The sequence below is a fragment of the Arthrobacter sp. TJ-270 genome (genome assembly GCF_058269075.1).
Window position 1 is genome coordinate 113,045 of record NZ_JBZCNB010000009.1, and the last position, 47,093, is coordinate 160,137.

53 protein-coding genes (1 of these 53 cut by a window edge) are annotated in these 47,093 nt (G+C 62.7%); 21 read left to right on the top strand and 32 right to left on the bottom strand.

Features of this window, described 5'->3' with window-relative positions; all coding sequences use genetic code 11:
- From AC4D2M_RS15190 to AC4D2M_RS15215, 6 genes are all read right to left on the bottom strand, one after another.
- On the bottom strand, positions 1 to 95 hold the beginning of the coding sequence (locus AC4D2M_RS15190; RefSeq protein ID WP_490892726.1) for a hypothetical protein. Its footprint begins 109 nt before the window's first position; the window shows 95 of its 204 coding nt (coding positions 1-95); its start codon is at positions 93 to 95; the stop codon falls past the left edge of the window.
- A 15-nt stretch (positions 96 to 110) separates the two neighbouring features.
- The gene (locus tag AC4D2M_RS15195; RefSeq protein WP_490892727.1) at positions 111 to 803 is read right to left on the bottom strand and encodes a hypothetical protein; all 693 of its coding nucleotides are present in this window, start codon (positions 801 to 803) and stop codon (positions 111 to 113) included.
- Positions 800 to 2,431, bottom strand: a complete 1,632-nt coding sequence (locus AC4D2M_RS15200; RefSeq protein ID WP_490892728.1) for a RecQ family ATP-dependent DNA helicase — start codon at positions 2,429 to 2,431, stop codon at positions 800 to 802. Before AC4D2M_RS15200 ends, AC4D2M_RS15195 begins: the two co-directional genes overlap by 4 nt.
- Complete coding sequence (locus AC4D2M_RS15205; protein ID WP_490892729.1) at positions 2,428 to 3,177, bottom strand: hypothetical protein; 750 nt, start codon at positions 3,175 to 3,177, stop codon at positions 2,428 to 2,430. The genes AC4D2M_RS15200 and AC4D2M_RS15205 overlap by 4 nt, the downstream gene beginning before the upstream one ends.
- A 51-nt stretch (positions 3,178 to 3,228) precedes the next feature.
- Complete coding sequence (locus tag AC4D2M_RS15210; protein WP_490892730.1) at positions 3,229 to 4,344, bottom strand: AI-2E family transporter; 1,116 nt, start codon at positions 4,342 to 4,344, stop codon at positions 3,229 to 3,231.
- A 125-nt stretch (positions 4,345 to 4,469) separates the two neighbouring features.
- On the bottom strand, positions 4,470 to 5,174 hold the full coding sequence (locus tag AC4D2M_RS15215; protein ID WP_490892731.1) for a TetR/AcrR family transcriptional regulator: 705 nt from the start codon (positions 5,172 to 5,174) through the stop codon (positions 4,470 to 4,472).
- A gap of 98 nt (positions 5,175 to 5,272) precedes the next feature.
- Here AC4D2M_RS15215 and AC4D2M_RS15220 point away from each other — a divergent pair, with 98 nt between their 5' ends.
- Both AC4D2M_RS15220 and AC4D2M_RS15225 read left to right on the top strand, forming a co-directional pair.
- The gene (locus AC4D2M_RS15220) at positions 5,273 to 6,313 is read left to right on the top strand and encodes an NAD(P)-dependent alcohol dehydrogenase (protein ID WP_490892732.1); all 1,041 of its coding nucleotides are present in this window, start codon (positions 5,273 to 5,275) and stop codon (positions 6,311 to 6,313) included.
- Positions 6,314 to 6,409: 96 nt separating this feature from the next.
- Positions 6,410 to 6,907 carry a DUF6326 family protein gene (locus AC4D2M_RS15225; RefSeq protein WP_490892733.1) on the top strand — a complete coding sequence of 166 codons (498 nt, stop codon included), beginning with the start codon at positions 6,410 to 6,412 and terminating at the stop codon, positions 6,905 to 6,907.
- A gap of 52 nt (positions 6,908 to 6,959) precedes the next feature.
- Here the strand turns inward: AC4D2M_RS15225 and AC4D2M_RS15230 are convergent, their stop codons facing one another.
- The 3 genes from AC4D2M_RS15230 to AC4D2M_RS15240 all read right to left on the bottom strand — a co-directional run bounded on the left by AC4D2M_RS15230 (position 6,960) and on the right by AC4D2M_RS15240 (position 9,317).
- The gene (locus tag AC4D2M_RS15230; RefSeq protein ID WP_490892734.1) at positions 6,960 to 7,388 is read right to left on the bottom strand and encodes a hypothetical protein; all 429 of its coding nucleotides are present in this window, start codon (positions 7,386 to 7,388) and stop codon (positions 6,960 to 6,962) included.
- 75 nt (positions 7,389 to 7,463) lie between these two features.
- Positions 7,464 to 8,450, bottom strand: coding sequence for an NAD(P)-dependent alcohol dehydrogenase (locus AC4D2M_RS15235; protein ID WP_490892735.1), 987 nt, complete (start codon positions 8,448 to 8,450; stop codon positions 7,464 to 7,466).
- A gap of 165 nt (positions 8,451 to 8,615) precedes the next feature.
- Positions 8,616 to 9,317 carry a DUF4386 domain-containing protein gene (locus AC4D2M_RS15240; protein ID WP_490892736.1) on the bottom strand — a complete coding sequence of 234 codons (702 nt, stop codon included), beginning with the start codon at positions 9,315 to 9,317 and terminating at the stop codon, positions 8,616 to 8,618.
- Between the two features lie 85 nt (positions 9,318 to 9,402).
- Here AC4D2M_RS15240 and AC4D2M_RS15245 point away from each other — a divergent pair, with 85 nt between their 5' ends.
- Positions 9,403 to 10,122: a TetR/AcrR family transcriptional regulator C-terminal domain-containing protein gene (locus tag AC4D2M_RS15245; protein ID WP_490892737.1), complete on the top strand. Its 720-nt coding sequence runs from the start codon at positions 9,403 to 9,405 to the stop codon at positions 10,120 to 10,122.
- 398 nt (positions 10,123 to 10,520) lie between these two features.
- Here AC4D2M_RS15245 and AC4D2M_RS15250 read toward each other — a convergent pair whose 3' ends face one another.
- Both AC4D2M_RS15250 and AC4D2M_RS15255 read right to left on the bottom strand, forming a co-directional pair.
- Complete coding sequence (locus AC4D2M_RS15250) at positions 10,521 to 11,450, bottom strand: DUF4389 domain-containing protein (RefSeq protein ID WP_490892738.1); 930 nt, start codon at positions 11,448 to 11,450, stop codon at positions 10,521 to 10,523.
- A gap of 335 nt (positions 11,451 to 11,785) precedes the next feature.
- A complete protein-coding gene (locus AC4D2M_RS15255) occupies positions 11,786 to 12,265 on the bottom strand; it encodes a nucleoside deaminase (protein ID WP_490892739.1) in 480 nt (159 codons plus the stop codon).
- A gap of 78 nt (positions 12,266 to 12,343) precedes the next feature.
- Here AC4D2M_RS15255 and AC4D2M_RS15260 point away from each other — a divergent pair, with 78 nt between their 5' ends.
- Together AC4D2M_RS15260 and AC4D2M_RS15265 are read left to right on the top strand one after the other, a co-directional pair.
- Positions 12,344 to 13,099 carry a MerR family transcriptional regulator gene (locus AC4D2M_RS15260; protein WP_490892740.1) on the top strand — a complete coding sequence of 252 codons (756 nt, stop codon included), beginning with the start codon at positions 12,344 to 12,346 and terminating at the stop codon, positions 13,097 to 13,099.
- 87 nt (positions 13,100 to 13,186) lie between these two features.
- A complete protein-coding gene (locus tag AC4D2M_RS15265; RefSeq protein ID WP_490892741.1) occupies positions 13,187 to 14,260 on the top strand; it encodes a PLP-dependent cysteine synthase family protein in 1,074 nt (357 codons plus the stop codon).
- Positions 14,261 to 14,326: 66 nt separating this feature from the next.
- Here the strand turns inward: AC4D2M_RS15265 and hxlA are convergent, their stop codons facing one another.
- A complete protein-coding gene (hxlA, locus tag AC4D2M_RS15270; RefSeq protein WP_490892783.1) occupies positions 14,327 to 14,950 on the bottom strand; it encodes a 3-hexulose-6-phosphate synthase in 624 nt (207 codons plus the stop codon).
- A gap of 51 nt (positions 14,951 to 15,001) precedes the next feature.
- On the bottom strand, positions 15,002 to 15,604 hold the full coding sequence (gene hxlB / locus AC4D2M_RS15275; RefSeq protein WP_490892742.1) for a 6-phospho-3-hexuloisomerase: 603 nt from the start codon (positions 15,602 to 15,604) through the stop codon (positions 15,002 to 15,004).
- 127 nt (positions 15,605 to 15,731) lie between these two features.
- Between hxlB and AC4D2M_RS15280 the strand changes: the two genes are divergently transcribed.
- The 7 genes from AC4D2M_RS15280 (at position 15,732) to arfA (ending at position 23,471) form a co-directional block, all read left to right on the top strand.
- The gene (locus AC4D2M_RS15280) at positions 15,732 to 17,039 is read left to right on the top strand and encodes a helix-turn-helix transcriptional regulator (RefSeq protein WP_490892743.1); all 1,308 of its coding nucleotides are present in this window, start codon (positions 15,732 to 15,734) and stop codon (positions 17,037 to 17,039) included.
- Positions 17,040 to 17,043: 4 nt separating this feature from the next.
- Entirely contained in the window at positions 17,044 to 17,688 is a 645-nt protein-coding gene (locus tag AC4D2M_RS15285) for a dihydrofolate reductase family protein (RefSeq protein ID WP_490892744.1), read from the top strand.
- Between the two features lie 82 nt (positions 17,689 to 17,770).
- On the top strand, positions 17,771 to 18,601 hold the full coding sequence (locus AC4D2M_RS15290; RefSeq protein WP_490892745.1) for a DUF1206 domain-containing protein: 831 nt from the start codon (positions 17,771 to 17,773) through the stop codon (positions 18,599 to 18,601).
- Positions 18,602 to 18,738: 137 nt separating this feature from the next.
- Entirely contained in the window at positions 18,739 to 20,085 is a 1,347-nt protein-coding gene (locus tag AC4D2M_RS15295; RefSeq protein WP_490892746.1) for an extracellular solute-binding protein, read from the top strand.
- Positions 20,086 to 20,112: 27 nt separating this feature from the next.
- A complete protein-coding gene (locus tag AC4D2M_RS15300) occupies positions 20,113 to 21,012 on the top strand; it encodes a carbohydrate ABC transporter permease (protein ID WP_490892747.1) in 900 nt (299 codons plus the stop codon).
- Positions 21,013 to 21,014: 2 nt separating this feature from the next.
- Entirely contained in the window at positions 21,015 to 21,908 is an 894-nt protein-coding gene (locus AC4D2M_RS15305) for a carbohydrate ABC transporter permease (RefSeq protein WP_490892748.1), read from the top strand.
- Between the two features lie 27 nt (positions 21,909 to 21,935).
- Positions 21,936 to 23,471 (top strand): arabinosylfuranosidase ArfA, encoded by a 1,536-nt coding sequence (gene arfA, locus AC4D2M_RS15310; protein ID WP_490892749.1) that lies wholly within the window; start codon positions 21,936 to 21,938, stop codon positions 23,469 to 23,471.
- 115 nt (positions 23,472 to 23,586) lie between these two features.
- On the opposite strand, the gene AC4D2M_RS15315 is transcribed toward arfA, so the two are convergent.
- The 7 genes from AC4D2M_RS15315 to rhaI all read right to left on the bottom strand — a co-directional run bounded on the left by AC4D2M_RS15315 (position 23,587) and on the right by rhaI (position 31,991).
- On the bottom strand, positions 23,587 to 24,516 hold the full coding sequence (locus AC4D2M_RS15315) for a DMT family transporter (protein WP_490892750.1): 930 nt from the start codon (positions 24,514 to 24,516) through the stop codon (positions 23,587 to 23,589).
- Between the two features lie 61 nt (positions 24,517 to 24,577).
- The gene (locus tag AC4D2M_RS15320) at positions 24,578 to 25,300 is read right to left on the bottom strand and encodes a cupin domain-containing protein (protein WP_490892751.1); all 723 of its coding nucleotides are present in this window, start codon (positions 25,298 to 25,300) and stop codon (positions 24,578 to 24,580) included.
- On the bottom strand, positions 25,297 to 26,202 hold the full coding sequence (locus AC4D2M_RS15325; protein ID WP_490892752.1) for a DUF6807 domain-containing protein: 906 nt from the start codon (positions 26,200 to 26,202) through the stop codon (positions 25,297 to 25,299). Before AC4D2M_RS15325 ends, AC4D2M_RS15320 begins: the two co-directional genes overlap by 4 nt.
- Positions 26,195 to 27,322, bottom strand: coding sequence for a Gfo/Idh/MocA family protein (locus AC4D2M_RS15330; RefSeq protein WP_490892753.1), 1,128 nt, complete (start codon positions 27,320 to 27,322; stop codon positions 26,195 to 26,197). Before AC4D2M_RS15330 ends, AC4D2M_RS15325 begins: the two co-directional genes overlap by 8 nt.
- Positions 27,323 to 27,337: 15 nt before the next feature.
- On the bottom strand, positions 27,338 to 28,777 hold the full coding sequence (locus AC4D2M_RS15335) for a rhamnulokinase (protein ID WP_490892754.1): 1,440 nt from the start codon (positions 28,775 to 28,777) through the stop codon (positions 27,338 to 27,340).
- An 8-nt stretch (positions 28,778 to 28,785) separates the two neighbouring features.
- Positions 28,786 to 30,822 carry a bifunctional aldolase/short-chain dehydrogenase gene (locus tag AC4D2M_RS15340; RefSeq protein ID WP_490892755.1) on the bottom strand — a complete coding sequence of 679 codons (2,037 nt, stop codon included), beginning with the start codon at positions 30,820 to 30,822 and terminating at the stop codon, positions 28,786 to 28,788.
- A 2-nt stretch (positions 30,823 to 30,824) separates the two neighbouring features.
- The gene (rhaI, locus tag AC4D2M_RS15345) at positions 30,825 to 31,991 is read right to left on the bottom strand and encodes an L-rhamnose isomerase (protein ID WP_490892756.1); all 1,167 of its coding nucleotides are present in this window, start codon (positions 31,989 to 31,991) and stop codon (positions 30,825 to 30,827) included.
- A gap of 196 nt (positions 31,992 to 32,187) precedes the next feature.
- Here rhaI and AC4D2M_RS15350 point away from each other — a divergent pair, with 196 nt between their 5' ends.
- The 4 genes from AC4D2M_RS15350 (at position 32,188) to AC4D2M_RS15365 (ending at position 35,750) form a co-directional block, all read left to right on the top strand.
- Positions 32,188 to 33,240 (top strand): LacI family DNA-binding transcriptional regulator, encoded by a 1,053-nt coding sequence (locus AC4D2M_RS15350; protein ID WP_490892757.1) that lies wholly within the window; start codon positions 32,188 to 32,190, stop codon positions 33,238 to 33,240.
- Between the two features lie 163 nt (positions 33,241 to 33,403).
- Positions 33,404 to 33,751, top strand: coding sequence for an L-rhamnose mutarotase (locus AC4D2M_RS15355; RefSeq protein ID WP_490892758.1), 348 nt, complete (start codon positions 33,404 to 33,406; stop codon positions 33,749 to 33,751).
- Entirely contained in the window at positions 33,748 to 34,836 is a 1,089-nt protein-coding gene (locus tag AC4D2M_RS15360) for a Gfo/Idh/MocA family protein (RefSeq protein ID WP_490892759.1), read from the top strand. The genes AC4D2M_RS15355 and AC4D2M_RS15360 overlap by 4 nt, the downstream gene beginning before the upstream one ends.
- Positions 34,833 to 35,750 carry a family 43 glycosylhydrolase gene (locus AC4D2M_RS15365; protein WP_490892760.1) on the top strand — a complete coding sequence of 306 codons (918 nt, stop codon included), beginning with the start codon at positions 34,833 to 34,835 and terminating at the stop codon, positions 35,748 to 35,750. The genes AC4D2M_RS15360 and AC4D2M_RS15365 overlap by 4 nt, the downstream gene beginning before the upstream one ends.
- Positions 35,751 to 35,756: 6 nt before the next feature.
- Here the strand turns inward: AC4D2M_RS15365 and AC4D2M_RS15370 are convergent, their stop codons facing one another.
- The 3 genes from AC4D2M_RS15370 to AC4D2M_RS15380 form a co-directional block, all read right to left on the bottom strand.
- A complete protein-coding gene (locus AC4D2M_RS15370) occupies positions 35,757 to 36,278 on the bottom strand; it encodes a recombinase family protein (protein ID WP_490892784.1) in 522 nt (173 codons plus the stop codon).
- A gap of 197 nt (positions 36,279 to 36,475) precedes the next feature.
- Positions 36,476 to 36,949 carry a GNAT family N-acetyltransferase gene (locus AC4D2M_RS15375; RefSeq protein ID WP_490892761.1) on the bottom strand — a complete coding sequence of 158 codons (474 nt, stop codon included), beginning with the start codon at positions 36,947 to 36,949 and terminating at the stop codon, positions 36,476 to 36,478.
- A 208-nt stretch (positions 36,950 to 37,157) separates the two neighbouring features.
- Positions 37,158 to 37,559, bottom strand: a complete 402-nt coding sequence (locus tag AC4D2M_RS15380) for a type II toxin-antitoxin system VapC family toxin (RefSeq protein ID WP_490892762.1) — start codon at positions 37,557 to 37,559, stop codon at positions 37,158 to 37,160.
- 170 nt (positions 37,560 to 37,729) lie between these two features.
- Here AC4D2M_RS15380 and AC4D2M_RS15385 point away from each other — a divergent pair, with 170 nt between their 5' ends.
- The 3 genes from AC4D2M_RS15385 to AC4D2M_RS15395 all read left to right on the top strand — a co-directional run bounded on the left by AC4D2M_RS15385 (position 37,730) and on the right by AC4D2M_RS15395 (position 39,544).
- Positions 37,730 to 38,131, top strand: a complete 402-nt coding sequence (locus AC4D2M_RS15385; RefSeq protein WP_490892763.1) for a GNAT family N-acetyltransferase — start codon at positions 37,730 to 37,732, stop codon at positions 38,129 to 38,131.
- 235 nt (positions 38,132 to 38,366) lie between these two features.
- Positions 38,367 to 39,017 (top strand): hypothetical protein, encoded by a 651-nt coding sequence (locus AC4D2M_RS15390; RefSeq protein ID WP_490892764.1) that lies wholly within the window; start codon positions 38,367 to 38,369, stop codon positions 39,015 to 39,017.
- A 77-nt stretch (positions 39,018 to 39,094) separates the two neighbouring features.
- Positions 39,095 to 39,544 (top strand): hypothetical protein, encoded by a 450-nt coding sequence (locus tag AC4D2M_RS15395; protein ID WP_490892765.1) that lies wholly within the window; start codon positions 39,095 to 39,097, stop codon positions 39,542 to 39,544.
- Between the two features lie 87 nt (positions 39,545 to 39,631).
- Here the strand turns inward: AC4D2M_RS15395 and AC4D2M_RS15400 are convergent, their stop codons facing one another.
- The 9 genes from AC4D2M_RS15400 to AC4D2M_RS15440 form a co-directional block, all read right to left on the bottom strand.
- Complete coding sequence (locus tag AC4D2M_RS15400) at positions 39,632 to 39,826, bottom strand: hypothetical protein (protein ID WP_490892766.1); 195 nt, start codon at positions 39,824 to 39,826, stop codon at positions 39,632 to 39,634.
- A gap of 36 nt (positions 39,827 to 39,862) precedes the next feature.
- Positions 39,863 to 40,156, bottom strand: a complete 294-nt coding sequence (locus AC4D2M_RS15405) for a hypothetical protein (protein ID WP_490892767.1) — start codon at positions 40,154 to 40,156, stop codon at positions 39,863 to 39,865.
- A gap of 5 nt (positions 40,157 to 40,161) precedes the next feature.
- Positions 40,162 to 40,341, bottom strand: coding sequence for a hypothetical protein (locus tag AC4D2M_RS15410; RefSeq protein ID WP_490892768.1), 180 nt, complete (start codon positions 40,339 to 40,341; stop codon positions 40,162 to 40,164).
- Between the two features lie 709 nt (positions 40,342 to 41,050).
- The gene (locus tag AC4D2M_RS15415) at positions 41,051 to 41,161 is read right to left on the bottom strand and encodes an LPXTG cell wall anchor domain-containing protein (RefSeq protein WP_490892769.1); all 111 of its coding nucleotides are present in this window, start codon (positions 41,159 to 41,161) and stop codon (positions 41,051 to 41,053) included.
- A gap of 1,162 nt (positions 41,162 to 42,323) precedes the next feature.
- A complete protein-coding gene (locus tag AC4D2M_RS15420; RefSeq protein ID WP_490892770.1) occupies positions 42,324 to 42,566 on the bottom strand; it encodes a hypothetical protein in 243 nt (80 codons plus the stop codon).
- A gap of 167 nt (positions 42,567 to 42,733) precedes the next feature.
- On the bottom strand, positions 42,734 to 43,153 hold the full coding sequence (locus AC4D2M_RS15425) for a hypothetical protein (protein WP_490892771.1): 420 nt from the start codon (positions 43,151 to 43,153) through the stop codon (positions 42,734 to 42,736).
- Positions 43,154 to 43,361: 208 nt separating this feature from the next.
- Complete coding sequence (locus tag AC4D2M_RS15430) at positions 43,362 to 43,856, bottom strand: hypothetical protein (protein ID WP_490892772.1); 495 nt, start codon at positions 43,854 to 43,856, stop codon at positions 43,362 to 43,364.
- Between the two features lie 200 nt (positions 43,857 to 44,056).
- The gene (locus tag AC4D2M_RS15435; RefSeq protein ID WP_490892773.1) at positions 44,057 to 44,770 is read right to left on the bottom strand and encodes a hypothetical protein; all 714 of its coding nucleotides are present in this window, start codon (positions 44,768 to 44,770) and stop codon (positions 44,057 to 44,059) included.
- Positions 44,771 to 44,910: 140 nt separating this feature from the next.
- Complete coding sequence (locus AC4D2M_RS15440) at positions 44,911 to 45,555, bottom strand: hypothetical protein (protein ID WP_490892774.1); 645 nt, start codon at positions 45,553 to 45,555, stop codon at positions 44,911 to 44,913.
- A 314-nt stretch (positions 45,556 to 45,869) separates the two neighbouring features.
- On the opposite strand from AC4D2M_RS15440, the gene AC4D2M_RS15445 reads away from it, so the two are divergent.
- Together AC4D2M_RS15445 and AC4D2M_RS15450 are read left to right on the top strand one after the other, a co-directional pair.
- Positions 45,870 to 46,220: a DUF4190 domain-containing protein gene (locus tag AC4D2M_RS15445; RefSeq protein WP_490892775.1), complete on the top strand. Its 351-nt coding sequence runs from the start codon at positions 45,870 to 45,872 to the stop codon at positions 46,218 to 46,220.
- Between the two features lie 245 nt (positions 46,221 to 46,465).
- Positions 46,466 to 46,765: a hypothetical protein gene (locus AC4D2M_RS15450; protein ID WP_490892776.1), complete on the top strand. Its 300-nt coding sequence runs from the start codon at positions 46,466 to 46,468 to the stop codon at positions 46,763 to 46,765.
- Positions 46,766 to 47,093 lie beyond the last annotated feature (328 nt).

Below are 47,093 nucleotides of genomic sequence, written 5' to 3' on the forward strand. Positions count from 1 at the left end.
ATGCGGCTGTTGAGTACTTCCACCTCGACGTCCTCAAGGACGGTCAGGTCTTCCGGGAAGGGTTCTTCCGGAGAAAGCTTGTGGTTCGTTTCCATGGGTCACTTTCGGGCTCATCGGACTTCTCTCCCGAAGTGTATCCATCCTCTGGATTTTTGTGCGAGAGCGTACGACGGAACCCGCAGCGCCCGTGTCCATCCATACGTGGCCAGACCGGCAGGAGGACGTCCCACGGGGTCGAACCGTGTCGCTTGATCCTGGTTGCTGCTGACCATCAACCGCAGGGCGCCGACACGCGTCCACGGCCCGCGCAGCCGGCTGTAAAACAGGCCCCACTGAAGCTCCTTCCCGTACCGGCGAAGCTCGGACAGTGTCCTCAGCTCAGGGCCGGGTCCCTCGCGGCGTACGGCCAGCAGCACGGGACCTCCGGTCCCCTTGAACGGCATAAGCGTGGTGAAAGGTCCGTCCACGACCGACCGCCGCGGCAGGATCAGAAATCGACCAGGTACCCCGCGCCCGGTCGTGGAGAGCAGCACGTCCGCGTCGCCGACGCGTAGAGCCAGGCCGATGACGTCGGGCACGGTATCCGGCAAGCCCGCCGAGCGCGATATCCGCGCGAGCACCTGGACGTCACCCGGGCTGTCCAGCCATTCTTCGCTGCTGAGGCCCCGGGTGTGGGTAAGGGTCCCCTCCAACATCACGCCGTTACAGTGAATGGGCCGTCCCGGACGAAAAACCGACAGGGCGGCGAACACGGCCTTCAGCCCCTGGCCGCCGGCGCGCGCCAGCGAGGACACCAGGTTCACAATCCCACCTCCTTCAACAAATTCTTCGCCTCAACCAGTGGAACGGACAGCGACTTGTATCCGTGCTCCTCGAACAGGATGGTGACGACGTCGTTCTCGTAACCCATCACAACGCCCCGACCCCATTCGCCGTGCCGCACTGTGCTCTGCAGGGCGAAGGGGTGGTTCTTGCCGTTGTCGTTGTTTTCGGCCGACCGGCCGGAATCGCAGTTGTCGCAGGCATCACAGAGGCCTTCCCGCTCCTCACCGAAGTAGCCGAGCAGGAACCTCCGCCGGCACCCCCGGTGTTCGGCGTACTGCCGAGCCATATCCAGGCGGGAACGGTCCATTTCCTGCCGCTGCTTCCGGTGCTCGACGACGTCGGCCACCACCTGATCAGCATCGGCGGCTGCGGCGCGGTATTTTCCGCCGCGCTCGCGGACCGCTCCCACCTCAAGGAGCTGGTTCAGGAGTCCGGAGAGTTTGCGCTGTGTCAGCCCGGTCTCCTCCCGAATGCCCGCCGCGTCGAGCGCACCGTCGGCTGACCGCAGGGCGGCAAGCAACTCGCGGAGGCTGTCCTCCTGCACACTCTTGCCCGCGAAGAACCGGCGGATCCCAAGGTCTTCGGTGCGATAGTGCAGCACCACGTCGGCAGGCTCACCGTCCCGGCCCGCGCGCCCAACCTCCTGGTAGTAGCTGTCGAGCGAGTCGGGGATGTCCGCGTGGATCACGAACCGCACGTCAGGCTTGTCGATGCCCATTCCGAACGCCGTGGTGGCCACCACGACATCCAGCTCACCGGCGTGGAAATCCTCGTGCAGGGCGGTCCGCTCTGATTTCCTGCGGCCCGAGTGGTAGGCGTCAGCGCGCAATCCCGCCTTCCGCAACTCCTGCGCGTACTCGTCCGTCTGGTTGCGGGTGGCGGTGTACAGCAGTCCCTGCCCTGGTAGGGAAGTTACCTGTTCAAGAACGGCGCGCTTCTTGTCCCGCTCGGACTCGTGCTGCTGGACGCTGAGGTGCAGGTTCGGCCGGTCGAAGCCTTCGGCGACGACGACGGCGTCCCTCAGTTTCAGCCGCTCGATGATTTCCTGCCGCACCGGGGGAGAGGCCGTTGCCGTCAGTGCGATCACCGGGCGCTTCAGCCGCTTCACGAGCGAGCCAAGCTGGAGGTAGTCAGGGCGGAAATCGTGGCCCCATGCCGACACACAGTGCGCCTCGTCGATCACGAGAAAGGACACGTCGAGGGCCTTGAGCCGTTCGGCTACTTCCGCCCGCGCCACCTGTTCGGGCGCGAGAAAGAGGAACTTGGCCCGGCGTTCTTCGTCGACGTCTCCTGCGGCCACCCAGGCCTCGTCGATTTCAGCGTCGGTGGCAGTGGAATTCAGGACATAGGCGCGGACCTCGCCGAGCGCCTCGTTGATGCCCTCCACCTGGTCACGCTGGAGGGCAATAAGTGGTGAAACCACGACGGCGACGCCAGGGACGGTCATGGCCGCCACCTGGTAGATGGCTGACTTCCCGTAACCGGTGGGGAGGACGCAGAGAAGGTTCCTGCCGTCGTCGGCCGCTTTCAGAGCCTTGCGCTGCCCCGGGAGCAGGGAGTCCCAGCCGAAGAGCTCCCGTGCGGTGGCTTCGGGTTTCGGGTTCATTCAGCGGTCGCCGTGAGGAGGGCAAGCAGGATGGAGTACAACACCATGCCGGCAAGAAACCAGGGGAAACTGGACCCGCGGTCTGACGGAAGCTCTTCCCTGAAGACGTTCAGCAGGACGGCGCCACCCAGCAGCGCGGTGAGTATGGCGACGACAACCGTGCTGGTCGGCGCGAACACGAACGACAGGAACCAGCCGAGGAGGAGCGCGCCGGCGAGGACCACCCGTCCGCTGGAGTCGAAACGTCGTGGGTAATGTTCCTCCAGATGCCGGTCCGTGAGCACGAAGTGCAGGCCCATGGCGATGGCGAAGAGGACTGCGAACAGGTAACCCGTTTCAACGCGCAGGGCCATCGTGTAGGTGATGAGCGTGTTGTAGAACGCAAACGCTCCGAGGTGCACCCAGTAGGCTGCTGCCGAATCGGGGCGCTTGCGCGAGCGCCGGGAGGTGGCCAAACGGTCCAGTCCATAGAAGATGGTGAAACCGGTGAGGGCTACAACGAAAATGCCGAGATCGAAAAGCGGAGTGACCTCAATGGTGTCCTCGAGGAGTTCTCCGATCGCCTCGTTGCCCTCAGCGATTTCCGGGAGCAGGTGAAGGAAGACGTAGGCAACCGCGAGTCCTCCCGCAAATGACCCCGTCACGTTTTCCGGGACAAGCGGCAATTTGCGGATGTGTGGAGCGGCGAGGTGCAGTGCCGCCAATACCAGCGCAATGACGAGTGAACCGATCAGTGCCATGCTCACGGGCTACCTCTCTTCCGGTTGCGGTGCCATTTGTTCCACGCCCCGCTGTGCTCAGGTTGGCTCGGATCCCGCGGGCGGCAGGTCCGGATTCAGCGGTTCCATCCGCGGGTCCTCGTCGGTCCACACCTGCAGGATCGCCCAGGTCACCGCGGCAATGGGAACCGACAGTACGGCGCCGATGATGCCCGCGAGGATGGTTCCGGCAGTCAGAGCCAGCAGAATCACCAGTGCGTGGAGGCTCAGTGATTTGCCCATCACGACCGGCTGCAGAAGGTCACCTTCGAGCTGGTTGACCGCGACGACGACGCCAACCACGATGAGCGCGACGATCGGCCCGTTGGCGACGAGTGCAACGAGTGCGGCGAGGATACCGGCGATGGTGGCGCCCACCAGGGGAATGAATGCGCCGATGAAGACGATCATGGCAAGCGGCAAAGCGAGCGGTACACCGAGAATGAGCAGCGCGGCGCCGATCGCCACGGTATCCACCAGGGCGACAATCGCCGTACCGCGGACGTAGCCGCCGAGGACCTCGAGGGTGCGGGTGCCGGCGCGGCGCAGCTTCTGGTCGCGCTCGCCCTTGAAGGGTCGAAGGAAGAACTCCCAGATCTTCTTGCCGTCCTTCAGGAAGAAGAAGAGGATGACGGCTGTCAGGGTGGCGCCGGTGAGGAACTCGGCCACCACGGAGGCGCCCGAAATTGCACCCGACCGGAACTGCGGGCTCGTCGCAAAGTCGATGATGGCTGTCCGCGCCTGGTCGAGCTGCTCCGGCGCGATCGGGAATGGTCCGCTGGTGAGGAATGCCTGCAACTCATCGAGGCCCTCGCTGGCGGAAGTGATCAGCTCATCGGCCTGGCTTCGGACCGATACCACGATGATGGTGATGACGGCGGAGAGCGCGATCAGCAGGGCAAGGAAGGCGATGGCTGTGGCGAGAGCGCCGGGAACTCCGCGCCGACGCAGCAGGTTCACGAACGGCCCGATGGCCGCCGCGAGGATCAACGCGATGATGATGGGGATGACGAGCAGACGGATCTGGAGTAGGCCGTAGATGGCCACGACCGCAAGAGTGAGTATCAGCAGGATCTGCCCGGCCCGGGAGCCGGTCCGGCCGAGGCCGTCTGACCAGGGACTCGATCGAACGCTGTGCAGGTGGGATCCGGCCATGTGTTTTCCCTTCCCCGTGGGGTAATCGGTATGCGCTGGCAATAAATGCTAAGCATACTGTGTATTTTTTTCGGGGGTGGGAGTGGGTGTGCGGGGGATGCCTGCCGGGCGGTCCGTGAGCGTCGCTATGCGGAGGCTCTCAGGGGCTCGAGGGCGGCTAGGACGAGGTCGAGGGCGAAGATGAACTCCTCCGCCGGGTCGTAGCCGGCAGCGACGAGCGCCGCGGCGGACTCGTTGAGGTAGGGGAACTCGTCAGGAGGAAGCTGGGGCAGGTAGACGTCCTCGCCCATGTCCGCGAACTCATCGGCGGTGTCGAACGGCAGGCTGGCTTCCTGCAGGGCGTAACCGTAGACAAGGCTGTCGAGCAACCAATTGGCGTGCGTCGCCATCAAGACCGAGAAGCCAGCCCTCCGCAGGCAGGCGGTGACCGCTTCGTGGTGGCGGAGATTGGCGGGCCCCGGGGATGTCCGCGACTCCATCAGGCCGATCGCCCACGGGTGGCGTGCGAGAACCTGTCGGGCGGATACCGCCCGCCGTCGCATCGCCGACTGCCAGTCGGTGTCTTCGGGCGGGAGCTCGATCTCCTCGAACACGATGTCGATCATGGCGTCCAGCAACTCCTCCTTGCTCGCCACGTAGTGGTAAAGCGACATCGCGCCCGCGCCGAGCGCACCAGCCAGCCGGCGCATGCTCAGCCCGTCGACCCCCTCGCTGTCGGCGAGCCGGACCGCCTCGACCACCATCCGCTGCTTGCTCAGCCCCGCGTCTGACGCAACCTGGCGTTGTTCCCTAGCGGACACGGATTCCTCGCTCTCTCGAAGGCTTGACATTAGTACAGTGTACGCTCACACTTTACCGTACAACGTACGTCGTACGCTGTACGGTTCACGAGCCAGCGCGAGTCGCTACTCGGACGCAAGGAGGTTCTGTGGAAAACGAGCAGCGATCCAATGCCGGAGCACCCCTGATGCCGGGGGCGAGTCTGGGCGGGGCGGCGACGATGCGTGCCGCCTTCCAGCACCGTTACGGCCCGCCCTCGGTGCTCGAGTCGTCCGATGTCGGGCTACCGCTACCCGGCCCAGGCGAGGTGCTCGTCCAGGTGGGCGCGGCCTCGGTACACCCTGGCGACTACTTCGTCATGACCGGCGAGCCGTACATGGTGCGCCTGGTGTACGGGATCCGCCGGCCGCGCCACGGCATCCCTGGCATGGACCTCGCCGGCGTGGTGGCAGCGGTCGGGAAGGACGTCAGCGCTCTCCGCCCCGGCGACGAGGTGTTCGGCTGGAGCACTGCTGGAGCACTCGCGGAGTACGCATGCGTCCCGGCGGACAACCTCGTGTCCGTGCCTGCCAACCTGTCGGTCGTGGACGCGGCAGCGGTGCCCACCTCGGCCATGACGGCGTTGCAGGCATTGCGCAAGATCGCGAACGTTCGACCGGGCCAGACGGTGCTGGTCACGGGCGCGTCAGGCGGCGTGGGCTCCTTCGCCGTACAGATCGCCAAGGCGCTTGGTGCCGAGGTGACGGGTGTGTGCAGCACCCACAACGTCGACCTGGTCCGGTCACTCGGTGCCGACCACGTCATTGACTACACGAGGAACGACTTCACCCGCACCGGTAAGCGCTACGACGTCATCCTCGACAACGTGGAAGCCCAGCCCCTGGCGGCTGCCCGCCAAGCGCTGACGCCCACCGGCACCCTGATCCCCAACAGCGGACGCGGCGGCCGCTGGTTCGGCCCCCTCGGTCGGATCGTCAAAGCGCGTGTGCTGTCCGGATTCACCCGTCAGCAGTTGAAGCCATTCATGTCGGTCGGGAAGCGCCAGGACCTGCTCACCCTTGCCGATCTGCTCAAGACCGGGCAGATCACGCCCGTCATCGACCGCATCCACACCCTCGACGAAGCAGCCGACGCCCTCCGCTACGTCGGAGCAGGCCACACCCGAGGGAAGGTCGTGATCACCGTCTGACGACCGGACCGACGAGAACGACCCAACCCGTGCGAATGCACGCCCAGACCTGCCGCCACTCCGGCGGACGGACCACTCCAATCGAAGGAAAAACCAATGCCCATCCGAACAAAAACCCCGAACCTGCTCGACAACCCGCCGATCCCCGTGCAGGCCAAGCTCGCGGCCGCCTGGACCAGCTTCATGTTCCTCGTCATCTACATCGACTACTTCCACCTCTACCAGCCCGGCGAAATCGACGAAATCCGGGGTGGCGAGATCTTTGTCTTCGACATCACTGGGACATTGATTTCGATCTTCTTCGTGATCATAGCGATCCCGAGCCTGATGGTGCTGCTCTCGATGACGCTGCCCGCCCGGGCGAACCGCGCCACGAACCTCGTCGTTGCCTTGCTTTTCATCCCCCTCTCCATCTTCAACGCGGCAGGGGCGACCTGGGACTGGGCCTTTTACTACGGCCTCACTATTGGAGTCGAGCTGCTGATCCTGGCCTTCATCCTGCGCTCCGCCTGGACCTGGCCCCGCACCGCGCCGTCGGCAACCATGCCGACCAGCCCGGACCGTGAAGCCGTTCGCGCCCAGCAGCAAGCGTGAACCTAAGCGCGGCAGGGATTTGCCTGATCGACGTGAAAACAGAAGGTCAATGTTATGCCGGTGCCGCTGATTTACGGAGGACTTGGATCGCATCGAGCTTGGCCGCACGCCAGAGTGTTATCACCAGCAGGATGGTTGCCGGGACCCAGATGATGCGTTCGATAAGCGACGGGGACGCGATGTTCAATGCCGCTCCGATGACCATCAGGGCGCTGGTCCCATACATGAAGCGGCGCCGGATCCCAACGGGCACCCATGACGTTCCGGCAACGGCCGCCAGGGCCAGATAGATCACGGCGGTAACCGCGCTGCTGGCACGCAGGGAATCGGGCAAGACCCCGGAATGTGTTCCTCCATACGCTGCCGCTGCCCACGGTGCGCCGCCGGCCAGTGATGCCTGGAAGCCGGCAACGACCAGAAGGAGGGCCGCCGCAGCTTTTCCGGGTCGAGACGCAGGACAATGTTCTCTGGTGAGTTTCATGGTGTTTCCTTACTTGGTGGGTACTGCCGGTTATGGGTGGCGGTGAGGGAACAGTTCCGCTGCCGCGTAGGCCGCTTATTCGGCGGGGTCATGCAGGGCGAGGACCACGCTGCCTTTTTTGTGCCCTGATTCCACATGGGCATGCGCGGAAGCGGCTTCCTTCAGGTTGTAGGTTCGGTCGATGACCGGGACATAGTGTCCGGATGCCGCCAGATCGCACATGAATGTCACGTCCTGGGCCATCTGCTGGGGCTTTCGAAGCCCGGTGAACGCGATTCCTGCCCGGGTTTTGCCGGAGATTCGGGTCACCAGCATCCACATCAGGATCGGTAAGGAGGGCACGGTCGTCAAATAGATACCGCCGGGCTTTAGGAGCTTGCGGCTGCGGGTGTATGAGCTTTTGCCTACCGCATCAAAGACAACGTCGTAGTCCTGGCCCATCTTCGTGAAGTCCTCCGCGGTGTAGTCGATGACTTTGTCGGCACCGAGGGATTTCACCAACTCAAGGTTTGCGGTGCTGCAGACCGCGGTGACAACTGCCCCGAAATGCTTGGCGAGCTGGACAGCGGCCGTACCCACCGCGCCGGAGGCGCCGTTGATCATAATGGACTGAGCGGCCTTCAGCCCGGCGGCGTCTCTTAGAAACGGTAAGGCGGTGAGGGCACCATCAAGGACTGCCACGGCGTCCGTCGGTACCAGGCCGGCGCGCCTCATCGCGATGATCCCGTTTTCGGAAACCGTGACGTACTCGGCGTGGGCGCCGAGGGTCGGTCCCACTGATCCCGTGACCTGATCACCGACACGGTACCTGGTCACTGCGCTTCCTATTGCCTGAATTTCACCGGCAAAGCCGGTTCCCAGGACCGGAAAGCGCGGCCGTACCAAACCGAAGTAGAGCCGAGCAAAGGGGTCCTTGCCGTTGCGTGCGGTACATTCCGCCTGGGAGACGACGGTTGCGAAGTTGCGGATCAATACCTCCCCGTTCCTGGGAGCCGGTGTATCGATCTCTTCAACGTGGACGACTTCCGGCGTGCCGTAGGTGCGGCTTGTGATTGCCTGCATGCTGTTCTCCAAGGTTTGGGGAGGTCTAGGACCCGGGGAGGGTTTCCGGTGATCAGTACGGGGGCTCCGCCTTAGCGGCGGGACACCGTGGCCCGCATGGTGTCCCGGATGCCGAGGCCTGTGAGTACGGGATTGCCCATGGTTTCCTCCTTGGCAGTCGGCGGTTCAGTTGGCGGGTAGCCGGCGGCCGGCGATGAGCAGCCAGAAGATGATCACAACCTCGCCCACGAACATGAACTGGGCGAAAACGGCGGTGAAGTCGGGGATGAAGGCCGTACCGACGGCATCTGCCAGGTATCCGATGCCGGCGATGGCGAGCAGGATGCCGAAGACCTTCGGCACGAATCCCGACCGGATGGCCAGATAGCCGACGAGCAGTAGGGAGATGCCGAACAGGCCCTGGCTGATGACCCAGATGGTGTTGAACGACTCCAGCACCGGGAGGGCGGCTTCGGGATCGCCGAGGAGCGAGAACCCGATCACGAGTTGACTAGTAGCAACCACCAAGAGCACCGCGTACACCGATCTCATCCAGGCCGCTGCCGCCGAGACCCGACGGCTCACCGGCTTGAACAGTGTGTACATCGCCCCGGCCACGATGATGTCGAGTACCGCCACGATGAAGAAGCTGACGACACCCGCGAAGAACAGGAGGGGGGCGCCGGAGATGTTCTGCGCGGTTTGTTCGGCATCGCCGCGAGCGATCAAGGGGACGATCACGCCGAAGTTGGCGGAACCAGCCAGCACCGCCATGATCGCGAGCCCGATTCCGGCCACAATCGCGGCAGTGCGCGGCGACCAGGTGGTGAAGTTTATCGGGCGTTGTTGGACGTCGGTCTTGCTCGGCTTGAGCGTGGTGGGGTTCATTAAGTGTCCTTACGTTGTATACTTACGTTGTAAGTAAGTTACGCTTACGTGGTAAGTTTTGTCAATGGATCCGAACGGAGAGATTATGACGAGGCCATCGAGCAAGACCGGCGCGGTGTCACGCGGCCGTTTGAACCGCGAGCTGGTGCTGAGCGCAGCGATCGCGCTTGCCGATGACGCGGGCATCGAATCACTGACGATGCGCAGGCTCGGTGAAGAACTCGGGGTGGAGGCGATGTCGCTGTACACCCACGTCGCTAACAAGGAAGACCTGTTCAACGCAATGGTCGACGCCGTGTTCAACGAGATCGAACTGCCCTCACATAGTGACGACTGGAAGACGGCGATACGCAAGCGATCGGTCTCGTTCCGCGACACGCTGTCGCGCCACCCGTGGGCCACCGCATTGAAGGATTCCGGGACCAATCCGGGGCCAGCCACGCTGCGCCATCACGACCGTGTCATCGGCACGCTCCGGAACGCGGGATTCTCCATTGCCATGGCAGCCCATGCGTTCTCGGCGTTGGACAGCTACATCTACGGCTTCGCGATGCAGGAGAAGAACCTGCCGTTTCACACGCAGGAAGAGACGGCTGCGATGGCGCACGTCATGCTCGCCCAACTTCCTGTCAACGAGTACCCGTATCTCGCCGAGCTGACGGCGGACCATGTGCTTCAGCCCGGCTATTCCTATGGCGACGAGTTCCCGCTCGGTCTCGACCTCCTCCTCGACGGCCTCGAAGGGTGGCTCGAGCGACACCCCGGGGATCGGCAGCCTGAAGGTGTGCTGAACGAGAGCGATTGACGGAGACAGCGTAAATGCGGGCTATGACGCTCCTGGGGGTGCGGTTTCGACGAGCTCATGCCGAAAACCCTCGCCGCCGCCGTGGATCGGCTGCTGCACCACGCCCACATCGGCACAGATTGTCTGGGTCAGCTCACAGCAGCTCAGGCCTCGTATCGGGCTGAGCGTCTCAGCGACGGTCGTCGGGGAGTGTGAGTCCTTGAATGGTGGCAGAGAAGTCGATGAGTGACCTACACACATCCAATCGAGTGCGTCGAGGTCGTCCTTTTCGAGCACTCGGTCCTGACGGGGCCATCAGGATCGTTGAAGGAACTGTGAAGCGGGTTGTCCCAGACCATCGAAGCGTGCTGCGCGCCCGTAGGACTTGCAGATGTCGCGGACGGCGGGGACTGGGCTGGTCATTGGTTTGGGCCTTGCTTGGAGAGGGCGGGCTGCGTGGGTGGGTCGAGTGGCCCCTGGTCGAGGCGGAAGGGCGGATAGTCATCGCGCATCAGGGCTACGTAGGTCATGGTCCGGTAGACCCACCGGTTGATTCCCATGATCAGGTTGAATAATCCCAGACGATAGACGCCGGTGAACAGTAGGATGACCGCGGTGATGAACACCAGCAGCCCAAGCAACGACATTCCGTTGGTGCCCCCTTCGTTTGAGGATGCCCAAATGCTGCCCGTGAGTACCCCGACAATGAGTAGGTGGGGCAATGCGAGGAGCCAGGACTTCACCAGGACCCGACCGTGGGAGAGTTTCTCGGGATAGTCCACCTCGAACGTCGCCGGGTAATCGGTGTGTGCAAGAGTGAACGGCGGATACTGGTCCGTGCCCATCACCCCGTTGGCGTAGAAGGCCACCCGCCAGTGCCACCGCATAACGCCGACCGTGAACTGGAAAAGTGGGACCGGATAGCGGCCGGTGAAAAGGATCATCACCCCCGCAGCAACCGTTACCACCACGAAAGCAATCCCGAGGACGACAAGCACAATGTAGTGCGGAATGGCCAAAATCCACTTCACCAGCCACATCCATCTCGTCAGGTTCGGATCCAGCTGTCCCTCCAACCGTGCAGGATAGGTTCCTGCGGGACTTGCGGCCGTCTCCGAGCGGGACGGGGAGTGCATTCTCCTGCCGAGGCCAGCGGCTCCGAGGATGATGAGCACCAACCCGCCGGCAAGCATGGCAAGCCCTGCGAGGAGGGCCTCGGAGGAGGAGAAGATGCCAAGTGATCCGGCGATGAGCAGAACCCCGGTGACGAGGATAAACATGTGTGCTGGACTCATTTTCTCCGGCGGCAGGTTCGGTTGTCCGGAGGCGTGGGCCGGGTAGATAGTCATGGTCTTGTGCCCTGGGTTTCTTGCGATGGTGGTGGATGGGATTTGTTGTCACTCCGGCGCGGAGCGCTGGGTGAAGGACGGCGCATACTGTGATTTGCGCGAGCATGTTCCTCGGCGAAGTAGCGGAGAGTGCGCCATTCGTACGATGTACGATCAGCGTACCGTACGTTGTACGAATTGGCGATAGGTGCCGGCTAGTTATGACCAGTCAAAACAATGCAGCGTTCTCTAGTCCTGCCGAGGATGAGGTTCAGTCTGGGGTCGAACTCGTCCCCGAAGTTTCATTGGGACAGAGAAGTTAGCCACGACCGGCTGGAAGGATTAATGGTTGGGCCTCAGTAATCAATACGGTCGGCCAGCTCTGCCCAGGCGCGGAACGGATCCGCACTCGCTGAATCGGGGAGGTTGACCTGCCGAACCTGCATGGACCGTTCCTCCACAGGCTTGGCGAAGAACTCGTAGAACACGGCGTCGTCGAATCCGGCGCGCGCCGCGTCGTGCCGGTCCGCGGCGAACACTATTCCGTCCACACGGGCCCAAAGCGCGGCCGCCAGGCACAGCGGGCACGGCTCGCAGCTGGTGTAGAGGGCGCACCCGGTCAGATCGAACGTCTGCAGCGACGAACACGCGTTCCGAATCGCCATGACTTCGGCATGGGCAGTGGGGTCATTGTTCGCGGTTACCCTGTTGGTTCCCTCGAAAGTGCGCCCATCACCGGTGGCGATGAGGGCGCCGAAGGGGCCGCCGCCGTCGTGCACGTTGCGGGTAGCGAGGTCGATGGCCCGGGCGAGGAACTGCTCCTCCACAGTGCTCATGCAGGAACCCTACACCCAGCGGTTGACCTTGACGTTGCGTCAACCTATACGGTGAAGAAGATGGGCAGGGAGGTGCACATGGACAGGTCAATTCAGGACATAGCGCGGCTTGCGGGAACCACGAGCCGGACCTTGCGGCACTACCACCGTATGGGCCTATTGCCTCCGTCCCGGGTGGGCAGCAACGGCTACCGCTACTACGATGACGGCGCGCTGGTACGGCTGCAGCGGATCCTCCTGCTGCGTGACCTTGGCCTGGGCCTACCGGCCATCGCGGAGGTTCTGGACAGGGAAGCGGAACCAGCCCGTGCCCTGCAGAAACACCTTGAGTTGCTCAGGCAGGAGCAGGAACGGCTGACGCGGCAGATCGCGTCGGTCTCGCTCACCATCGAACAACTGGAAGGAGGTGAACAACTTATGGCAGAGAACATGTTCGACGGATTCGACCACACGCAGTACAAGGATGAGGTCGAAGAACGGTGGGGCACGGAGGCGTACGCCACCGGAGACCGCTGGTGGGCCGGCATGAGCGACATCGAGCGCAACGAGTGGAAGTCCCGGACGACGCAACTGGGTGCTGACTGGACCGAGGCTGCAGGGCAAGGCATCACGGCTGACAGCGACGCGGCGCAGAAGTTGGCGCGGCGGCACTACGAGTGGCTGTCCGGTGTTCCCGGACTGCCGTCGTCGGGCGGGCGGCCCTCGAAGGAATACTTCATCGGGCTCGGTGACATGTATGTCGCCGATGACCGTTTCGCGGCGAACTACGGAGGCCGGGAAGGCGCGGAATTCGTGCGCGACGCGATGAACGTCTTTGCTGACCGCAACCTCTAGGCAAGTGGACGACGACGGCGGCACCTGCGTGGCGCCGTCGTCGTTCTGCCGTGGTTCTTCGACAGGGCGGGTCCGTAAGGTGCAGGTATGACGATTTCCGCTGGCGCTGATCGTGCCTGGTCCGATGAGGCGATTCGGCGCATCGAGGCCGAGGGTAACCGGTCCGCTGACACTCACCTGCTCGCACTGCCCGTGCCGGAGAGCTGGGGCATCGACGTCTACCTCAAGGACGAGTCGACGCACCGGACCGGGAGCCTGAAGCACCGGCTTGCGCGTTCGCTGTTCCTCTTCGGGCTGGTCAACGGCTGGATTCGGGAGGGCGCCACGATCGTGGAGGCATCGAGCGGGTCCACCGCGGTGTCGGAGGCATATTTCGCGCAGCTGCTCGGGCTGCCCTTCGTCGCGGTGATGACCCGTTCCACCAGTCCCGAGAAGATTGCCCTCATCGAGCAGTACGGCGGGACCTGCCACTTCGTTGACGGCGCCTCCGAGGTGTACGACGCCGCCGAACGCATCGCGGCTGAAACCGGCGGACACTACATGGACCAGTTCACCTACGCGGAGCGCGCCACTGACTGGCGCGGCAACAACAACATTGCCGAATCGATCTTCCGCCAGATGGAACACGAGCGGTTTGCCATTCCCGAGTGGGTGGTGGTCGGCGCGGGAACCGGCGGAACCAGCGCCACCATCGGCAGGTACCTCCGGTACAACCGGTATCCCACGCGGCTTGCCGTCGTCGACCCCGAGAACTCGGCCTTCTATCCCACCTGGGCAGGAGGAGTCGCCGCCGTGGGGAAGCCGTCCCGCATCGAGGGCATTGGGCGGCCGAGGCCTGAGCCGAGCTTCGTGCCCTCGGTCATCGACGCGATGATCCAGGTCCCGGACGCGGCGTCCGTCGCGGCCTCACGGCACCTGCATTCGCTTACCGGGATCGCCGCAGGGCCCTCGACCGGGACCAACCTGTGGGGGGTGTGGCAGTTGGTCGCGCACCTGAAAGCGGCGGGTAGGACGGGAAGTATCGTCTCCCTCCTGTGCGACTCGGGCGAGCGTTACGCCTGTTCCTATAACGACGACGCCTGGCTGGCCGAGCGCGGACTGGATCCTGCTCCAGCGCTCGCCGTGCTTGAGGAGTTCTTCGAAACCGGGGACTGGCCTTAACGCGCGTGAGCGATTCCCTGACCTTCCGGCCAGGGAATCGCTCACGCGTGACGGAACGAAGAGGGGCTAGCGGATGGCTGCCTTGAGTTCCTTGGCGGCCAGCTCCGGGTCGGCTGCGCTGTAGATCGCGCTGCCTGCGACGGCGACGTCGGCTCCGGCAAGCTGCACGGCCTCGATGGTCGAGGCGTTGACGCCTCCGGCCACGGAGAACGGAACCCGGGCGATTTCGCCGGCGTTCAGCAGGCTCTGAAGGTTGAAGCCCGGCTGCGCCTGCTCATCCAGCCCCGCATGGAACTCGACGAACTTGGCACCAAGTGCCCGTGCTTCCTTGGCCCGGGTGACCTTGTCGGCAACACCGATCAGATCCACGACGATGCCCTTGCGGTGTGCCTGGGCCGCCTTGACCGCACCGGCGATGGTGGAGTCGTCGGCAGAGCCGAGAATGGAAACGAGGTCGGCGCCCGCCTTGAAAGCGATGTCGGCTTCGAGCTCACCGGCATCCATGGTCTTCATATCGGCGAAGACGACCTTGCTGGGATGGGCTTCCTTGATCGCCGTGACGGCGGAAAGGCCCGCAGCCTTGATCAGGGGCGTACCGAGCTCGATGATGTCGACGTGCTCGGCAACCTTGCCGGCCAGTTCGAGCGCGTCCTCGACGGTGAGGAGATCGAGTGCAACCTGGAGTTTCATATGGTTTTCTTCTTTCATAGGGTGATTTTGTGCGGGGATAGGGGGAGAGGCTTACTCGAGGTTTGCGTGCCTCAGCCACAGCTCCTCAGCGGACTCGTCAGTGTTTTCCCAGAGGCCCTGAAACACTGCTTCGGTGACAAGAAAGAGCGCCTGTTCGAAGAGGCTGCCGGAGTACTGCCGGGAAATGTTGGATCCGTGATCAGTCTTTTGTGCAGCGGGAATGACCACCAGCGCATCAGCCAGTTCGGCCACAGGGGAGTGCGGGCGCGTTGTCAGAGCCGCGACTTTCGCCCCGGCTTTCACTGCTGTGTCGGCAGCTTTGACCACGCCGGACGTCGTCCCGGAGCCGGAAGCGACCACCAGAAGGTCCCCGGCACGGATCGCGGGAGTAGTGGTGTCACCGGCAACATGAACGGTCAATCCGAGGTGCATCAGCCTCATGGCTGCCATGCGTAGCACCAGCCCGCTTCTACCGGCTCCGGCAAGGAACACGCGCTCGGCTCCACGGACTCTGTCAGCCAGGACGACCAACTGCGTCGGATCGATACCGGAAACCGTTTCTTCAATTTCCTGCTGGATGAGAGACAGGTTCAGAGCCAGTTCGGTGCTGCCCGGACTCACCAACTGCAGGTCAACATCATTCACGACGCTCACGGCGACTCCTCAATGGGGTAATGCTTTTACTGTCCTCTTCAGCTTGGCCCACTCTTCGGGCAGGCGAAACGCTGTTTTATGACGGTTTTGGCCACCCGTTTGGGTAGGCACTGCGTACTCTGTAGGGATGGCAGCACAGATCAACAACGCCGTTGCGGGACCCCTTATGCAGGACCAGTGGAAACTGCTTGACGCCGTGGAGGAGGTGACGGGGGCACCGCTGAACCGTATTGCCGAATGCCTTCACAGTGCGTCAGCTTCGTTCTACAAGAGCAGTGCGCTCATCATCTTCACGGAGGACTGTACGGGCCGGCCCCAGAAGAAATCAGGCGCGGACGACGTCGTCAGCCGGGTTTCGATCCCGGAGCTGGATCGTCTGCGCGCAGCCCTGCCCGGGGAAGAACCGTGGCGAACCACGGCCCTTATCGGGGGCCGGGAACGCGAAGTACTCGCTATGACCTACCCGCCGAGTAACGCACTCCTGGTGCTCACCGACCCGCACCCTGTTCCCGATGCCGGGCACCGGAAAGATGGGATGCGACTTCTGGCGTACCTTTGGCGGCTGGTCGCCCGAAGGATCCAGGAAAAGGTCTCCGATGCGCCGCCGGCGTATCTCGTAGAGTCCCGCGCGGCATCAGCCGAGCGGGTCCGGGTTACTGCGGAGCTGGTGGATCAGCACTCCACCACCCTTGAGACCGTCCTCGCCGCGTTGCGTTCCACTTCGATGGATGACCGCGCGGCCCGTGCTTTCGCGACGGACGTGTCGGTGAAGGCGCTGGTGGATCTGCGGACGCTGAATGATCGAACCAATGATCTCGTCGAGGAGCCCGTCGCTACGGCGTTCGAACGGCTCCGGGAGGATCTGCGGCCATTGATGAAGTTGAGCAACATCGATATCCAGTTCATTGAGCCGCCGGCCAACGGTCGTGCGCTGCCGGGGGAGGTGGCCCACGCCGCCAGGGCAGTGGTGCGCGGCTTGGTACTGGCGATCGCCGAGCAGGCTGACGTGCACCGTGTTCGCGCACAGTGGGACTGCGACGGGGAGAACCTGCTCATCAACGTCCGGGATGACGGCCGTGGCGAGCTCGCCTCGGACGCGTCCAGCATCGGGAGGATGCAGCAGCGGGTACAGGCCATGGATGGGTCCATGGTCGTGGACGTCATGCGTGGCTGGGGAGCCGATATCTCTGTGACGTTGCCGCTCGACCTTCCAACCGGACGGGTGGGGGATATAGCCAGCTGGGCTCTGGCGGCACGGGAACTGGAGGTCCTCCAGTTGCTGGCCGCGGGTCAGCGGAACCGGGCCATTGCGGCAGCACTGAGCATCAGCGAGAATACCGTGAAGTTCCATATCCGGAACCTCTTCCGAAAGCTCAATGTGCGGTCCCGCGCAGAAGCAACCGCTTTGGCGCACAGCGCGGGAATCCGGGGGTGATCATGTGACTCAGTTGCTGAGGGTCCAAAACTTCGGCGTATCCAGTGACGGCTTCGGAGCCGGCGAGAACCAGAGCCTGGAAAGACCCTTCGGCCATGCAGATCCGGGTGCGATGTTCGCGTGGGCGGGTGCAACGGCAAGCTGGCCGAACCGCACCGACTCCGGTGGAACTCGAGGCCTCGACGATTACTTCACTCGGGACTTCAAGAACAACATCGGGGCCGAGATCATGGGCCGCAATAAGTTCAGTCCTCAACGCGGTCCCTGGGAGAACGAAGACTGGCGGGGCTGGTGGGGCAGCGAACCGCCTTTCCACACGCCGGTGTTTGTGATGACGCACTACGAGCGACCATCCTTTGCTCTCTCTGACACCACGTTTCACTTCATCAATGCAGACCCCTCGACGGTTCTGGCGAGGGCACAGGAGGCAGCGGACGGGAAGGACGTCCGGCTGGGCGGTGGGGCGAGCACCATCTGCGAGTTCCTTGACGCGGATCTGGTGGACACCCTGCATGTTGCCGTTTCGCCGGTTGAGCTGGGATCAGGATCGCGCCTGTGGGAATCCCCCGAGCAACTGCTCGACCGCTTCCACCTCGAGAAGGTCCCCAGTCCGAGCGGCGTGGTGCACCACCTGTTCTGGCGACGCTGAGCCCGGAGCAGCGCAGAGCCCGGCACACGGGAGTCGTCCGCAGTTGTACCCTGAAATTCTCAGGAAATTGCAGGAGTGGTGAATGTCGACGGATGAAAGCTTTCTGGCACGGGAGGCAGCGGATGTTGCAGAGGAGGTATCGGACCACAAGGTACTCGACGTCGTAGCCCGCTTCGGATTCGCTGTTCTCGCCGTCGTTCACATCCTCATCGGCATCATCGCTCTGCAGATCGCGTCCGGAGGAAACGGGGAGGCAGAACCCACCGGAGCCCTGGAACGCCTGGCAGACGGAACGCACGGTCCGTGGACCATGTGGGCCTGCGCTATCGGCTGCCTGGGGCTTGCCGCCTGGCAGTTCAGCGAGGCCACCCTGCGCGCCCGGCACCTCTCCGCCGGGGAGCGGATATCCAAGACAATCTCCTCCGGGTCGCTGAGCATTATCTACGGCAGCATGGCCTTCACCTTTGCACGGTTCGCGTTCGGCGGGGAATCCGATTCCAGCGAGTCCACCCGAGATTTCACCACTTCCATGATGGGCTCGCCCTTCGGCGTGTTCGTGATTCTGGTGGTTGGAGGAACCACTTTCGGGATCGGCGTCTACTTCGTATTCAAGGGAATTCAGCGCAAGTTCCGGCCCGAACTTCGACACTTCGAAGACACCCGCCGCGGAGCCTTCATCGAGGTCCTGGGGGTCATCGGTCATGTTGCGAAAGGGCTTGCCCTCATCCTCGTAGGCCTGCTGTTCGGCGCCGCGGTGGTCACCCATGACCCCGCCCGATCCACAGGGCTGGACGGCAGCCTGAAGGCGCTGGCCGAGCACCCGTTCGGCGTTCCCGTACTTGTCGCCATCGCGGTGGGTCTGATCTGCTACGGCGTCTTTGCCCTCGTGCGCTCCAAATTTGGGCGTATGTAGGAGTTCCACCACGACCCGACCCAATGGGCGAAAACCCTTGCCAAACCTTTTACATCGTTGTAAATTGACACATCAAGTCACGTTCCATCGATGTAGAAGCCGTGCAGCACCCGATCGAACCAACGGAGGATCGATTCATGCCCAACGAGAATGCCAGGATATTGCCGCCTTCAGGATGGCGTGCTCCGAGCAGGCGGCAATTCCTCACCGGAGCCGCCCTGTTCGGTGGCGCTGTCGCCTCCGGCACCCTGGCCGGCTGCGGCGGACCGGCGGCCGCAAGCGAGGAGACTCTGCGCTTCTGGCACCTGCTCTCCGGCGGCGACGGAATCAAGATGCAGGCGATGATCGACCGCGTGAACGCTGAGAGCCCCAATTTCGACGCCGTCCCCACCGTTCTCGCCTGGGGCACCCCTTATTACACGAAGCTGGCCATGGCGTCCGCAGGAGGGCGACCCCCGGAACTTGCCATCATGCACGCTGCGCGGATTCCGGGGTACGCACCCGGTGGTCTGCTGGACCCGTGGGACCTCGACGAACTGGCAAAGCGTGACGTCACCGAGGAATCCTTCGCGGAGCGCATCTGGGCCAGCGGCCAGCTCGAGGGTGAGGTCTTCGCCATCGCCCTCGACTCCCACCCCTTCATCGCCATGTACAACACGGACGTCGCCGACCAGGCCGGGCTGCTGGGCAACGACGGTCGCCTCATCGAAATCACGGACCCGGAGCGGTTCCTCGAGGCAATGCGCGAGATGCAGGCCGTCACCGGTAACCACGGCCTGTCCTACGGCTACGTCAACGACGGCGCACAGATGTGGCGCCTTTTCTACACCCTTTACCTGCAGCACGGGGCCGAAATGGTGCTCACGCCGGGGCAGCCCGCTGACGTCGACCGCGATGTCGCAATCGACTGCCTCGCCTACATCACGCAACTGCTGGACGGCACCATCGCTGCCAAGACCGGGGATTACGGCACCGCAGTGGCGGAGTTCGCCAGCGGGGAGTCCGGGATGTTCTTCACCGGCGTGTGGGAATTGCCCACCATGCAGGCTGCCGGTATTCCCCTTGACGCGATGACCATACCGACGCTGTTCGGAACGCCCGCAGCCTACGCGGACTCCCATTCCTTCGTCCTGCCTCGCCAAAATGACGTCGACGAGGCACGCCGCGCGGCTGCCTACGACTTCGTCGCCAACCTCCTGAAGGGCTCCCTGTCGTGGGCCGAAGCCGGTCACATTCCCGCCTACCAGCCGGTGGTTGATTCCCCCGAGTACCAGAACCTGGAACCGCAATCGCACTACGCGAACGCCGCCGACATCATCAACTATGATCCTCCTGCCTGGTTCACGGGGTCAGGGTCGGACTTCCAGACAATCTTCGCCGCGAACGTACAGAACGTGTTCCTCGGAAGGGAAGCGCCCGCGGTCGGTTGGGATGCCTTCGTTGACCGCTTGAACATCACCCTGTCCAAGCCCAATCCTGTCTGACCCGGACCGACGAAGGAGTCGAGCACAATGAGCACCACTGTGACCGGGCGCAGGAGCCCGAACAACAGCAGGAACAACCTGCACGGTTGGGCGTTCTCTGCGCCCTTCCTCATCTTCTTTGCCATGTTCCTCGTGTGGCCCATCATTCATGGGCTCTACATGAGCTTCACCGGGCAAACCCTCACCGGAGCCAACAGCGGCTTCGTAGGCCTCACAAACTACGTGGAAGCCTTCAGCGATCCGGACATGTGGCAGTCCCTCGGGAACACCATCTACTTCACCGTCCTCTCAACCATCCCGCTGGTGCTCGTTGCACTCGTCATGGCCGCGCTGGTGAACATGAATCTCCCCGCCCAGTGGTTGTGGCGGTTCTCGTTCTTCGCGCCGTTCCTCCTGGCATCTACGGTGGTTTCCCAGTTCTTCGTCTGGATGTTCAACCCCCAGCTCGGACTGGTCAACGACGCACTCAGCAAGATCGGCATCGCGCCCGTCCCATGGCTGAACGATCCGAATGTTGCCATGTGGTCGATCGTCATCGCCACAGTGTGGTGGACGGTCGGATTCAATTTCCTGCTCTATCTGGCAGCGATGCAGAATATCCCGCAGCAGCACTATGAGGCATCATCGCTGGACGGCGCGGGTGGCTGGCGGCAGTTTTTCTCCATCACGCTGCCGCAGCTAGGACCCACCACCGTGCTCATTGTCATCCTGCAGGTCCTCGCCTCGCTCAAGGTGTTCGACCAGATCTACCAGATGACCGCCGGCGGGCCAGGCGGGGCCACCCGGTCCCTTGTCCAATACGTGTTCGAGGCTGGGTTCACCGGTTACCGGCTGGGCTATTCGGCGGCCATCTCCTTCATCTTCTTTGCTCTGATCCTGCTGGTGTCGATGAGCCAGATCTTCTTCAACCGAAACAGGAGCGCGTAGTTATGGCCACCGTAGTACTCGACCACAGCTCCACCGGGAGTGTCAGCGCCGAGCGCCCTCAGAACCGGCGGAAGATCTCCACGGCCAAGGTGTTCGGCACCATTGTCACCGCGATCCTGGCCGTGATCTGGCTGATTCCGTTCGCTTGGGCAGCGGTCACTGCCCTGAAAACCGAAACGGAAGCCGCTTCGACTCCTGTCACGTGGCTGCCGGCGTCGGGGTTCACGATTGAGTCCTTCGTTGAAGTCCTCAGCACAGGCAATCTGCCCACCTGGACGTGGAACTCCCTCTTCACCGCAGCATGCATCACCGTCATTACCCTGGCGATCTCCGCCTTGTGCGCCTACGCGCTTTCACGCATCGATTTCAAGGGTCGGAAGCTGCTGATGGCCGTGATCATCGGCTCGATCATCATCCCCCCGCCGGTCCTGATCATTCCGCTCTTCTACCAGATGCTTGCCCTGAACCTGATCGATACGTACTGGGCGATCATCCTCCCTCAGGTGCTCCACCCCGCGATGGTCTACGTCCTGAAGAAGTTCTTCGACCAGATCCCGCGGGAACTCGAAGAGGCCGCCGTCATGGACGGTGCCGGTCGGGTGCGGGTGTTCCTGCAGATCGTCCTGCCGCTCTCAAAACCCATCATGTCGGCCGTGGCCATCTTCGTGTTCATCACAGCGTGGAACAACTTCCTCTGGCCGTTCATCGCCACCAACGACACCGCGCTGCTCACGCTCCCCGTTGGCCTGCAGACCATCGAAAGTGCGTACGGAATCCAGTACGCGCAGAACATGGCTTCGGCTCTTCTGGCGGCACTGCCCCTGATCATTGTGTTCCTGTTCTTCCAGCGCCAGATCATCCGCGGCGTCGCCACCACCGGCCTGGCCGGGACCTAGACCACCTCACCTATCCGAAGGAGAAACATGGCCCGCGCACGCATTGTCATCGACAGGGACTTCACGGTCGGGGAGGTGCCCCGCCGGCTGTTCGGCTCCTTCGTGGAGCACATGGGCCGTTGCGTCTACACGGGCATCTACGAGCCCGGCCACCCAGAAGCGGACGACAACGGGTTCCGCCAGGACGTAATGAAGCTCGTGAAGGAGCTCGGTGCCACCGTGGTCCGGTATCCCGGCGGAAACTTCGTCTCCGGGTACAACTGGGAGGACGGCGTCGGGCCCGTTGAGAACCGCCCGCGCCGGCTTGACGGCGCCTGGCACACGCTGGAGACCAACGCTTTCGGTCTCCACGAGTTCGTCGACTGGTCCCGCCAGGCCGGCGTCGAAATCATGGAAGCGATCAACCTCGGTACCCGGGGTGTCGACGCCGCCCGCGAACTCGTTGAATACGCCAACCACCCGGGCGGCACGTACCTGTCGGACCTGCGGGCCAAAAACGGACACAAGGACCCGTTCGACATTAAGCTGTGGTGTTTGGGCAACGAGATGGACGGCCCATGGCAGATCGGGCACAAGACCGCAGACGAGTACGGCCGCCTCGCCCAGGAGGCCGCGAAGGCCATGCGCTTCGTGGATCCCTCGCTGGAACTGGTGGCCTGCGGTAGCTCGAACTCCGGGATGCCGACGTTCGGCGCGTGGGAGCAGACGGTCCTCACACACACCTACGACGAGGTGGACTACATCTCGCTCCACGCCTACTACCAGGAGCAGGACGGCGACGCCGGTAGCTTCCTCGCGAGCGCGCTGGATATGGACTACTTCATCGAGTCTGTCGTAGCCACTGCGGATGCGGTCCGCGCGAAGGGCAAGCACTCGAAGGGCATCAACCTCTCCTTCGACGAATGGAACGTCTGGTACACCCGGCCGGGCGACGCCGACAGCCCCGGCCAGGTGGGCAAGCACGGCTGGCGTGAGCACCCCCGTGTCATCGAGGACGAGTACAACGTGACCGACGCCGTCGTCGTCGGTACGTTCCTCAACTCACTGCTGCGGCACGGTGACCGGGTCAAGATCGCCAACCAGGCGCAGCTCGTGAACGTGATCGCGCCGATCATGAGCGAGGAAAACGGGCCGGCCTGGCGTCAGACCATCTTCTGGCCGTTCGCCCGGATGGCGGAACTCGCGACGGGGCAGATCCTGCAGACCAGGGTTGAGTCGGACCGCTATGAGAATGCGCGCTTCGGCGACACGGACCTGGTGGACGTATCGGCCACCTGGAATGAGGAGACCGGACGCGCTGCGTTCTTCCTGGCCAACCGGTCACTGGATGAGGCAGCCGAGGTTGAGGTGGCGCTTCGTGGACTGGACGCCGTGCGCGTCACCCGCGCTGAGGTGCTGCAGGTTCCCGAGGGCCACGACCGCCTCACCACCAACAATCTCGAACGCGGTGAACACGTGGGCCTGACGCCGCTCGAAGACGTCAAGGTTTCCGGCGACGACCTCCGTGTGAACCTGCCCGCGCTGTCCTGGGCCGTCGTCGAGATCGAGACCCGCACGAGCTGAGGCTCCGCTGAAAGGAGCGCACCACCTGAACTCTTACGGATGTTGCGAGCGGCCGCGAGTCGAAGGACCACGTGGAGTACATCTTCGCTGTTACGGAACAGGGCGTCGTCGCACCCTAAGGCACGCCCACTGCCGTCCGGACGTTGCGGCGCACCGGGACGGTGAGCACCGCGAGACTCGCAATCACCAGCCCGACGCCGATCCACCCCGCTGCCGGCAGCCTCTCACCCACAATGACGACTGCGAGGATTGCCGCAACCACAGGTTCCGCCAGGGACAGCGTGGTTGCGGTGCTTGCCTTCACCCGGGCGAGCCCCAGCCCGAAGAACACGTACCCGAGGAACATCGGCACCAGCGCCATGTAGAGGCCGACGCTGAAGTTGTTCCATGACTCGAGCAGCGGCGCCCCGGTAGCGAAAAGGACCGGCATGAGCAGGACCCCGCCCACGCCGAAGATCACGCCCATGGTGACCCGGGATGGCACCCCGCCCTGCATGGTGCGGTGCGCCGCCCAGGAGTACAGCGCGTAGGTGACCCCGGCCAGCAGCCCCAGCAGAACTCCGGCGGCGGTGTTGCCCGCTTCCGCCGCATGCGCCGGCTCGACGAACGAGAGCAGCACCACTCCCGCCAGCCCGACGCCGGCGCCGAGCACCCAGCGCTGCGTCAGCCGGTGCCCGTCGATGACCCGTTCGATGACTGCCGACGCTATGGGCGCGGAACCGATCGAGATGACGGTACCTACGGCAACCCCGGCCAGGCGCATGGAACTGTAGAAGGCGAGGGGGTAGATCGCCACAGCGAGGCCGCCCACGGCGATGGTGAGCCACCGTCGTCGTAATTCGGAGCGGGCGTGAGCCAGTGCAGGTCCGGCGAAGGCCGCCTGCAGGAGGCCGCCGACGCCCATCGCGGCTGCACCTATCGCGAGGGGGCCTACCGCCGGTGCGAAGCTGGCGACGGTCCCGGTGGTACCCCAGAGGACCGCCGCGACGAGGACGAAGACGGCGCCGAGGCCAGCGCCGGGGGAGTGGGTCACAGCTGCTCGCACGGGGTCATGGGTTCAAGCCTATTGGTTGAGACCTGTGGGGCACTCTTGGCGGAAGTGATCGTCAGCGCGACGCGGGCGTCCACGTCCCAAGCCGCCCGCACATCCCGAAGGCCCGCGGCCCGGGTCGGGGTACGGTACGCACGACGGCGGCATCCCCCAGGTGCGAAGCGTCGCCCTCTGCGAGGGAAGCCAGTTGCGCGCGGGTTGTTTCGACGTCGACGAGGACGGTGTCCGACCAGAGCTTGGTCCACTCCTCGACCCGGGGCTGCACCAGCGCCGCCGCGGCCGCGTAGAACTCCTCAAGCGGACCCCGGTCGCCCTTCTCCAGCGCGGCCAGAAGGGAGCGATAGCCCTCGATCGCAAGGTCGCGCCGTCGTCGTGCTGCTTCCGCCCGTTCGCTTTCACTACCCTCCGGCAAGGTCACGGCCAAACGGTAGCGGTCTGCGTCGGAGACAATGTCCAGCGGGAAGGTCAGTACGGCGTCACCGGCCTCGGGCAACCCCGAGTTCTGCATAACCGTGAGGATATAAAGGTCGCCGGAGTTGAGGAGCCGATGCACCGTGCCGGGGCTGAACCATAGCACGGACCCGGCACTCAGCGAATCCTGCGCGAAGCCCTCGGAGGAGAGCGTGTGCACCTCGCCCGAGCCGCCGACCACCACGTAGCCCTCGTTCGACACCGTGTGCAGGTGGGGTGTTCCGCCGTGGTGGCCGTCGTCGGTTTCCCATTCGTACACGCGCAGGTCGCTGATGCCTACGCTGCCGGGAAAAGCGGGGATTCTCAAAGGGCTGCGCCCTTCGCGATCCGCTCGACCTCGTCGCGCCCGCAGATCCGGTCCACGAAGACGTAGCGGTGCTGCAGGCGCAGCGACTCTCCCGCGGCGAGCGTGATTTCCTCATCGAACGCGGGGGAGGGCGCCAACGCCGCGAAGGGCTCGCTGCGGACGAACCACTTGAGCGGAACCGACGACGACGACGTCCCCGCCAGGGCCACGATGGTCGCCCCGCCGTCGAGCTCGTCATTCTCTCCGGACAGCGCGATCCACGGTGCGGAAGTGCCCATCATCGCCTCACCCTCTACGCCCTCGGGTCCGAGAATCGAGCACCCGGTCCAGCTGCGGGGACCGCGCCAGAAGAAGCCCGTGTAGCCGGCGTTGGGGCGGCCGTGCGTGGTGGGGCTGCCCAGGTCGAGGGGCCGGTCGGACACGTTGGTCAGCTCGGTGGAGAAGTCCAGCTGCCAGGACTGTTCCTGCAGGTCAACGGCGGAAAACGCAGTCTCTCGCTGCTCCGAGAACCAGCGCTCGCCGGACGAGTTGCGCCACGTCAGGGTCTCGCCGAGGGCAATGCGGTCCGGAGAGGTGGAAAGGGAAGGAAAGCCCTCGTGCTCGATGGAGCCGAGGTTCTCGCGCCACTGGTAGTCCGTCTCCGGCGAGAAGGTTGGGCCGCCCCAGAAGTTCTGGCCCGATACGTGGGACCACGTCATCTGCAGTCCCTTGTGCCAGCGGTGGTCCCACGGGCGGAAACCGGTCAGCGGCGCACCGCTGAGGGTCCGTAACGGGTGCAGATACGGCTTCGGGGCTTCCGAACGCGTGGCCGGCGGGATGAACACGTACGTCGCCAGGTCAACGGAACCGCACGAGATGACGAGTTCACTGTTGGTGGGACGGCTGAGCTGCAGTTCAGGCATCGACTGCTTCCTTGGTTGGTGAGCTTGGTCCGTTCGTGGTGGCGGCGCCGTTCATGGACGAGTAGAACGGATTGTCCGAGGTCAGCTCGCTGCGCTTGATTCGTTGACCAGTGATGGCCGACTGGTACAGCCCGGCAACGAGCTCAAGCACCCGCCGTCCGTCATGCCCGGATGCGGCCGGTCGCTCCCCGCGCTCCAGGGAGGACACGAGCTCCTCCAGCTGCACCGCGTGGGAGCTGGCGAGGTTCTGCGTGGGCTCCCAGGCACTCGCCGAGGCCGGGTCAACGTGGGGTGCCGGTGTCCACGTCCAATGCGAGTTGTCGTACCCGTACAGGTGCTCAACCTCGACGGTGGCGTCGGCGAAGTCGAACCGCAGGTAGCTGGTTTCCCGCGGGGAGAGCACGCTGTTCACCACGGAGACGATGGCACCGCTCTCGAACGTCACGTGGGCGAACGATACGTCCTCGGTCTCGACGTTATGGTGCAGGGTTGCCATCGTCGCGGTGATCTCGGTCCAGTCGCCGAGGAGGGACAGCAGGAGGTCCATCTGGTGGATACCGTGCCCCATGGCGGGTCCGCCGCCCTCGGTTTCCCACTTACCCCGCCACGCGACGTCGTAATAGGCGGTATCCCGGTACCAGAGCGTGTGGCAGATACCGATCAACGGTGCACCCAGATCACCCGCGGCAATCTGTGACCGCAGGGTCTGCGCCGCGGATCCGAAACGGTGCTGGAAAACGTAGGCTGCGTACGGGCCGTTCTCGCCCTCATGTTCCAGGATGGCGTCGTACTCGGCGAGCGACAGCGTCGGCGGCTTCTCACACCACACGGAGGCACCGGCGTCGAGCGAGCGGATGACCGCCTCGGTGTGCGAACCCGGCGGCGTGCACACCACCACGAGGTCGGGCTGCACCACCGCGAGCATCTCGGGAACGGTCGTGTAGGAGGAGGGTGCGCCCCATTCCTCTGCCACTTCGCGTGCCCGGTCCGCGTCCATGTCGACGATGGCTGCGAGCTCAACCCGGTCGCCGAGGCCACGCAGGGCGGGCAGGTGCTGCCCCTGGGCGATTCCTCCTGCTCCGACGACGGCGGTACGGATGGGTTTGGTGCGAACTTCCACTGGTGATCCTTTGCGTTAGCTTCTGGTCAGTGCTGTTTCGGCTTTTCTTGAGGGCTCGTAGCGCTGCGTGCTGGCCGTGCTTCGGACCGCGGCGCGGATATGGGCGAGGGTTGCGCCCTCACCGAGTGCGCCGTCGGCCCGCGCCTGTACCAGCACGTTACCGAGCGCAGTTGCCTCCACCGGGCCTGCGACAACTGGTAGCCCGGTGGCGTCCGCAGTGAGCTGGCACAGCAGCCGGTTCTGCGAACCGCCCCCCACAATGTGCACGACGTCGATCGGTTGCCCGCTCAACTCGGCCGCCTGCGCCAGCGTGCGCGCGTACACCTGAGCGAGACTGTCCAGAATGCAGCGTACGACGGCGGCCTCGGACTCGAGTGCGGTGCCCGCCGCGCGCCGGATGCGGTCCGGCATGTTGTCCGGGGCGATAAACGCGTCCGAATCGGCGTCGATCAGCGGACCGCCTGCGGGTAGCGCAGACGCTTCCGCCAGGACGTTCTCGAGGGTGACCTGCGGCCCCCATTCGCGGAGGCATTCCTGCAGCAGCCACAGGCCGCCGCAGTTGCGCAGGTACCGGATGGTGCCGTCGACCCCTCGTTCGTTGGTGAAGTTAGCGGCGCGGCTGGCTACGGTGAGGATTGGTTTGGGCAGCTCCATGCCCACGAGTGACCAGGTGCCGGAGGAGATGTACGCGAACCGGGAACCGGCCTCTGCGGGAACTGCCGCCACGGCTGATGCCGTGTCATGGGACCCCACGGCCACAACGGTTGTCGCAGGATCCAGCCCGGTCCGTTCGGCGACTGCGGGTAGCAGCGTGCCCAGCGCATCACCGGGTTCGATCAGTGCCGGGAAGACCGAGCGCGGAATCTCCAAAGCGTCGAAGAACTCGGCTGCAAGGTCACCCGTCGAAGCATCAAGCAGACCCGTGGTCGAGGCGTTCGTGATTTCGGTGCGGCGCTTGCCCGTGAGCCAGAAGCCCAGCAGGTCCGGAATGAGCAGCGCCTGCACGCCCGTCAGGGAGGGCTCGGCGGCCAGTTGGTAGACAGTGTTGAACGGCAGGAACTGCAGCCCCGTGGTGCTGTAGAGCCGTTCGAACGGGACGCTCGCGTGCACCCGGTCCACCACGCCGGCCGTGCGCGAGTCACGGTAACTGTGCGGCTGGGAGGTGAGGGCGCCGTCGTCGTCGATCAGTCCGTAGTCCACGGCCCAGGTGTCGACGCCGATACTCGCCACCCGCTCGCCTTTCGCGTCCGCCTGCTCGCGTGCCAGCGTGAGGCCGCGCAGCACCTCCTCGAAGAGGGCAGCGATGTCCCAGCGCAGCGCGCCGTCGATCTCCTGCACTCCGTTCGGGAAGCGGTGCACAACCTCGAGCGACGGCCCCGCGGCGTCCATCCGGCCGAGAATGATCCGGCCGGATGAGGCGCCGATATCGATGGCTGCGTAAACCGCAGGGCTCATCGCTGGGCCTAACGGAGGAACGCGGCGGCTACGCCGGCGTCGACCGGGACGTGCAGCCCGGTGGTGTGTGACAGCTCAGCGGAGGTGAGCACGACGGCGGCGTTCGCGACGTTCTCGGGCAGCACCTCGCGCTTGAGGAGGGTCCGCTGGGCGTAGTACTCGCCGAGCTTCTCTTCGTCCACACCGTAGACCGCGGCGCGCTTGGCGCCCCAGCCGCCGGCGAAGATGCCGGAGCCGCGGACCACGCCGTCGGGGTTGATGCCGTTGACGCGGACGCCGTACTCGCCGAGTTCAGCGGCAAGCAAACGCACCTGGTGAGCCTGGTCGGCCTTGGTGGCTGAGTACGCGATGTTGTTGGGGCCGGCGAAGACGGAGTTCTTGGAGGAGATGTAGATGATGTCCCCGCCCATTTCCTGGTCGATGAGGACCTTCGCGGCGGCCTTGGAGACCAGGAAGGAGCCCTTGGCCATGACGTTGTGCTGCAGGTCCCAGTCCTTCTCGGAGGTTTCCAGCAGCGGCTTGGAGATGGACAGGCCGGCGTTGTTGACCACGAGGTCCAGCCCGCCGAAGGCAAGCACGGCGGCGTCGATCGCTTCCTGGACCTGCTCGGGGCTGGTGACGTCGGCCTGGATGCCGATAGCGACATCAGGGCCACCGAGTTCCTCGGCCACCTTCTCAGCGTTTTCGAGGTTCAGGTCCGCGATGACCACGCAGGCACCCTCCGCGGCGAGGCGGGTGGCGATGGCCTTGCCGATACCGGATGCGGCGCCGGTGACCAGCGCGATGCGGGTGGCGTGGGACTTGGGCTTGGGCATCCGCGCAAGCTTGGCTTCCTCCAGCGCCCAGTACTCGATCCGGAACTTCTCCGACTCATCGATGGGGGCGTAGGTGGAGATCGCCTCGGCGCCGCGCATCACGTTGATCGCGTTGATGTAGAACTCGCCGGCGACGCGTGCGGTCTGCTTGTTGGCGCCGTAGGAGAACATTCCGACGCCGGGGATGAGGACAATGGCCGGGTCGGCTCCGCGCATGGCCGGGGAATCGGCGTCGGCGTGGCGCTCGTAGTAGCCGCGGTAGTCCTCGCGATATTCGGTGTGCAGTTCCTTCAGCCGGGCAACGGAGTCCTCGATGGACGCATCCGCCGGCAGGTCCAGAACCAGGGGTTTGACCTTGGTACGCAGGAAGTGGTCCGGGCAGGAGGTGCCCAGCGCTGCCAGACGCGGGTGCTCGGTTGCGGCGAGGAAGTCCAGGACGACGTCGTCGTCCGAGTAATGCCCTACCTGCGCACGGTCGGTGGACGCGATGCCGCGGATCACCGGTGCCAGCGCCGCAGCCTTCGCGCGGCGCTCCTCCAGCGAGAGGGCTGCGTAGCCCTGCAGGGGTACCCCGAACGGGTTGGGGCGGCCGTTCTCGGCGATGTAGCGTTCAGCGGTTTCGATGATCCACAGCGAGTTGTTCTCGGCTTCTTCGGAGGTCTCTCCCCACGCCGTGATGCCGTGTCCGCCGAGGATGGTGCCCACGGCCTGCGGGCTCTTGGCCTTGATCTCGGCGATGTCCAGGCCCAGCTGGAATCCCGGACGGCGCCAGGGGACCCACACCACCCTGTCGCCGAAGATCTTCTCGGTCAGGGCTTCGCCGTCCACCGCGGTGGCAATGGCGATGCCGGAGTCTGGGTGCAGGTGGTCAACGTGCGCGGCGTCGACGAGGCCGTGCATGGCGGTGTCGATCGAGGGGGCTGCGCCGCCCTTGCCGTGCAGGGTGTAGTCGAACGCGGCGACCATTTCGTCTTCGCGGTCAAGGCCGGGGTAGACGTTGGTGAGGGCGCGGAGGCGGTCCAGGCGCAGTACGGCCAGGCCCTGTTCCTTGAGCGTGCCCAGGTCACCGCCGGAGCCCTTCACCCAGAGGAGTTCGACGTTCTCGCCGGTGACCGGGTCGGTGTCGGTGCCCTTCGCGGAGGTGTTGCCGCCGGCGTAGTTGGTGTTGCGCTTGTCCGCGCCGAGCCGGTTGGAGCGGTTGATAAGGTCCTGAACTGTCTGATTAGCCATAATTATGCGCCCCATCCTGCCTGCTGACCGCCCTCGCGGTCTGTGTTGATCTTTTCCTGGTAACCGCTGGCCGCGTAGGCAGCCATGGGGTCCGCGGGAAGGCCGCGGGATTCACGCCACTCGGCCAGGGCCGGGCGGACGTCTGTGTAGAAGGCGTCCATGAACAGAGCGTGAGCGCCCAGGACGTCACCGGCTTCCTGCGCCGTGGTCAGCGCGCCGCGGTCAACGAGCAGCGCACGGGCTGCCATCTCCTGGACGTTGAGAACGGAGCGGATCTGACCGGGGATCTTCTGTTCGAGGTTGTGGCACTGATCCAGCATGAGAGCCACGTTGCTGGCCGGGTCCAGCGCGCCGCCGCGGACCACCTCGTACATGATGCGGAACAGCTGGAACGGATCCGCCGAGCCGACGATCAGATCATCGTCGGCGTAGAAGCGCGAGTTGAAGTCGAAGGAGCCGAGCTTACCCAGGCGGATCAGCTGCGCGACGATGAATTCGATGTTGGTGCCGGGGGCGTGATGGCCGGTGTCCAGGCAGACCAGGGCCTTCTCGCCGAGGGCGAGTGTGTGGGCGTAGGAGGTGCCCCAGTCGGGAACGTCCGTGTGATAGAAAGCCGGCTCGAAGAACTTGTACTCCAGAACCATGCGCTGGTCATCGCCGAGGCGGGCGTAGACCTTCTGCAGCGAGTCATGCAGCCAGTCCTGGCGGGAGCGCATGTCGCCCTGGCCGGGGTAGTTGGTGCCGTCGGCCAGCCAGATCTTCAGGTCCTGGGAGCCGGTGACGTTCATGACGTCAATGCACTCGTACATGTGGTCAAGGGCTTTGTTGCGCACCGCCGGGTCACTGTGCGTCAGGGAACCGAACTTGTAGATGTCGTCCTGGAACGTGTTGCTGTTGATGGTGCCCAGCTTGATGCCGAGATCCTGCGCGAAACCTGCCAGCTCCGTGTAGTCCTCCACCTTGTCCCAGGGGATGTGAAGCGCAACTGAGGGCGCTAGGCCGGTCAGTTCGTTGACCTTCGCGGCGTCCGCGATCTTCTCCTGCACAGTGCGCGGAGTGCCGGGCGTCTGGAACACCTTGAAGCGGGTCCCGGAGTTGCCGTAGGCCCAGGAAGGCACCTCAATAGCGAGGTTCTCCAAGGTGGGGGTTATGCGGCTCAGGTCAACCATTGCTTCTCCACATCTACCGCAGCTGGCTCCTAGCCGGCGCGCGTCGTCGTTGTTTTGCACCGACTCTTCACAGTGCCTGCGGAGGCTGCGGTGGAGAGTCAGCCGATGAATCTTATTTTGAATCGATTCATTGGCACGTTTCAAAGGTATCCTTGGGGATAAGTGGTGTCAAGCAATCTGAGAAGACTGCTCATTTATGGACATCTCTCGCCGCACAACCCATCACTTCACGAAACGAGGGTTCGCCCCGATGGTCAGTATCAAGGACGTTGCCGACCAGGCGCAGGTTGCTGTCGGCACCGTGTCTAATGTGCTCAACAATCCCGACCGCGTGGCTGAGAAGACCCGCGAGCGGGTACTCAACGTCATTGCCGAGCTGGGTTTCGTGCGCAACGACGCAGCCCGGCAGCTCCGCGCCGGTCTGAGCCGCACCATTGGCCTCATCGTCCTTGACGTGAGCAACCCGTTCTTTTCCTCGCTTGCGCGCGCCGCGGAGGACCGTGCGGCGGAGTCGGACAGTACGGTGCTGCTCGGAGACAGCGGGCATGACAGCGACCGAGAAAGCCGCTACCTCGACGTGTTCGAGCAGCAGCGGGTCAAGGGCGTCCTGATTTCACCGGTCGGAAATGTTGACGCCCGGCTCGAGCAGCTGCGCGCGCATGGCGTGCCGGTTGTCCTGGTGGACCGCGTGGATCCGCAGCGCCGCGTGAGCTCGGTGTCTGTCGACGACGTTGCCGGCGGCTACATGGCGGTGAAGCACATGCTGACGCGGGGACGCCGGCGGGTCGCCTTCATCGGCGCATCGACCGACATCCAGCAGGTTGCGGACCGCCTCACCGGCGCGCAGCAGGCCGTGGCGGAGTACCCGGATGCTGAGCTTGAGGTTGTTGAGGCGGCCGCAATGACTGTCCTTGCGGGACGGTCCGCCGGTGAACTGCTCGCCGAGCGCGGCCGCGAAAGCCTCCCGGACGGTATCTTCTGCGCCAACGACCTGCTGGCCATCGGCGTCATGCAGGCGGTGCTGCTTATCCGCGGGCTGCGCATCCCGGAGGATCTCGCGCTGATCGGCTATGACGACATTGACTTCGCCCAGTCCGCCGTAGTGCCCCTGTCCACGGTGCGACGACCAACCGAGTTGATGGGGCGCACCGCCGTCGAGCTCTTGCTTGAGGCGATCGAGCGCACCACCCCGGAGAGCCGGCAGGTCATCTTCCAGCCCGAGCTGGTCAGCCGCGGGAGCACGCTCTAGGAACCTCGCACTCCTCGAGAACTTTCGGGCAGCTTTGGCGGGTTCGACGCCCGTTCGGCCCGCCATTCGCGCACAAAAACTCGGTCCGTATTCCGGATGCGGAGAACCCGGTCGGTGGTAGCATCTGCTCTGAAACGATTCATCCCGCTCGACGAGGAGAACCATGGAACGCGTCTGTTTCCAGCTGCAGGTGAAGCCCGACCGCCTCGAGGAATACAAGCAGCGCCACGCGGCTGTGTGGCCGGACATGCTGCGCGCCCTCAAGGACACCGGGTGGAACAATTACTCCCTCTTCCTCCGGCCTGACGGGCTGCTTATCGGGTACCTGGAATCGGAGGACTTCGCCGCGGCTCAGCGCGCCATGGCAGAGACTGATGTCAACGCCCGGTGGCAGGCCGAAATGGGCGAGTTCTTCGTGGAGCTCGAGGGCCGCCCGGACGAGGGGTTCCTCCTGCTCGAAGAAGTGTTCAACCTCGAGGACCAGCTCAAGGGCGCAGGGAGCACCGAATGACCCGCACTCTCCGCGCCGCGATCCTCGGCACGGGCGCCGTTGCACACCTCCACGCTGAGGCGCTCGCCAAGATTGACGGCGTCACCGCCGTCGCGTCCGCGGACCCGAGCGAGGAACGGGTCCGCGACTTCAACGCCAGGCACGGGATTGCAGCCGGGTACGGAACGCTGGAGGAACTGCTCTCGGCGGAGGCCGTCGACGTCGTTCATATCTGCACGCCGCCGGCGGGGCACGCGGAACAGACAAAAGCAGCGTTCGACGCCGGTGCCCACGTGATTGCCGAGAAGCCGCCCGCGCTGTCCCTCACGGAAGTGGACGCCATGCAGGCCGCGGCCGTCGCAGCCAACCGGCAACTCGCCGTCGTCTTCCAGCAGCGGACCGGCACGGCCGCTACGCACATCCGGAACCTGCTCCGGTCGGGTGAGCTGGGCAGGCCGCTGACCGCCGTCTGCCATACGCACTGGTACCGCGGATCGGAATACTACGACGTGCCGTGGCGCGGGACCTGGGAGAGCGAGGGCGGCGGGACCACGCTCAGCCATGGCATCCACCAGATCGACCTGCTTTCCTACCTGCTCGGCGAGTGGAGTTCCGCCTCGGGTCAGCTGTTCCGGCTGGACCGCGAGGTGGAGACGGAAGACACCTCATGCGGCGTCGTCGTGTTCGAGAGCGGCACCGTCGCGTCGGTGATGACCACGGTGCTCGCGCCGCGCGAATCGAGCCTGATCCGCATCGACACCGAGCACGCCACCATCGAACTTGAGCACCTCTACGGTCACAACCATGCAAGCTGGAAACTGACGCCGGCCCGCCACGTCGAAGCGGGTCGCGTTGCCTCCTGGGCGCTGCCGTCGAACGAGGTGCCGAGCGGGCACGATGCGCTCCTGTCCGAGGTGTACGGTTCGCTGTTCGCGGGGGCTGACGTGCCCCCAGTCGCGGCTGATCCAGCGCGTGCCATCGAGATCGTCGCTGCGCTCTACGCCTCCGCCGACCGTGGACAGCCCGTTACGCGCGCCGAGCTGGCCGCCCCGGATTTCCGCGGCAGCATGCGCGTCCCGGTGACGGACCTGCGTCCCGAACGGTGAGTGCGCCGCTGCTGGCCGACCCGCTTGGCGGGCCGACAGACCCCACAGTCATCCGGAATGAGCAGACCGGACAGTGGTGGATGTTCTACACCCAGCGGCGTCCGGCCGATCCCGGTCTCGGGGTTGAGTGGGTGCACGGCAGCCGGATAGGCGTAGCCGTGTCCGACGACGGCGCCCGCTGGCTTTACCGCGGTGTGGTCGAGGGCCTGGACCCCGCGGGAGAGCCCGGCCCGAACACGCACTGGGCACCTGAAGTGGTGTGGGACGGGAACCGTTATCACATGTACCTCACGTGGATCCGTGGGATCCCCTCAACCTGGGCGGGCCACGAGCGCCGTATCGCTCACCTGGTCAGCTCGGACCTTGCACGCTGGGAACACTGCGGGTTCCTTGAGCTGAGCTCCGACTACGTCATTGACGCAGCCGCCGCGCGCACTGCCGATGGGCTCCTGCGCCTCTGGTACAAGGATGAAGCGGACGGCTCGACCACCTACGCCGCGGTGAGCTCGGACTGGCACATCTGGACGGTTGAGGGGCAGGTCGTCGGGGGAGTGCCTCATGAGGGTCCGAACGTCTTTGCGCTGGGTGGTTGGCTGTGGATGATCGTGGATGAGTGGCTCGGTCAGCGGGTCTACCGGTCCGACAACGGCGTTCACTGGTCTGCCCAGGGCATCATCCTCGATGCGCCGGGTGGGCATGCGGAGGATCGGCAGGTGGGGAGGCATGCCGACGTCGTCGTTCGCGGTGAGGAGGCAATTGCCTTCTACTTCACGCACCCCGAGTGGGACGGAAGCAACGACGTCGAGCTACAGGCGGGCGGGCTGCGTCGCTCGGAGATCCACCGGGCCAGACTGTGGGTCGCGGATGGTGTGCTGCTGTGTGACAGGGACGTTCCAGCGGACTTGCCGCTTTGAGCAGGCCTATACCGGCCGCTTAGGGGTGGCGGCACGCCTTTGAACTTCGCGGTAAATTGTCGCGCGGGAGACGCTGAAGAGTTCGGCGAGTTCTGCCTGCGTGTACTTGTCCGAGTCAAGCAACTCGTACAAGTGCCGGCGGCGGGTTACTGAAAGCTTGGGTTGTTTCCCGCGTAGCCGGCCCTTGGCTTTCGCAACGGCCATCCCTTCGCGGGTCCTGGCGCGAATCAGGTCGGTCTCGAATTCGGCGACCATGCCAAGCACATTGAACAGCAGCCGACCTACCGGATCAGTCGGATCGTAGACGCTGCCGCCGAGGCTGAGAGACACGCCCTTGCGGGTAAGTTCGTCTGCTATGTCGCGTGCGTCAGGCAGCGATCGCGCGAGTCGGTCGAGTTTGGTGACCACCAGGGTGTCGCCGGCTCTTACGGCGGCCAATGCTTCGCGCAGTCCTGGGCGTGCCCGGTTTGTGCCGGTCAACCCATGGTCGACATAGATGTACTCGGCCTCAACCCCGAGGGCTGCCAGGGCTTCTCATTGGACGGTGAGGTCCTGTTCATTCGTTGAGACGCGGGCATAGCCGATCTTCACATTATGAGTGTTGCAGTTAACGCACCCTCATCGCTCAATTCATCGTGCGGGTCTTACGTACCTGGACTTAGATAGCAGGTGTTTCAACAGTCATGCTAATCCTCGGGTGTGCGTCGGGGTTCGGCCGGCCGCTTTCAGCGAGCTTGAGGGGCTAAAGTCAGACTCATGAAAGTGCTGTGCGGGTCTGGCGCGTAGGTACCGAAGGGCGCGCACTCCTCGAACCCGTGTCGTTGGTATAGGCGTCGTGCGTTGGCGAAGTAGTCCTCCGTTCCCGTTTCGAGCGAAAGGCGCTCATAGCCCTTGGCCCGGGCTTCGTCGATGATCCGGGCGAGAAGGAGGTTGGCGACACCGCGTCGTCGCGCCGGCGCTGCAGTGCGCATGGACTTGATTTCTGCCTCGTCGTCGGTGAGGTGCTTCAGCGCACCGCATCCGACCAGGAGCCCGTGTTCTCTGGCGGTGTAGAAGGTGATGCCCGCGTCAGCCAGCGCAGAGTGATCGAGCGCGTGCACACTGTCGGCGGGCGAGGTCGCATACATGTCGCTCAGGTGCTCATCCAAAAGCAGTTGGACGTCAGCTCGCATTGGACTGTCTGTCTGTACGGAGATCATTTAGGGGTTCCTCACGCAGTTTCTGACAGGATTCTAAGATGCCGGTGTTTCAAACATGTGAAGCGACGTTGCGGTAGAACGGCGAACAATCAGTTCCGGCACCATGGTCCGCGGGTGCATCCGTGAAGTGCGCGTTCGAGGGTTCGGCTAATGGGACAGTACGGCTGCGTGCTGGTTCTCGTGATCGCGGCGAAGCCACTGCCTGGACTCAATCACTAAAAAGTGCCTCGAGAGGGGCAAGGGGCACGATTCCGTGCGCCTTGGCCATCAATTCCGTGCTCATGGTCACGAGCGCGTCAGCCTGCAATTGCGCGACAGCCAGGTATTCGGCGTCATAGGTTGATTCCCAGCGCTGCTCACGGGCGATCCTCCAAGCCGTACGGCGGGATACTCTGTCGCCCAGCAATCGCATTTTCATTTCAGTCATACGCTCATGCCGTTGAAGAGCTTCGTCCTCCGAAAGTCGCCCCTGTTCGACGGCTTCGAATAGAAGCGAGAGCGACTGGGAACGGATCAGGTTCGGCGCCACGAGTTGGTGTTTTACACCGACTCCGAAGTTGTCTGCGACGATCTGCAGGAGGGTTGGAGCGGCGATCGCATATCGCGTCATGGACCCAACCTTAGTTTGATCTGGATCTCTCATCTTCGGCATCACTGAGCCATTCGCTGGCTGGGCTGACCAACGAACTCCTCCGGTCCATCCGCGTGCGATTTAGGATCAGAGAATGCTGATACGCGAGGCGACTTTGGCTGACACCAACGGCATTGACGAAGTCTGCGATGCCAGCGGTAGAAGCCGCTGGCCTGCGAACCTACTCGTGGCGAAGAAGGACCGGCTGGTGGTGGTCGCAAAATGTCGAAGGCAAAGTCGTCGCTGTGGCCAAGACCCATTTTCACGAGGACTCGAAAGGTGAAGTGCCAGGCGGTCACTACCTCGGGGGTATCATCGTGGCTTCGGAGCACCGCCGCCAGGGTATAGCGACTGCGCTAACGAAGAAGAGGTTGGATTGGATCTGGTCTGTTGCCGGGACTGCTTACTACTTCGCTAATGAACACAACACCGCGTCGATCAGGATGCACGAGGTTTTTGGCTTTCGCGAGCTCGGTCGCTTTGCGAATATCCACGGTGTGACCGCCGACGACGGACAATCGAATCTGATCCTCTGCGAAGCGTCTCGCTGAGGGTTCGGCTTACGCAGCAGTCACGGAGACAATCCTGGTCCACCAAGCGGGTAGCCGCCCTGATTGCATAGAACGGCTCTGAGGAGTCACCATCGATTACAGCAATGGGACGACCGTCATCTCGGCGGGCCTAAGCGCGACATCGCCAAATGCGTCGTACACCGTTCGACGCGACCGAACCCTAAACGCGGGCGCTCATTGAAGCGATGCATGGGGCGGCCCTTATCATCGACGCATGGATCCACAAACGTCTACCGCACTTCTGACCGGCGGATTCACAATTGCGGGAGGCGTCGCCGTCGCGATTCTGTCGGCGCTGCTGGGTCGTTCCAATGAGGCTCGTAGAGTGAAAGTTGATGATGCTCGTCGTTGGTTGGAGGACAGGCGCTCGGTATATGCAAAATATCTGGGGTTGGCGGAGGCCATGCTCCGGGAAGTTGATGAGGTAGCGGTGTTCTTGTCCTACGACGGAAAGGACGAGATTTCGGTTGAAGACGAAATACTTCTAGCTGAAGGACTTACTCACTACTTCATGAAATGGGACGAGTCGCTTCAACCATTACTCGGCGAGGTTCAGTTGTTGGCAACCGGCGACGTGGCAGATCTCGCAGACCGCGTATCTGGTGCCCTGATGGAAATGACGTGGCGAATCGAAAAGCGGGCCCCATACACTGCGTACCATCCTTCCTGGTTCCAGGCCCAAGATCTGCTGCACGTTCTTCGCGACGCCATGCGTACCGAACTTGGCCTGCCGGCGTTGGGCTCCCTTACTACCGGTGCAAAAAATGATGATTGGCCGTGGCTAGAATCCCGTCCACCTTACGAGTCCTATATTCAGCAGCACTCAAGGCATCGCACCGAATCTCGGATCGCCGAAACTGAGTAACTTTAGACTCTGCGCGCTGACGGATCCCTCAACTCCAGTACGCATTTCGCCCGGAGTGCCGTGTAAGAATTGAACTCGTGAGAGCCTCGAATCCCGACATCGTGGATTGGCCCTCGTTTCTCTTTGCCCTACTCGTCGATTCCCTTCTCGTGTGGGCACCGACCGTTGTGGTCTTCTTCCTTGCCCCCCAACCCCCACCCCAGCTACTGCTTGCCCTGGTGTTTACTGGGCTGGTTGCTAACGGCGTCCTGTATGCCCGAGGTGCCACACTCGGCACGATCGTCGCCGGCTTCAGACTGTTCAATTTGCGGCGGAAGCGACCGGGCATTCGGTGGGGCCTGGTCCTGTCAGTGCTTACTTTGGTTTCGGTGCCGGTGATTGTCGTTCTGGCCGGTGGCAACTTCATCTTCAACAGCGGGTCGGACTGGTTGAGGGAGCAGAATCGGTACCCGCTTTTCGGTGAAAGAACGCACCGGCGGCGATTCCTCGAAGCCGCCGACAATTATTGGGAGCGCTGGGCAGAATGATGGGCATTCGAGAGCTCACGCGCTAGCGAAGGCTAACCCTAGAAGTGTGCGCTGAGGGACCGCTTCCAGACTGAACGAACCTAACCTCTACTTCGGGTCGATGGCTTTCACGATCATAGTGAGCGTCAAGTATGAAGGCATCGCTGCTAGAAGCAGGAGGCCCATTATCAGTATGCCGACGGGAGTCGAGAGCGCGAGGACGCCCACGACGACACCCATGCCGAAAGCACCCAATATGAAGGCCAGAGTGGCAACGAAAAGGGCCCGCCTGATATTCGTCATGATCTACCCTCTCGGAAGAACCATTAGAAAACCTTCTTATGCTCGCGAATGCAGCGTAGAAGCTTCATCCGGGTCGATGACTGACTTCTTGTCAGTCCGCATGGGGTTGGTCTGGTTGCCGTTGGCATCATAGGTGTACTTGCGGATAGCCGTTGGCGGGGCCGTGCACGTTCCGGTGCCGGTGGATGTCCAGCAGAGCTGGTCGGCGGCGTTGTAGGCGGCATTGACAGTGGTAGTGGCGGTCTTGGCGGAGGTCAGCCGGTTGCCGTTGGCGTCGTAGCTCCAGGATTCGGTGATGGTGCCGGTGACCGTCTTGGTGAGGCGCTGCAATGCGTCTAGGTGTAGGTGCTCACTGCCCCGGTTTCGGTGGTCATGGTCTTGCGGAGCTTCCCGTCCTTGCCCGTGGAGCCGACGGTGTAGGTGTAGGCGCGTTTGGTCAGGACCGTGCCGGCGGTGTTGGTGGCGGTGATGTTGGTGGTGCGTCCGGCCTTGCCGAACACGGTGCTGTTCTTCACTCCGTTCGGGTACTTGGTGACGGTACGGCGGTTGTTCTTGTCGTACTCGATTCGGCCAGGGAGATCAGCCGGTTCGCCGGATCGTACCTGTAGGCCACGGTGCCGGTGCGGTCGTGGGCGGATTTGTTGGAGCAGGCCTAGGAGCCCTTGCAGGAGATGGTGTGGGTGCTATTCCCGGTGCTATCGGTGGCGTCGTGGGCGGAGCCGTCATCGGGGGTGCTAGAGGCGCCATAATGGGAGTTATTACGGGTCACATCATTTGCTGGCTTCCTCTCCCGGAATGGCTCCAATGGGCGCAATGACTGGGACTGCCACAGATGATCGCGCACTTCGGAGGAGAAGAAGACGATGACAAGGTCCCGACCCAATGAGCAACAATCACCTGGGAAGGTCATTCAGTTCCTTCAGCGAGAGTCCACGATACTCAACGTAACCGGCCGTGAGCTCAGCACTTGGAAACTTATCTTGTTGGTGTTTCCCCCACCAATCGCATTCATCATCTTCGAACTGTTCGGCTTCCTGCCAGCTATCCTTGTCGGAAGTTTCCTCTACCTTTGTCTGGCCCGGTTCCTCCTCCATGGACATCGCAAGCGGAAAGATCGGTCTACCAAATCCACGATGTCAAACGACGCAGGCAAGGAAAGCGAAGACTAGATTATATGAAGGGAGGTGCGACGGTTTGTCGCACCTCCCTTCACCTACTTACCTCTCAGGCGTTGCGGCGCCTCATCACGAGCGTTAGCGCCAAACCGGCGAGCAGAAGTGCTGCACCCAGTCCTGCCGCGATGAGCGTGATGCCGCCGGTCCGGCAGATATCCACCCGCCCCAGGGGTATTGGCCTCAGGTGTTTCCTCCGGATGGAAGACAAACCTTGCGCGAGAGCTCGAGGACGCTGGGTTCACCGTCGACTGGAAGGCACTCCGGTAAGAGGAGTGACTGCAGTAGTCGATGTACGGAAGATTTGATCCCCCTCACCAGCCTGAGGTTCTTCGAATGAGTGGACCGACAGCACTGGTGTGCGACTGTTGGTCAACGAAATAAGCTCTCACATGAGATTCCCAAGCCCACAGCCGAAGACCTGAAAAGAATAAAGAGCTCCTACACGACATCGGTGGGCAGAGTGTTCTTTGGGGTGCGCAGTCAGCCCTCGATGTCTGGGTTATAGAACAGCGTGCTCAGCTCGATCAACGGTTGTCTGAGCGGCCAGGTCTTCAAAGGGCCAATACCGCCTACGACGCCGGCCCCGCTGGACCCAGTTCAGCAAGCTATCGACTGGCTACAATCCTCCTGTTAGCGGTCTTTGTCGCTCCTCTACCTTTGAAGGGCACGGTGAAGGATCCACGTGTTGATCCTCCACCGTTTCCGCGAACCCGGAACGCTTGTTGACGGGACTCTTTACCTCCTTGCCTGGGGGACGATACAGCGAAAACTAAGCGATTCCAGTGCGATGGTCTCGCTTGTTCAGTCGACTCATCCGACTTCCGCCGTGGTCGAGAATCGCGGCTGGTCGGACCGATCAATCGTCGAACGATGCTCTTCTGACGTAAACGAGGATGCCTACGGCGCATAAGGCAACCAGCAGCATCGAGCCACTGCTAAAGAAGTCACCCCGGACAAGCTGGATGACCCCGATTATCACGGCCAGAGAGGCTGTTGCGACGGCAAGCATCTGCCCCAATTTCCTAGCCTTCATTCCCCAATCCCCCGTCAGCAGTTTGCGGCTTCGCTCGTTCCTAATGCCTGCATCCAGTCCCCTCCCTATATTCTCGAGACAGACTTTGGGTTCTGGCGTTCACGTTCCCGAATCCTTGGGTTTTTTTCTCATGACGGCATAGATCCCGAATACGGGAAGCGGGACCAGCCATAGCGTTCCGATCAAAGCATCGATCCAACGGAACTCAAATATGAGCAGCAAGAAACAGAAGGCCAGTGATAGGCCGATAAGTCCCCCAACGATGGCTCTCCTCAATTGTCCTCGTCGTTCAGTCATTCGATTCCTCCTTTCTGGTCATGAAGAAGATGGCACCGAAGAGTATTGCGAAGACCATATAGGTCGCCGCCGCCCACCCGAGGTTGCGATTGAAAAGCGCTGTCATGCTCACGCCGAGAAATAGCAGGAATAGCAAAAGTGACGCGATCAAGCTGAACCACACGAGCGGCGTCGGAAGAGGCCGCCTGTTGCCCGAGAGGCCCAAGAAGTCTTTCGCAGAAGGATTTCTTGCCATGCCTAACGATTCCTATCAGTTCGGTAGGGAACAGGTTCCTGAGCATCATCTCGGGCACACCTTATGACAAGGTTCAACTCGCCCTAACAGTGCGATTCCAGTCGCTTCGAAAAGATGTGGGCTCGTTACTATCGGGTGTTCGGTGAGGGATCCTCGTGGCGCTGTTGTCAGAGGCCGTCTTGTGTGGCCGACCGAGCTTCGAACAGTAGAAGGAAGATGAGAGCTGACACGAAGATCAAGCAACCACCGACGAGGAATGTCGATCCGCTCTCGACCAACCGGTACAGTGCCCAGGCGAACGATCCGACCACCAAAATGGAAAACAGATAGTACTTCCAACTCGTCGCTGTCAGCAGGTATCCACCTTTCCGCGATAGCCAAAGCTGGGCAGCTTGAATGAGTGCAAACACCGCGAAAGTGCCCCAGATTACCGTCAAGAAGCTCCGCTGCTGCATATCATCTGCCACTAATACCAAGACAACACCAATGAGGATAAGGACGACCATAAGAGTTGCTGCGATACGCGCCCGTTTTAGACGCGCCACATCACCATCAGCTTGGGTTCCATCTCTGTCCAAAGGCCGCATAGTTACACCTTCCGAATCTGTGTCAGGACGGTCTCAGCATCATCACTGACAAACCCTATGAGAAGGTGCAAGTCTCCCGAGTGGCCGCAATCTCGTTTTGCTCTCCACCGCCATCTGGCCCCTAGCGGCATTTAACCCCCCCGAAAAACGGCACGATGAGGGATCCAATACGGTGGCGGAAGCCGCCCGTTCGCTCGTTAACGGATCTTTAAGCCGTTTTGCCGTCTCTTATGGTGTTCCCGCGTTGCCTGGCAGATGAGATGACCTGCCAGGTCCCCCAAAGGGTACTCACTAGAAGGGGCGTGCCGGCGATTATCGTTTCCTCGTACCTCGGATCAAACGACCGCTGAGTTGAGCCGTCAGTCATGGTGAAGACACACTCGACCCCCAAGGGAAAATAGGTGTATTGGCCCGCTGGAGGGAAGGGCATTCCTTCGGGGTTGTGAATGGTGCCTGGCGGGAGATACTCGGTCAGGCAAAGCACAGACACTGGGTTTCCGTGTCTCACGGTCGCGCGGTCAAGCACCGCGAAGAATAGATACCATCCAAGCGAGAACAGCACAGCGACAATGACGATCCGCCATTTCCTGTCCAGCATCAGCCCCCCAATTGGCAGCGTGGTCCGATCACTATGCCACGCCATGCTCCCTTTGTCTCCAGCTCCGAGAAAAGCCGTAAGTCTCTCCACAGAAGATTGCGACACGGCACTTGGGTCTGACGTCCCTCGCGATTGACCAGTCCGAACTGGTTGAGGGGTCGTGAATTTCGTGCTCTCGCTGAATGCGCTGGGCGCGTCCATCACCGGGTACCGAGCCATCTCCAAGGCCCGGAAGGACCAGGAAACCTAGACGGGCGCAGGCCGGGCTGCACGAGAGGGCACGCCCGGCTCTATCTGGCCGGCTCCTATCGGTCACGGTCGCCGTTGGGAAAGGAGTACATAGCCCCAAACAGTGAACTCATCGATACCGCCATGGCCTGGGCGCTCTTGGTGAGTTCGTCCACCGCTGTTTGGTAGCGACGGTGATCGCGTGTCTTCCACTCCGGTGGAATATGAAAGGAGGCTTCGACGCCGGCTTCACGCTCAGTTTTGCTTTGAGGTTCAAGCCACATATGTTCGTTGATTTTGTCTGCAAAGCCAACCACAGCGTGCTTGAATTCTTCCCACTCCGCTCGGAGAGCGGGATTCTCAAGCTTCCGCGGATCTCTGTCCCACATGTATCTTCGCTCGTCTATTTGCTGCGCAAACCACGAAGGTAGGTTCCCAAAATGGATATGCTCGACAAGGTAGACGTGAAAGTCACCATGGAGATCCCAGCCGTCCAACCACCTCCGTAGAAGCACCAGGTCGTTATCATCCCGATCACTAGCTAACTGTTGGTCTTCCCACGCCTTTCGCAAATCGCCTTGCTTGGCACGAACCAGCAAGTTAGCCCAGAAGCGCACGATCCACGGAAGCAACGTCAACAACACCGCAAATGCGGCCCAACCCCAGAGTCCGGTAGCCGTCAATACTTGCTGGGTGATCGGAATAAACACACCGATCAGTGCCACTACCCCGCTGATGGTCGCTGCCCAAGTCAAAAACTCGCCGACAGGGTTCTTGGTCTCACTAGCCACGCCCCGACTCTATCTGCAGGTTGTCTGGCTGCTTGGCTACGTTCGTCCATCAGTCCGCCCGGCCAAGCGGGTCCGGGGGTCCGGAGCTCCCTCCAAGTCAGACTCAGCCGTCCATTCAAGGGGTGCGGTGAGGGATGGGGTTAGGGGACGCTGGAACCTTGGTCTCGGCCATCACTGGTTGCATCGAGGAACGCCCCGGTTTGTTGGAAGCGTCGGACCGTGAGAACGAAAAGTGCGACCAACATAAGCAGAAGCACAATCGTCACGAGGTCAAGGATTGACGTTATACCCCGGAATGTAGCCTGCCCGATAAGGAATAAGAGCACCCCAGGAGAAATGAGCAACTGTTTTGCCAGTCCCTCCCGGATCTGAATAGCAGCACCTCTAAGGACCTGCAGATTCGCCGTGTCTACTGGCTTTTTCTGCACCACCTGGTGCCGAACTAGTTTCACTTCCTCAGATGTCAGGCCGATCGTGACCCCGACGCGCTGTGGCTGCACCATGGGGCTGAGTTTCTTGCTTCCATAAACCAAGCCGACAACCAAGATTGCAAGGCCTGCCAGCATCAGCCCAATCGAGAGTCCCGTGCGAAAGAAACCATCGAAGATGTCGGGCCAAATGAAGGCTAAGGCGAAGCCAACGGCGAACGAAACTAGAACCGTAAGTGGCATCGGCATCGAGAAGTACCGTCTGACGACGCTCCCGATACCGAGGTCCCTCATGCCCTCTGCCCTCTTGGCGGCCTTAGCCCAGCGCAAATCTACACCCGCATCAGGTTCATACATGGGGACTCACCATCCCTTCGTCGCCGTGCTGCAATCATAGACGCGCGTTCAGGCACCCCAATCAGATGCGAAAGCGCCGGCATATCTCCTACTTCGAGATCATGTCGCATCGCACCCGCCCGAGAAAGGGTGCGGTGGGGGATCGTTCAAACGTTCTCACAGGGTCAGTCAGGTAACTATGGTGCCATCGGGCAGTCTCTCTTAGCTCGTGGGCTGGATACGCCTGGCCTGGAGATTGTTCGCTGCGTGGGTGGGCTACTCATCGCTCTGCAGCGCTAGTCCAAGAAGCTAAGGCCTCATTTTGGGAGGAAGCTATGAGCAACTACCCTTCTAGTCCGTCCGATCATCCGGGTCTGCAATACCCGACACCTCAACAACCGCGTGTTGATCCCGGTCGTTCGTTGGGAATCGCCGGGTTCATCCTGGCGCTCCTGATCCCGGTAAGTGCCATTGGCCTCATTCTGAGCATCGTCGCACTAGTGCAATCCCGCAAGGCAGGAGCGAAGAACAAATTCGCACTGGCAGGAGTCATCATCGGGGCAGTGATCACCACCCTCGGTCTTGCGTTCCTCATTTTCGGTTTCGTCTCGTTGTTCCAGATCTGCTCCGAACTCGGCAACGGGATACACCAGCGCAACGGCATCACGTACAGCTGCAACTTCTAGCCCACGCCCAAACCTGAGGAGCACACCTCAGATGTGCAACTCCGTTAGACCCATTCGAAAAACGCATGGTGGAGGATCCGTAATCGGAGGGTAAGCCTGGATTCCCGTTATCTTCGGCCACATCGGTTACTACGGCGAGGTCCTTTCCTTCCTCGGGTTACACTTCCCGGACAAGCGATATGGTGTCGATTCTTTTCACCCAGACTTCCGTTTAGCTTCTGTTCGATCTCTTCGAGGAGGGCGAAGTGTCTGAAACCCTAGAAACCGTCATCTTCGGCACATTCGTCCTGGTCATGGCTTCGATCCTGTTCTTCAGCGCAGGTCCTATGGAAAGGGCGAGCCGGCCGGTTGCTGAACAGATATTCAAGACGTCGCCGGCCTTTGAGAAGTCGCGAGTCAGATTGAGCGCTTCGATCCTCGGCGGTGCGGCTTTTTTTCTGATCCTGTTTGGGCTCGTTGGGGGCTCCCTTTCCAGTGTGCTGAGAAGCGCGTGGTGGGTTGGGATTTTGGTCCTTCTGGGGGCGCTGCTCCTGATCGTCTTATGACGAAGGGTCGCCAAAGCTGTCGCCCGACCTGCCCCGCCCATCTACGGCAACCTCAACGCAATTGAACGTCAAGATGTCACGGCGAGGGTGCTATTCGGAGTAGGTCTTTTTGCGGGGTGGGGCGGGTTAGCCCTAGCCCTGCAACCACTGGTTAGGTGATTCGGAGAAAGCGCTGGAAGGGGGAGTCATGATCGACCATCAGCCGGTACCGACCGCGGGAGGCATCTTGCACGCTGTGGCGTTCTTGTCAGCGATGGTCGAAAAGTGAGCCGTTTTGTGGGTTGAAAAGTGAGCCACTTTGACTTGGTTATTCTGCCGTATTTTCCGG

What these genes read in the sequence shown, in the direction of transcription:
- AC4D2M_RS15200 (WP_490892728.1), bottom strand. Translation starts at nt 2,431, where the DNA reads ATGAACCCGAAACCCGAAGCCACCGCACGGGAGCTCTTCGGCTGGGAC.
- AC4D2M_RS15325 (WP_490892752.1), bottom strand. Translation starts at nt 26,202, where the DNA reads ATGCCTGAACTGCAGCTCAGCCGTCCCACCAACAGTGAACTCGTCATC.
- AC4D2M_RS15355 (WP_490892758.1), top strand. Translation starts at nt 33,404, where the DNA reads ATGGAACGCGTCTGTTTCCAGCTGCAGGTGAAGCCCGACCGCCTCGAG.
- AC4D2M_RS15300 (WP_490892747.1), top strand. Translation starts at nt 20,113, where the DNA reads ATGAGCACCACTGTGACCGGGCGCAGGAGCCCGAACAACAGCAGGAAC.
- AC4D2M_RS15420 (WP_490892770.1), bottom strand. Translation starts at nt 42,566, where the DNA reads ATGGCAAGAAATCCTTCTGCGAAAGACTTCTTGGGCCTCTCGGGCAAC.
- AC4D2M_RS15235 (WP_490892735.1), bottom strand. Translation starts at nt 8,450, where the DNA reads ATGCAGGCAATCACAAGCCGCACCTACGGCACGCCGGAAGTCGTCCAC.
- AC4D2M_RS15250 (WP_490892738.1), bottom strand. Translation starts at nt 11,450, where the DNA reads ATGACTATCTACCCGGCCCACGCCTCCGGACAACCGAACCTGCCGCCG.
- AC4D2M_RS15385 (WP_490892763.1), top strand. Translation starts at nt 37,730, where the DNA reads ATGCCAGCGGTAGAAGCCGCTGGCCTGCGAACCTACTCGTGGCGAAGA.
- hxlA (WP_490892783.1), bottom strand. Translation starts at nt 14,950, where the DNA reads ATGAAACTCCAGGTTGCACTCGATCTCCTCACCGTCGAGGACGCGCTC.
- AC4D2M_RS15255 (WP_490892739.1), bottom strand. Translation starts at nt 12,265, where the DNA reads ATGAGCACTGTGGAGGAGCAGTTCCTCGCCCGGGCCATCGACCTCGCT.
- arfA (WP_490892749.1), top strand. Translation starts at nt 21,936, where the DNA reads ATGGCCCGCGCACGCATTGTCATCGACAGGGACTTCACGGTCGGGGAG.
- AC4D2M_RS15290 (WP_490892745.1), top strand. Translation starts at nt 17,771, where the DNA reads ATGTCGACGGATGAAAGCTTTCTGGCACGGGAGGCAGCGGATGTTGCA.
- AC4D2M_RS15295 (WP_490892746.1), top strand. Translation starts at nt 18,739, where the DNA reads ATGCCCAACGAGAATGCCAGGATATTGCCGCCTTCAGGATGGCGTGCT.
- AC4D2M_RS15245 (WP_490892737.1), top strand. Translation starts at nt 9,403, where the DNA reads ATGACGAGGCCATCGAGCAAGACCGGCGCGGTGTCACGCGGCCGTTTG.
- AC4D2M_RS15425 (WP_490892771.1), bottom strand. Translation starts at nt 43,153, where the DNA reads ATGCGGCCTTTGGACAGAGATGGAACCCAAGCTGATGGTGATGTGGCG.
- AC4D2M_RS15225 (WP_490892733.1), top strand. Translation starts at nt 6,410, where the DNA reads ATGCCCATCCGAACAAAAACCCCGAACCTGCTCGACAACCCGCCGATC.
- AC4D2M_RS15375 (WP_490892761.1), bottom strand. Translation starts at nt 36,949, where the DNA reads ATGATCTCCGTACAGACAGACAGTCCAATGCGAGCTGACGTCCAACTG.
- AC4D2M_RS15400 (WP_490892766.1), bottom strand. Translation starts at nt 39,826, where the DNA reads ATGACGAATATCAGGCGGGCCCTTTTCGTTGCCACTCTGGCCTTCATA.
- AC4D2M_RS15350 (WP_490892757.1), top strand. Translation starts at nt 32,188, where the DNA reads ATGGACATCTCTCGCCGCACAACCCATCACTTCACGAAACGAGGGTTC.
- AC4D2M_RS15440 (WP_490892774.1), bottom strand. Translation starts at nt 45,555, where the DNA reads ATGTATGAACCTGATGCGGGTGTAGATTTGCGCTGGGCTAAGGCCGCC.
- rhaI (WP_490892756.1), bottom strand. Translation starts at nt 31,991, where the DNA reads ATGGTTGACCTGAGCCGCATAACCCCCACCTTGGAGAACCTCGCTATT.
- AC4D2M_RS15360 (WP_490892759.1), top strand. Translation starts at nt 33,748, where the DNA reads ATGACCCGCACTCTCCGCGCCGCGATCCTCGGCACGGGCGCCGTTGCA.
- AC4D2M_RS15240 (WP_490892736.1), bottom strand. Translation starts at nt 9,317, where the DNA reads ATGAACCCCACCACGCTCAAGCCGAGCAAGACCGACGTCCAACAACGC.
- AC4D2M_RS15380 (WP_490892762.1), bottom strand. Translation starts at nt 37,559, where the DNA reads ATGACGCGATATGCGATCGCCGCTCCAACCCTCCTGCAGATCGTCGCA.
- AC4D2M_RS15260 (WP_490892740.1), top strand. Translation starts at nt 12,344, where the DNA reads ATGGACAGGTCAATTCAGGACATAGCGCGGCTTGCGGGAACCACGAGC.
- AC4D2M_RS15390 (WP_490892764.1), top strand. Translation starts at nt 38,367, where the DNA reads ATGGATCCACAAACGTCTACCGCACTTCTGACCGGCGGATTCACAATT.
- AC4D2M_RS15340 (WP_490892755.1), bottom strand. Translation starts at nt 30,822, where the DNA reads ATGGCTAATCAGACAGTTCAGGACCTTATCAACCGCTCCAACCGGCTC.
- AC4D2M_RS15305 (WP_490892748.1), top strand. Translation starts at nt 21,015, where the DNA reads ATGGCCACCGTAGTACTCGACCACAGCTCCACCGGGAGTGTCAGCGCC.
- AC4D2M_RS15335 (WP_490892754.1), bottom strand. Translation starts at nt 28,777, where the DNA reads ATGAGCCCTGCGGTTTACGCAGCCATCGATATCGGCGCCTCATCCGGC.
- AC4D2M_RS15280 (WP_490892743.1), top strand. Translation starts at nt 15,732, where the DNA reads ATGGCAGCACAGATCAACAACGCCGTTGCGGGACCCCTTATGCAGGAC.
- AC4D2M_RS15230 (WP_490892734.1), bottom strand. Translation starts at nt 7,388, where the DNA reads ATGAAACTCACCAGAGAACATTGTCCTGCGTCTCGACCCGGAAAAGCT.
- AC4D2M_RS15210 (WP_490892730.1), bottom strand. Translation starts at nt 4,344, where the DNA reads ATGGCCGGATCCCACCTGCACAGCGTTCGATCGAGTCCCTGGTCAGAC.
- AC4D2M_RS15265 (WP_490892741.1), top strand. Translation starts at nt 13,187, where the DNA reads ATGACGATTTCCGCTGGCGCTGATCGTGCCTGGTCCGATGAGGCGATT.
- AC4D2M_RS15215 (WP_490892731.1), bottom strand. Translation starts at nt 5,174, where the DNA reads ATGTCAAGCCTTCGAGAGAGCGAGGAATCCGTGTCCGCTAGGGAACAA.
- AC4D2M_RS15445 (WP_490892775.1), top strand. Translation starts at nt 45,870, where the DNA reads ATGAGCAACTACCCTTCTAGTCCGTCCGATCATCCGGGTCTGCAATAC.